The 56,190-nt window shown below is 71.3% G+C and carries 53 protein-coding genes and 2 tRNA genes (1 of these 55 cut by a window edge); 33 read left to right on the top strand and 22 right to left on the bottom strand.

All coding sequences use genetic code 11. The features are described from left to right. A protein-coding gene (ettA, locus tag ACIPEQ_RS07460) for an energy-dependent translational throttle protein EttA (protein WP_402714694.1) crosses the window boundary here: on the top strand, nucleotides 1-1,055 show its 3' portion. Its footprint begins 631 nt before the window's first position; the window shows 1,055 of its 1,686 coding nt (coding positions 632-1,686); its start codon lies off the left edge, out of view; its stop codon occupies nucleotides 1,053-1,055. A gap of 3 nt (nucleotides 1,056-1,058) precedes the next feature. After that, nucleotides 1,059-1,541 (top strand): thioesterase family protein, encoded by a 483-nt coding sequence (locus ACIPEQ_RS07465; RefSeq protein ID WP_126891787.1) that lies wholly within the window; start codon nucleotides 1,059-1,061, stop codon nucleotides 1,539-1,541. 9 nt (nucleotides 1,542-1,550) lie between these two features. Here ACIPEQ_RS07465 and ACIPEQ_RS07470 read toward each other — a convergent pair whose 3' ends face one another. After that, a complete protein-coding gene (locus tag ACIPEQ_RS07470; RefSeq protein WP_126891786.1) occupies nucleotides 1,551-2,408 on the bottom strand; it encodes an acyl-CoA thioesterase II in 858 nt (285 codons plus the stop codon). A 43-nt stretch (nucleotides 2,409-2,451) separates the two neighbouring features. Here ACIPEQ_RS07470 and ACIPEQ_RS07475 point away from each other — a divergent pair, with 43 nt between their 5' ends. Together ACIPEQ_RS07475 and ACIPEQ_RS07480 are read left to right on the top strand one after the other, a co-directional pair. Beyond that, nucleotides 2,452-3,153: a hypothetical protein gene (locus tag ACIPEQ_RS07475; protein ID WP_402714695.1), complete on the top strand. Its 702-nt coding sequence runs from the start codon at nucleotides 2,452-2,454 to the stop codon at nucleotides 3,151-3,153. 99 nt (nucleotides 3,154-3,252) lie between these two features. Next, a complete protein-coding gene (locus tag ACIPEQ_RS07480; protein WP_402714696.1) occupies nucleotides 3,253-4,095 on the top strand; it encodes an NAD(P)H-binding protein in 843 nt (280 codons plus the stop codon). A gap of 103 nt (nucleotides 4,096-4,198) precedes the next feature. On the opposite strand, the gene ACIPEQ_RS07485 is transcribed toward ACIPEQ_RS07480, so the two are convergent. The 3 genes from ACIPEQ_RS07485 to pepN form a co-directional block, all read right to left on the bottom strand. Next, entirely contained in the window at nucleotides 4,199-4,660 is a 462-nt protein-coding gene (locus tag ACIPEQ_RS07485) for a globin (RefSeq protein WP_402714697.1), read from the bottom strand. Continuing rightward, complete coding sequence (locus ACIPEQ_RS07490; RefSeq protein WP_402714698.1) at nucleotides 4,657-5,739, bottom strand: mechanosensitive ion channel family protein; 1,083 nt, start codon at nucleotides 5,737-5,739, stop codon at nucleotides 4,657-4,659. Before ACIPEQ_RS07490 ends, ACIPEQ_RS07485 begins: the two co-directional genes overlap by 4 nt. Before the next feature lie 84 nt (nucleotides 5,740-5,823). After that, entirely contained in the window at nucleotides 5,824-8,403 is a 2,580-nt protein-coding gene (gene pepN, locus ACIPEQ_RS07495) for an aminopeptidase N (RefSeq protein WP_402714699.1), read from the bottom strand. Between the two features lie 204 nt (nucleotides 8,404-8,607). Here pepN and ACIPEQ_RS07500 point away from each other — a divergent pair, with 204 nt between their 5' ends. The 7 genes from ACIPEQ_RS07500 to ACIPEQ_RS07530 all read left to right on the top strand — a co-directional run bounded on the left by ACIPEQ_RS07500 (nucleotide 8,608) and on the right by ACIPEQ_RS07530 (nucleotide 13,194). Next, on the top strand, nucleotides 8,608-9,168 hold the full coding sequence (locus ACIPEQ_RS07500) for a disulfide bond formation protein DsbA (protein ID WP_402714810.1): 561 nt from the start codon (nucleotides 8,608-8,610) through the stop codon (nucleotides 9,166-9,168). Nucleotides 9,169-9,290: 122 nt separating this feature from the next. Beyond that, nucleotides 9,291-10,166, top strand: coding sequence for a hypothetical protein (locus ACIPEQ_RS07505; RefSeq protein WP_402714700.1), 876 nt, complete (start codon nucleotides 9,291-9,293; stop codon nucleotides 10,164-10,166). 47 nt (nucleotides 10,167-10,213) lie between these two features. Then, the gene (locus tag ACIPEQ_RS07510; protein WP_402714701.1) at nucleotides 10,214-10,636 is read left to right on the top strand and encodes a hypothetical protein; all 423 of its coding nucleotides are present in this window, start codon (nucleotides 10,214-10,216) and stop codon (nucleotides 10,634-10,636) included. Beyond that, nucleotides 10,633-11,088 (top strand): hypothetical protein, encoded by a 456-nt coding sequence (locus ACIPEQ_RS07515; protein WP_250366530.1) that lies wholly within the window; start codon nucleotides 10,633-10,635, stop codon nucleotides 11,086-11,088. Before ACIPEQ_RS07510 ends, ACIPEQ_RS07515 begins: the two co-directional genes overlap by 4 nt. Nucleotides 11,089-11,170: 82 nt before the next feature. After that, nucleotides 11,171-11,629 (top strand): hypothetical protein, encoded by a 459-nt coding sequence (locus ACIPEQ_RS07520; RefSeq protein ID WP_402714702.1) that lies wholly within the window; start codon nucleotides 11,171-11,173, stop codon nucleotides 11,627-11,629. 298 nt (nucleotides 11,630-11,927) lie between these two features. Next, nucleotides 11,928-12,146: a hypothetical protein gene (locus tag ACIPEQ_RS07525; RefSeq protein WP_402714703.1), complete on the top strand. Its 219-nt coding sequence runs from the start codon at nucleotides 11,928-11,930 to the stop codon at nucleotides 12,144-12,146. Then, nucleotides 12,139-13,194: a hypothetical protein gene (locus tag ACIPEQ_RS07530; protein WP_402714704.1), complete on the top strand. Its 1,056-nt coding sequence runs from the start codon at nucleotides 12,139-12,141 to the stop codon at nucleotides 13,192-13,194. Before ACIPEQ_RS07525 ends, ACIPEQ_RS07530 begins: the two co-directional genes overlap by 8 nt. Nucleotides 13,195-13,211: 17 nt before the next feature. On the opposite strand, the gene ACIPEQ_RS07535 is transcribed toward ACIPEQ_RS07530, so the two are convergent. Next, nucleotides 13,212-13,739 carry a GNAT family N-acetyltransferase gene (locus tag ACIPEQ_RS07535; RefSeq protein ID WP_402714705.1) on the bottom strand — a complete coding sequence of 176 codons (528 nt, stop codon included), beginning with the start codon at nucleotides 13,737-13,739 and terminating at the stop codon, nucleotides 13,212-13,214. Between ACIPEQ_RS07535 and ACIPEQ_RS07540 the strand changes: the two genes are divergently transcribed. Genes ACIPEQ_RS07540 through ACIPEQ_RS07550 form a run of 3 tightly spaced genes read left to right on the top strand, consistent with a single transcriptional unit; the run spans nucleotide 13,738 to nucleotide 15,838 of the window. Further along, nucleotides 13,738-14,391 carry a helix-turn-helix domain-containing protein gene (locus ACIPEQ_RS07540; protein WP_402714706.1) on the top strand — a complete coding sequence of 218 codons (654 nt, stop codon included), beginning with the start codon at nucleotides 13,738-13,740 and terminating at the stop codon, nucleotides 14,389-14,391. The genes ACIPEQ_RS07535 and ACIPEQ_RS07540 overlap by 2 nt on opposite strands. A 10-nt stretch (nucleotides 14,392-14,401) precedes the next feature. Then, nucleotides 14,402-14,890, top strand: coding sequence for a ribose-5-phosphate isomerase (locus ACIPEQ_RS07545; protein WP_402714707.1), 489 nt, complete (start codon nucleotides 14,402-14,404; stop codon nucleotides 14,888-14,890). Nucleotides 14,891-14,908: 18 nt separating this feature from the next. Then, nucleotides 14,909-15,838, top strand: a complete 930-nt coding sequence (locus tag ACIPEQ_RS07550; protein ID WP_402714708.1) for an Fpg/Nei family DNA glycosylase — start codon at nucleotides 14,909-14,911, stop codon at nucleotides 15,836-15,838. Between the two features lie 9 nt (nucleotides 15,839-15,847). Here the strand turns inward: ACIPEQ_RS07550 and ACIPEQ_RS07555 are convergent, their stop codons facing one another. Both ACIPEQ_RS07555 and ACIPEQ_RS07560 read right to left on the bottom strand, forming a co-directional pair. Further along, nucleotides 15,848-17,326 carry an amidohydrolase family protein gene (locus ACIPEQ_RS07555; protein ID WP_402714709.1) on the bottom strand — a complete coding sequence of 493 codons (1,479 nt, stop codon included), beginning with the start codon at nucleotides 17,324-17,326 and terminating at the stop codon, nucleotides 15,848-15,850. Continuing rightward, nucleotides 17,323-17,976, bottom strand: coding sequence for an FMN-binding negative transcriptional regulator (locus ACIPEQ_RS07560; protein ID WP_402714710.1), 654 nt, complete (start codon nucleotides 17,974-17,976; stop codon nucleotides 17,323-17,325). The genes ACIPEQ_RS07555 and ACIPEQ_RS07560 overlap by 4 nt, the downstream gene beginning before the upstream one ends. A 33-nt stretch (nucleotides 17,977-18,009) precedes the next feature. Between ACIPEQ_RS07560 and ACIPEQ_RS07565 the strand changes: the two genes are divergently transcribed. The 4 genes from ACIPEQ_RS07565 to ACIPEQ_RS07580 all read left to right on the top strand — a co-directional run bounded on the left by ACIPEQ_RS07565 (nucleotide 18,010) and on the right by ACIPEQ_RS07580 (nucleotide 22,745). Continuing rightward, nucleotides 18,010-19,416: a serine hydrolase domain-containing protein gene (locus ACIPEQ_RS07565; RefSeq protein WP_402714711.1), complete on the top strand. Its 1,407-nt coding sequence runs from the start codon at nucleotides 18,010-18,012 to the stop codon at nucleotides 19,414-19,416. Nucleotides 19,417-19,510: 94 nt separating this feature from the next. Further along, nucleotides 19,511-21,112: a sensor histidine kinase gene (locus ACIPEQ_RS07570; protein WP_402714712.1), complete on the top strand. Its 1,602-nt coding sequence runs from the start codon at nucleotides 19,511-19,513 to the stop codon at nucleotides 21,110-21,112. Nucleotides 21,113-21,172: 60 nt separating this feature from the next. Then, on the top strand, nucleotides 21,173-21,835 hold the full coding sequence (locus ACIPEQ_RS07575) for a response regulator (RefSeq protein ID WP_402714713.1): 663 nt from the start codon (nucleotides 21,173-21,175) through the stop codon (nucleotides 21,833-21,835). 22 nt (nucleotides 21,836-21,857) lie between these two features. Further along, nucleotides 21,858-22,745, top strand: coding sequence for a DMT family transporter (locus ACIPEQ_RS07580; RefSeq protein ID WP_126892101.1), 888 nt, complete (start codon nucleotides 21,858-21,860; stop codon nucleotides 22,743-22,745). A gap of 36 nt (nucleotides 22,746-22,781) precedes the next feature. Here the strand turns inward: ACIPEQ_RS07580 and ACIPEQ_RS07585 are convergent, their stop codons facing one another. Next, entirely contained in the window at nucleotides 22,782-22,937 is a 156-nt protein-coding gene (locus tag ACIPEQ_RS07585) for a hypothetical protein (RefSeq protein ID WP_402714714.1), read from the bottom strand. 100 nt (nucleotides 22,938-23,037) lie between these two features. Next, entirely contained in the window at nucleotides 23,038-23,361 is a 324-nt protein-coding gene (locus ACIPEQ_RS07590) for a hypothetical protein (RefSeq protein ID WP_250366541.1), read from the bottom strand. Between the two features lie 241 nt (nucleotides 23,362-23,602). Here ACIPEQ_RS07590 and ACIPEQ_RS07595 point away from each other — a divergent pair, with 241 nt between their 5' ends. Together ACIPEQ_RS07595 and ACIPEQ_RS07600 are read left to right on the top strand one after the other, a co-directional pair. Continuing rightward, entirely contained in the window at nucleotides 23,603-24,769 is a 1,167-nt protein-coding gene (locus ACIPEQ_RS07595; RefSeq protein ID WP_402714715.1) for a hypothetical protein, read from the top strand. Then, nucleotides 24,766-26,508, top strand: a complete 1,743-nt coding sequence (locus ACIPEQ_RS07600) for a glycosyltransferase (protein ID WP_402714716.1) — start codon at nucleotides 24,766-24,768, stop codon at nucleotides 26,506-26,508. The genes ACIPEQ_RS07595 and ACIPEQ_RS07600 overlap by 4 nt, the downstream gene beginning before the upstream one ends. A gap of 75 nt (nucleotides 26,509-26,583) precedes the next feature. On the opposite strand, the gene ACIPEQ_RS07605 is transcribed toward ACIPEQ_RS07600, so the two are convergent. Beyond that, nucleotides 26,584-26,657, bottom strand: a tRNA-Gly gene (locus ACIPEQ_RS07605). Between the two features lie 55 nt (nucleotides 26,658-26,712). On the opposite strand from ACIPEQ_RS07605, the gene ACIPEQ_RS07610 reads away from it, so the two are divergent. From ACIPEQ_RS07610 to ACIPEQ_RS07630, 5 genes are all read left to right on the top strand, one after another. Then, nucleotides 26,713-27,036, top strand: coding sequence for a hypothetical protein (locus ACIPEQ_RS07610; RefSeq protein ID WP_402714717.1), 324 nt, complete (start codon nucleotides 26,713-26,715; stop codon nucleotides 27,034-27,036). Between the two features lie 53 nt (nucleotides 27,037-27,089). Continuing rightward, nucleotides 27,090-27,166, top strand: a tRNA-Pro gene (locus ACIPEQ_RS07615). A gap of 36 nt (nucleotides 27,167-27,202) precedes the next feature. After that, nucleotides 27,203-28,546, top strand: coding sequence for a trigger factor (gene tig, locus ACIPEQ_RS07620; protein ID WP_126892097.1), 1,344 nt, complete (start codon nucleotides 27,203-27,205; stop codon nucleotides 28,544-28,546). 167 nt (nucleotides 28,547-28,713) lie between these two features. Next, complete coding sequence (locus tag ACIPEQ_RS07625) at nucleotides 28,714-29,340, top strand: ATP-dependent Clp protease proteolytic subunit (protein ID WP_058742932.1); 627 nt, start codon at nucleotides 28,714-28,716, stop codon at nucleotides 29,338-29,340. A gap of 26 nt (nucleotides 29,341-29,366) precedes the next feature. Next, complete coding sequence (locus ACIPEQ_RS07630; RefSeq protein ID WP_058728413.1) at nucleotides 29,367-30,026, top strand: ATP-dependent Clp protease proteolytic subunit; 660 nt, start codon at nucleotides 29,367-29,369, stop codon at nucleotides 30,024-30,026. Nucleotides 30,027-30,153: 127 nt separating this feature from the next. Here the strand turns inward: ACIPEQ_RS07630 and ACIPEQ_RS07635 are convergent, their stop codons facing one another. Next, complete coding sequence (locus tag ACIPEQ_RS07635; RefSeq protein ID WP_402714718.1) at nucleotides 30,154-30,777, bottom strand: copper resistance protein CopC; 624 nt, start codon at nucleotides 30,775-30,777, stop codon at nucleotides 30,154-30,156. A gap of 65 nt (nucleotides 30,778-30,842) precedes the next feature. Continuing rightward, entirely contained in the window at nucleotides 30,843-31,568 is a 726-nt protein-coding gene (locus ACIPEQ_RS07640; RefSeq protein ID WP_402714719.1) for a YcnI family protein, read from the bottom strand. A 196-nt stretch (nucleotides 31,569-31,764) separates the two neighbouring features. On the opposite strand from ACIPEQ_RS07640, the gene clpX reads away from it, so the two are divergent. Further along, the gene (gene clpX / locus ACIPEQ_RS07645) at nucleotides 31,765-33,045 is read left to right on the top strand and encodes an ATP-dependent Clp protease ATP-binding subunit ClpX (RefSeq protein WP_058728416.1); all 1,281 of its coding nucleotides are present in this window, start codon (nucleotides 31,765-31,767) and stop codon (nucleotides 33,043-33,045) included. Nucleotides 33,046-33,501: 456 nt separating this feature from the next. On the opposite strand, the gene ACIPEQ_RS07650 is transcribed toward clpX, so the two are convergent. The 4 genes from ACIPEQ_RS07650 to valS form a co-directional block, all read right to left on the bottom strand. Next, nucleotides 33,502-35,529 carry a M3 family metallopeptidase gene (locus ACIPEQ_RS07650; protein WP_402714720.1) on the bottom strand — a complete coding sequence of 676 codons (2,028 nt, stop codon included), beginning with the start codon at nucleotides 35,527-35,529 and terminating at the stop codon, nucleotides 33,502-33,504. Between the two features lie 86 nt (nucleotides 35,530-35,615). Beyond that, nucleotides 35,616-36,224, bottom strand: coding sequence for a TetR/AcrR family transcriptional regulator (locus ACIPEQ_RS07655; RefSeq protein ID WP_402714721.1), 609 nt, complete (start codon nucleotides 36,222-36,224; stop codon nucleotides 35,616-35,618). A 140-nt stretch (nucleotides 36,225-36,364) separates the two neighbouring features. Continuing rightward, nucleotides 36,365-36,616, bottom strand: coding sequence for a hypothetical protein (locus ACIPEQ_RS07660; protein ID WP_402714722.1), 252 nt, complete (start codon nucleotides 36,614-36,616; stop codon nucleotides 36,365-36,367). A 65-nt stretch (nucleotides 36,617-36,681) separates the two neighbouring features. Then, nucleotides 36,682-39,273, bottom strand: coding sequence for a valine--tRNA ligase (valS, locus tag ACIPEQ_RS07665; protein WP_402714723.1), 2,592 nt, complete (start codon nucleotides 39,271-39,273; stop codon nucleotides 36,682-36,684). A gap of 225 nt (nucleotides 39,274-39,498) precedes the next feature. On the opposite strand from valS, the gene proP reads away from it, so the two are divergent. Next, a complete protein-coding gene (gene proP / locus ACIPEQ_RS07670) occupies nucleotides 39,499-41,073 on the top strand; it encodes a glycine betaine/L-proline transporter ProP (RefSeq protein WP_238638258.1) in 1,575 nt (524 codons plus the stop codon). Between the two features lie 115 nt (nucleotides 41,074-41,188). Here the strand turns inward: proP and ACIPEQ_RS07675 are convergent, their stop codons facing one another. From ACIPEQ_RS07675 to ACIPEQ_RS07690, 4 genes are read right to left on the bottom strand one after another with little or no spacing between them, the layout of a single operon-like run. Continuing rightward, nucleotides 41,189-42,850, bottom strand: a complete 1,662-nt coding sequence (locus ACIPEQ_RS07675; protein WP_402714724.1) for an ATP-binding cassette domain-containing protein — start codon at nucleotides 42,848-42,850, stop codon at nucleotides 41,189-41,191. 40 nt (nucleotides 42,851-42,890) lie between these two features. After that, complete coding sequence (locus tag ACIPEQ_RS07680) at nucleotides 42,891-43,760, bottom strand: ABC transporter permease (RefSeq protein WP_402714725.1); 870 nt, start codon at nucleotides 43,758-43,760, stop codon at nucleotides 42,891-42,893. A 5-nt stretch (nucleotides 43,761-43,765) separates the two neighbouring features. Then, a complete protein-coding gene (locus tag ACIPEQ_RS07685; RefSeq protein ID WP_402714726.1) occupies nucleotides 43,766-44,857 on the bottom strand; it encodes an ABC transporter permease in 1,092 nt (363 codons plus the stop codon). Beyond that, on the bottom strand, nucleotides 44,842-46,494 hold the full coding sequence (locus ACIPEQ_RS07690) for an ABC transporter substrate-binding protein (protein ID WP_402714727.1): 1,653 nt from the start codon (nucleotides 46,492-46,494) through the stop codon (nucleotides 44,842-44,844). Before ACIPEQ_RS07690 ends, ACIPEQ_RS07685 begins: the two co-directional genes overlap by 16 nt. A gap of 31 nt (nucleotides 46,495-46,525) precedes the next feature. On the opposite strand from ACIPEQ_RS07690, the gene ACIPEQ_RS07695 reads away from it, so the two are divergent. Further along, nucleotides 46,526-47,125, top strand: coding sequence for a TetR family transcriptional regulator (locus ACIPEQ_RS07695; protein WP_402714728.1), 600 nt, complete (start codon nucleotides 46,526-46,528; stop codon nucleotides 47,123-47,125). A 13-nt stretch (nucleotides 47,126-47,138) separates the two neighbouring features. On the opposite strand, the gene ACIPEQ_RS07700 is transcribed toward ACIPEQ_RS07695, so the two are convergent. Continuing rightward, on the bottom strand, nucleotides 47,139-48,173 hold the full coding sequence (locus ACIPEQ_RS07700) for a cation diffusion facilitator family transporter (RefSeq protein WP_402714729.1): 1,035 nt from the start codon (nucleotides 48,171-48,173) through the stop codon (nucleotides 47,139-47,141). A gap of 242 nt (nucleotides 48,174-48,415) precedes the next feature. On the opposite strand from ACIPEQ_RS07700, the gene ileS reads away from it, so the two are divergent. From ileS to ACIPEQ_RS07725, 5 genes are read left to right on the top strand one after another with little or no spacing between them, the layout of a single operon-like run. Continuing rightward, nucleotides 48,416-51,670, top strand: coding sequence for an isoleucine--tRNA ligase (gene ileS, locus ACIPEQ_RS07705; protein WP_402714730.1), 3,255 nt, complete (start codon nucleotides 48,416-48,418; stop codon nucleotides 51,668-51,670). Continuing rightward, nucleotides 51,667-53,196 carry a bifunctional folylpolyglutamate synthase/dihydrofolate synthase gene (locus tag ACIPEQ_RS07710; protein WP_402714731.1) on the top strand — a complete coding sequence of 510 codons (1,530 nt, stop codon included), beginning with the start codon at nucleotides 51,667-51,669 and terminating at the stop codon, nucleotides 53,194-53,196. Before ileS ends, ACIPEQ_RS07710 begins: the two co-directional genes overlap by 4 nt. A 41-nt stretch (nucleotides 53,197-53,237) precedes the next feature. Beyond that, nucleotides 53,238-53,609 (top strand): DUF4233 domain-containing protein, encoded by a 372-nt coding sequence (locus ACIPEQ_RS07715; RefSeq protein WP_058748842.1) that lies wholly within the window; start codon nucleotides 53,238-53,240, stop codon nucleotides 53,607-53,609. Nucleotides 53,610-53,635: 26 nt separating this feature from the next. Further along, a complete protein-coding gene (gene ndk, locus ACIPEQ_RS07720; protein ID WP_058728426.1) occupies nucleotides 53,636-54,055 on the top strand; it encodes a nucleoside-diphosphate kinase in 420 nt (139 codons plus the stop codon). A gap of 25 nt (nucleotides 54,056-54,080) precedes the next feature. Continuing rightward, nucleotides 54,081-54,929: a DsbA family protein gene (locus ACIPEQ_RS07725; protein WP_402714732.1), complete on the top strand. Its 849-nt coding sequence runs from the start codon at nucleotides 54,081-54,083 to the stop codon at nucleotides 54,927-54,929. 554 nt (nucleotides 54,930-55,483) lie between these two features. Here the strand turns inward: ACIPEQ_RS07725 and ACIPEQ_RS07730 are convergent. Beyond that, complete coding sequence (locus tag ACIPEQ_RS07730) at nucleotides 55,484-56,092, bottom strand: vitamin K epoxide reductase family protein (protein WP_402714733.1); 609 nt, start codon at nucleotides 56,090-56,092, stop codon at nucleotides 55,484-55,486. Between the last annotated feature and the right edge of the window lie 98 nt (nucleotides 56,093-56,190).

A 56,190-nucleotide genomic window follows, 5' to 3' on the forward strand; every position in this document is an offset into this window, starting at 1 on the left:
TGCTCGCCGTCACCCACGACCGGTACTTCCTCGACCACGTCGCGCAGTGGATCGCCGAGGTCGACCGCGGTCGTCTCTACCCGTACGAGGGCAACTACTCGACCTACCTCGAGAAGAAGCGCGAACGACTCGAGGTCCAGGGCAAGAAGGACGCCAAGCTCGCGAAGCGTCTGTCCAGCGAGCTCGAGTGGGTCCGGAGCAACTCGAAGGGCCGTCAGGCGAAGTCGAAGGCTCGTCTGGCCCGCTACGAAGAGATGGCCACCGAGGCCGAGCGTACGCGCAAGCTCGACTTCGAGGAGATCGTGATCCCCGTCGGCCCGCGCCTGGGCTCCCAGGTGATCGACGCCGAGAAGCTCCACAAGCAGTTCGGCGAGCGTGTCATCATCGACGGCCTGTCCTTCACGCTGCCGCGCAACGGCATCGTCGGCGTCATCGGCCCGAACGGTGTCGGCAAGACCACGCTGTTCAAGACCATCGTCGGCCTCGAGCCGCTCGACGGCGGGCAGCTGAAGGTGGGCGAGACCGTCGACATCTCCTACGTCGACCAGAGCCGCGGCGGCATCGACCCGAACAAGAACCTGTGGGAGGTCGTGTCCGACGGTCTGGACTTCATCCAGGTCGGCAAGACCGAGATCCCGTCCCGCGCGTACGTCTCGCAGTTCGGCTTCAAGGGCCCGGACCAGCAGAAGAAGGCCGGCGTGCTCTCCGGTGGTGAGCGCAACCGCCTGAACCTCGCGCTGACGCTCAAGCAGGGCGGCAACCTGCTGCTCCTCGACGAGCCGACCAACGACCTCGACGTCGAGACCCTCGGCAGCCTCGAGAACGCGCTGCTCGAGTTCCCGGGCTGCGCCGTCGTGATCACCCACGACCGCTGGTTCCTCGACCGGATCGCCACGCACATCCTCGCGTGGGAGGGCCTGAACGAGGACGGCACCCCCAACTGGTACTGGTTCGAGGGCAACTTCGAGGCGTACGAGGAGAACAAGCTCGTCCGTCTCGGGCCGGACGCGAACAAGCCCGGTCGCTCGACGTACCGCAAGCTCACGCGCGACTGACCCGTGGCCAGGCTGCACGTCCCCGTCCGCATCCGGTGGAGCGACATCGACGCGTACGGGCACGTCAACAACTCCGCGATGCTGCGTCTCCTGGAGGAGGCGCGCATCGCGGGGTTCTGGGGCCACGACCCCGCCGACGTCGCGCCCGAGGACGACCTGCCGGACCCGATCATCGACGGTCGCCCCGGATCCGGGACGATGACCGTGATCGCTGCCCAGCGGCTCGAGTACCTGGCGTCGATCCCGTACCTGCGGCGGCCGCTCGACGTCCAGATGTGGATCGGGCGCATCGGGGGCGCGAGCATCGACGTCTCGTACGAGATCCGGTCGCCCGCCGGTGTCGAACCCCAGGTGCTGTACACCCGCGCCACGACCGCCCTGGTCATGGTCGATGCGGCGACCAACCGACCCCGGCGCCTGTCGGAGGCTGAGCGTGCCGCGTGCGCGCCGTTCGTCGAAGCCCCGGTGGAGTTCTCCCGCCCGTAGCGCGGAGCGTCAGCGCGGGACGCGCATCATGCCCTCCTGCGCGACCGAGGCCAGCAGACGGCCGTCACGGGAGAACATCCGCCCGAACGCCAACCCCCGGCCACCCTGGGCGCTCGGCGACTCCTGCACGTACAGCACCCAATCGTCGGCACGACCGTCCCGGTGCCACCACATCGCGTGGTCGAGGCTCGCGCTCTTGACCCCGGGCGTGCCCCAGGCGACTCCGTGCCGGCGCATGATCGGTTCCAGGATCGACATGTCGCTCGCGTAGCCGAGCACGGCCCGGTGCAGCGACGGGTCCTCAGGGAGGTCGCCGTCGACCCGGAACCACACGGCCTGGTGCGGGACCCGCTCGCCCTGCACGTCGACGAACACCGGACCCTCGACGTGCCGCAGGTCGATCGAACGCTCCGCCCATGCCTGCGCCACGGGGTGGTCGATCGCCGAGAGGATCGACGCGGCAGACGGCAGCGACTCCGGCTCGGGGGTGTCGACGGGGAAGGGGTCCTGGTGCTCGACCCCGTCGTCCGGTCGTTGGAACGACGCGATCATCGAGAAGATCGGGACACCGCGCTGGTAGGCCTGGACGCGTCGGGTGGCGAAGGACCGGCCGTCGTGGATGCGTTCGACGGCGAACGTGATCGGCACGTCGATGTCGCCGGGGCGCAGGAAGTACCCGTGCATCGAGTGGATGTCGCGGTCCTCGATCGTGTGCTGCGCGGCGACGATGCACTGCGCGAGCACCTGTCCGCCGAACACCCGGCCGCCGGGCGACCAGTGGCTGGCACCGGTGAGGATCGTCTCGCCCGTGCTCGCGCCGGTGTCCTGCAGGCGGAGGGTGCTGAGGAAGTCGGGTTCGCCGTTCACCCCCGCAGTCTACGAACCCGCCACCGGTAGGATCGGTGTCGACATGGGCACCTCGTTCACGCTTCCCGACGCCGCCTCGCTCGGCGACCTCCGTACCTACCTCGGACGCGCTGCCCGGATCGAGGACGGCTCCGTGCGGCTCATCGCCGACTCGGGCGTCCTGGCGGTCTACACGGCGATCCTGTACCCGCTCGGACTGCTCGACGAACTCCCGACCGTGCTCGGCCTCCGCACCTTCTCGCTCACCGAGCCGGCGACGATCGACGCGGTCGTCCCGCTCGCGTCGTTGCAGGAGCGACTCCGCGTCCTGGCCGAGGAGCACGACGCCGCCGGGGCCGACGGTGCCGACCCGACGCGGCCGACCCCGATCGAGGTCGAGCTCCCGCACGAGGTCAACACGGTCACGTGGGCCGCGATCTCGCCGCCCCGCGGCGGCTGGGTGCCGCTGCCCGACGTCTCGCCGGAGCTACTCCGCCGCGCCGCCCGCGACGGCATCGCGGAGGTCGCCGACGCCGTCCCGTCGAACGCCGGCGAGGCAATCGTCCGTCGCGTCCGTGCCGAGGTGTGGGGGCGCCCCGTCCCCGGGATCGAGCACGTCCCGGCGGCCGCGGGCTTCGCGGGCGAGAGCCTCGGGTTCCTCGGACACGACCCGGTGCGGCTGTTCGAGACCGGCCCCTGGAGCCGTCTGACGTCGTCGCGCGGGCACATCCTGGTGAAGCGGCGCAGCTGGAACCTCGACCGGTAGGCCGGGCCGGTTCCTGCACGACGAGCCTCGTCCGACTCGCCGTCCCCAGGTCTTCCTGACGTCCACCCGGCACCACGATCGGAGTGGTTGGGTTGCGTCATGAACGTCTTCCTCACCGGTGCGTCCGGCTACATCGGGTCATCAGTCCTCCGCGCTCTCGTCGCCCACGGGCACGAGGTCACGGCGGTCGTCCGCTCCGACGGGAAGGCGCAGGCGGTCCGCGACGCCGGCGGGCAGGCGATCGTCGGCGACCTGAGCGACACCGACCTCGTCCGTCGCCTCGCGCACGAGAGCGACGCCGTCGTCCACACCGCCTCGGCCGAGTCCGTGGACCCCGACTTCACGGCGGCGGTCATCGACGCCCTGACCGGTACACCGAAGCCGTTCGTGCACACCGGCGGCATCTTCACGTTCGGTGACTCCACCGACATCTCGGAGCAGTCGCCCGTCGACCCGCCGGAGCTGACGGCATGGCGCGCTCCGATCGAGGCGCGGGTGCGCGCGAGCGCGGTCCGGACCACCATCGTCGCACCGGGCATCGTGTACGGCCGCGGCGCGGGGATCCCGATGATGTTCGTCGGGGACGGGGAGCACGAGGTCCGGCTGGTCGGAGACGGGTCGCAGCGGTGGACGACGGTGCACGTCGACGACCTGGGCGAGCTGTACGTCCTCGCCGTGCAGCGCGCTGAGCAGGACGGCTACGTCGTTGCTGCGACGGGTGACAACCCCACGGTGCGCGAGATCGCCGAGGCGGGCGCGCACGGTTCGCCGGTCGTCGCCGAGAGCGCCGACGACAGCCGGCAACGGCTCGGCCGCACGTTCGCCGACGCCCTGCTGCTGCACCAGGAGGCCTCCGGGGCGCATGCGCGCGCCGCCTTCGGTTGGGCACCGACCCGGCCGTCCCTGGTCGAGGAGCTGGCGGACGGGCCCTCCGTCCGGTAGTCCTGCTCCGGGGCGGACGGGAGGCCCGTGGCGGCCCCGCCACGCGCCTCCCGTCCGTGGCCGGCTGGGACGGGACGGAAGAGGACGGGCCGAGACGGGACGGTCAGTCGAACGTGTTCGTCATCGCGTGGGCAGCTCGATCGAGGTACGCCCACAGTTCGGCCTGGTCGAGGGGTGCCAAGCTGAGCGACTCGACGGCCTCGTGCATGTGGTGGAGCCAGCGCTCCCGCGCCTCGGACGTGATGCGGAACGGGTTGTGCCGCATCCGGAGCCTTGGGTGCCCGCGCTCCTCGCTGTAGGTGCCGGGGCCTCCCCAGTACTGCTGCAGGAACGCCGAGAGCCGCCAGATCGCACCCTCGAGGTCGTCTGCCGGGTACATCGGCCAGATGACCGCGTCCCGCTGCACGCCCTCGTAGAAGCGGCGGACGAGCCGGTCGAAGGTCGGTGCGCCGCCGATCCGTTCGTACAGGGAACCCGTGGCGCTGGTGCCGTGCTCGCCGACGCGGAGCGTGATCGGCTGTGCCGGCACGCCGCCGCCCCGTGTCGGAGGGGTGAGGTCGCTCACTGGTGGTCCTTCCCGGGCTCCTGCCCGCGGTCCTGGTCATCCGTGCGGATCGCCCGTCCGAACAGGTTCCCACGCTTGCCCCCTCGGGACTTCGTGGGCGCCGGGGTCGGCTGCGTCCGGACGGAGCGGAGCCCGTTGATCGACGTGGCGTTCTCCCACCCCTCGGGCATGATCATGGCCATCGCGGGCAGCGTGATGCCGAGCTCGTCGACGGCCCGCTTGAGCCGCACGCGCATCTCGCGCCCGACGACGTCGAGCTCGGAGGCGCGGGTCTTCACGACGAGGCGGAACACCATGCCCGCGTCCGACACGGACTGCAGGCCCCAGATCTCCGGCTTCTCCACGATGCGCTGGCGCCAGCGGGGCTCCTGCGACATCGTCACCGCGGCGCGGAGCAGGGCGTCCTGCACGGCGTCGATGTCGGTGTCGTACGGCACGGTGATGTCGACCAGGACGCGCGACCAGCCCTGCGAGAGGTTGCCGACGCGCAGGATCTGCCCGTTCGGGACGAACCACAGGATGCCGTTCACGTCGCGGATCTGCATGACGCGGAGGCCCACGTTCTCGACGACGCCGGTGGCCTGCCCGGTGTCGACGACGTCACCGACGCCCGCCTGGTCCTCGAGGATCATGAAGACGCCCGACAGCAGGTCCTTCACGATGCTCTGTGCACCCACCGCCAGGCCCGCGGCGATGAGGGACGCGCCTCCGACGATGCCGACGGCCGCGCCCTTCCAGACCGCGGTGACGATGACGATCAGCGCGATGACCACGACGACCACGGTCGCCAGGTTCTCGAGCACGCTGCCGAGCGTCCGCGTCCGTTGCACCACTCGGGCGGTCTGCACCGGGGAGGCGATGAGCGCCTGGGTGTCGTCGACGTTCTGGCGACGCTTGGCGCCGTTCACCACCTGGTCGACGATGCCCTTGATCACGCGTCGCAGGATCAGGCGCACGAGGATCGCGGCGATGATCGTGATGACGATCGTGATCGGGATCTGCCAGGTGTCGACGAACTGGGTGAATGCGTTCGACGCCCACTTCGAGACGTCGTCGGTCGTGTTCGCTGCCGAGTTCATGATCCGAACGATGCTAGAGGGCGGGGCCTCGGTGACCCTTGAGGATCACCGAGGCCCCGCCCCTGCACGGTCGTCCGACCAGGGTCAGGCGTCAGCCGCCTGGACCCGCAGCGCACGCTCGGTGCCCGCGAGGTTCTCGGAGACGATGCGGCGGAGCGCCGGGGTCTCCGGGTGTGCCTCGAGCCACGCGTTCGCGGCATCACGAAGCTCGACCGACGCGAGCGGCGCCGGGTAGAGCCCGCTGACGATCGTGTCGGCGATGTGGTAGCTCCGCTCGGTCCAGATGCGCGTCAGCACGTCGAAGTACTTCGACACGAGCCCCTCGAGCACGACCGGGCTGTTGGTGTGCTGGAACCCGACGGTCGTCTGCCGGACGATCGCGTTCGGCGCCTCGGACGAGTCGACGAGCGACGAGAACGCCGCGAGCTTGCCCTCGGCGGTCGGGATCGTCGCGCGCGCCCGAGCGGCGGCCTGCTCACCCGAGGCCGTCTTGTCGGCCGCGAGTTCGGCGTCGACCTCGGCGTCACCGGCTGCGCCGGCGAGCACCAGGCCCTCGAGCAGCTCCCAGCGCAGGTCGGTGTCGATCTCCAGGCCCTGGAGCGTGATGGAACCGTCGCGCAGGCCCTGCAGCGTCGCCACGTGCTCCGGCGTCGACGCGATCTGCGCGAAGAACTTCACGAACTGGAACTGGGCGTCGGACCCGGCCTCGGCCGAGGACGCCAGCTGCCAGAGCGTGTCGCCGACGGTGCGGACCGTGGCGTCGACCTTCGCCGGCGCGACGTAGCTGCGCGCGGTCAGGAGCAGCTGCGAGAGCGTGGTGCGGATCGTCGTCGACTCGGTCTCGGTCGCGATGTTGCCGAGCACCAGGCGGACGTAGTCGCTCGCGGGCGACTCGGCGTCGCGCGTGGCGTCCCACATCGCACCCCAGACGATCGAGCGGGCCAGCGGGTTCGCGATCGAGGCGAGGTGCTCGATCGCGGTGCGGCGGGACTGCTCGTCGAGACGGATCTTGGCGTACGCCAGGTCGTCGTCGTTGAGGAGCACGAGGTCGCCGCGGTGCACGCCGACGAGCTCGGGGACCTCGGTGCGGGCACCGTCGACGTCGATCTCGACGCGGTGCGTGCGCTCGAGCTTGCCGCCCGCCGATGCGGTGTCGGCACCGAACGGAGCCGACTCGTCCGTCGTGAACCCGTAGACACCGATCGCCAGGCGGTGCGGGCGGAGCGTCGGGTGGTCGGCGGGGGCCTCCTGCAGCACGGCGAAGGAGGTGATCACGCCGGACTCGTCGACCTCGATCTCGGGGCGCAGCGTGTTGACACCGGCGGTCTCGAGCCACAGCTTCGACCACTCGGACAGGTCGCGGCCGCTGGTCGCCTCGAGCTCGACGAGCAGGTCACGGAGCTCGGTGTTCGAGTGGTGGTGCTTCTTGAAGTACGCCGAGACGCCCGCGAAGAACGCGTCGATGCCGACCCAGGCCACGAGCTGCTTGAGGACGGAACCGCCCTTGGCGTACGTGATGCCGTCGAAGTTGACCTGGACGTCCTCGAGGTCGTTGATCGTCGCGACGATCGGGTGCGTCGAGGGGAGCTGGTCCTGGCGGTAGGCCCAGGACTTCTCCATCGCCTGGAACGTGGTCCACGCCTCGGTCCACTCGGTGGCCTCGGCCGTGGCGATGGTCGACGCCCACTCGGCGAACGACTCGTTCAGCCACAGGTCGTTCCACCACTTCATGGTGACGAGGTCGCCGAACCACATGTGCGCGAGCTCGTGCAGGATCGTGACGACCCGGCGCTCCTTGATGGCATCGGTGACCTTGGACCGGAACACGTAGGTCTCGGTGAACGTCACGCAGCCCGCGTTCTCCATCGCGCCGGCGTTGAACTCCGGCACGAAGAGCTGGTCGTACTTCTCGAACGGGTACGGGACGTCGAACTTCTCCTCGTAGTAGGCGAAGCCCTTCTTCGTCGTCTCGAAGACGTACTCGGGGTCGAGGTACTCGGCGAGCGAGCGCCGCGCGAAGACACCCAGCGGGATGGTGCGACCGTCGCGGCTCGTGAGCTCGTCGCGGACGACCTCGTACGGGCCGGCGACGAGCGCCGTGATGTAGCTCGAGATCTTCGCGGTCGGGGTGAACGACCAGGTCGCGACCTCGCCGTCGACGTGCGGCTCGGGCGTCGGGGAGTTCGAGACGACCTGCCAGCGGGCCGGCGCCGTGACGGTGAAGGTGAACTCGGCCTTGAGGTCGGGCTGCTCGAACACCGCGAACATGCGCCGGGAGTCCGGGACCTCGAACTGGGAGTACAGGTAGACCTCGTCGTCGACCGGGTCGACGAAGCGGTGCAGGCCCTCGCCCGTGTTCGTGTACATCGCGTCGGCGACCACCACGAGCTCGTTCTGCTCCTGCAGGTCGTCGAGCTGGATCCGGACGCCGTCGTTCACGGCCGCGACGTCGAGCGCGGTGCCGTTCAGCGTGATCGAGTGCACGGTCTTCGTGATCGCGTCGATGAAGGTCGAGGCACCGGCCGTCGCGGTGAACCGGACGCGCGTGGTGCTGCCGAAGGTCTCGGCCCCGCGGGTCAGGTCCAGCTCGACGTCGTACGTCTGCACGTCGACGATCGCGGCGCGTTCCTGGGCTTCGGTTCTGGTGAGGTTCTCTCCGGGCACGGACGCTCCAACTTCGCTTGCGGCGCGGACGATCGATGTCCGCGGTGAGGGGATCCCGGCAGGCGTCGTGCGCCGTCGGGACGATGGGATCAGCCTAGCGAGCGCGCGTACGCTCGCAGCGTGACCGAGACGACTGTGGACAACACCGAGACCGCCCGTACCGCTGTGGAGTTCTGGTTCGACCCGAACTGCCCGTGGGCCTGGATGACCAGCCGCTGGGTCGGCGAGGTCGAGCGGCAGCGCCCGATCGACGTGACGTGGCACGTGATGAGCCTGTTCGTCCTGAACGAGGACCAGGACATCCCCGACGAGTACCGGGAGCGCATCCACAAGGGGCAGCTCTACCCGCGCATCGTGACCGCCGCGCTGCTCCGCCACGGCCAGGACATCGTCAAGCCGCTGTACGACGCGCTCGGCGAGCACGTCCACCACCGCCAGGAGTCCGACCCCGACCAGGTCGTGCCCGCCGTCCTCCGCGAGCTCGACCTCGACGAGGACCTGCTCGAGTACGCCTGGACCGACGAGGTCGACCAGGCCGTCCGCGCGAGCCACCAGGACGGCATCGACCGCGTCGGTCAGGACGTCGGCACCCCGGTCATCGCCGTCGAGGGCACCGCCTTCTTCGGCCCCGTCATCTCCCCGGCGCCGAAGGGCCAGGAGGCGCTCGACCTGTGGGACGGCGTCGTGGCCGTCGCCAAGTACCCCGGCTTCTTCGAACTCAAGCGTTCGCGGACGGTCGGCCCGATCTTCGACACGGTCGCGTAGACCGGCCCGCGTCGCGGACGCGACCAGCGGGCGGACGGGAGGCACGGTGCGACCCCGCCCCGCACCTCCCGTCTGCTACGGTGCTGACTGAACGCTGAAACATCACGAGCACGGGGGTCTCGATGGGGGAGCAGTACCGGGTCGACCGGGGGATGACCGAACGGACGGTCGCGGACGTCCGCGACGCGGCGTCCGACGTCGCCGAACGGGCAGTGGCCCTGACCGAGTCGCTCGACGCGGTCACCTCGGCAGCGAGCGGTTCGGAGGTCATCGCCTCGGCCGTCGCGTCCTTCGCCGCTGCGCGGTCGGCCACCGCACCGCGGATCGGTGCGCACCTCGCGGCGGTGAGCGCTGCCGCAGAGCGCGTCCGGACCGCTGCCACGGATGGCGAGCGGTCCTGGGCGGCCATTCCGTCGGCCTTCGCGATGCCCGGTGTGAGCGAGGCGATGCCCGCGATGACCCGCCGGTCCAGCGACGCAGCCGACGGCCTGGCCGACAGCGTCACGGCCCTGCACCGGCTGCTCGACGGGGCCTCGTTCGAGTTCGCCGACCTCCGCTCTCGACGGGCCGTGCTGGCGGAACGGATCGCCTCCTTCACGGACGGGATCGGGCACGCGGTCGCACAGCACGACGCGGCGCTCGCCGACGCGACGGCGACGACCACGCCGTGGCGGGAGGTCCCCGGCCTCGCCGCCGAGGACACCGCGCTCCGATCGGCGGTGCATGCGTGGAACGAGCAGTGGCGCGAGTGGCAGCGGGACCTCGCCTCGCGCATCCGGCGGATCGACGGTGGAGACTCGACGGACGGACTCGCCACCGACGCGACCGATGTCGCACCGCGAGCCTCGTGGCGCCGATGCCGCTCCCGGGGTTCCCCTCGACGCCGTTCCAGTTCCCGTGGCCCTGGCTCGGGGCAGCCGGGGGCACGGCAGCCGGGGCGGGGAGTGCGGCCGCCGGAGCGTCCGCGCTCGAACTCCTCGGGATCCTCTTCGGACTGAGCGGCGACACCGCGAAGCAGACTCCCGCGGATGCGATGCGGCAGCGGATGGCGCAGGCCGACGCCGATGCCTGGTCGTGGGTGCACGACCCCATCACCGGAAGGCCGCGCGAGGTCGCCGGCGGCGCTGGCATCATGACGGATGCGGTCGGGCCGATGACCGGGCCCGAGGCCATCCAGCATGCACGGCAGTACGGACGTGTGCCGAAGAAGAAGCCGGTCGGGGAGGTCGGCACCCCTGAGCAACTCGTCGACATCTGGAAGGAGCTCACTCGAGGCGGCAGACCGATGGAGGGCGGCGCTCCGGAGTCAGTATCGGTCGAACTCCCGGACGGATCCCGCGTTCAGTGGCGACCGGACAGTCAATCTGGTGGTCCGACGATCGAGATCAACGCCGGCGGAACCAGCAAGTACAAGATCCATCTCCCGAAGGGATCACCACGACACGAGCTCTCGGAGAAACATCGATGAACGAACTGACCTACCAACTCCTCGCTGACGTGTCGGATGAACTCGGGTCCGATCTCTACGGCTGGCACATCGGGGTCAGAGGTCGCACGCATGAGCCCGAAGCTGCCGTGCAGACGCGGGTCCTCGGTTACGTCCGGGACCTGCTCGCCGCGGACCTCATCGGTCTGTCTTCGATCGAGACCGACGCCGAGGGGCGTGGGGTGTGGTCGAACTGGCAGGGGGAGGTTCCGGTGCTCATCCAGAGGGCGGCCTTGAGGTACGGCCGGTCCGACACGGTGTGGAACCTCATGGTGACGGCGACTCCGCGCGGCATCCGCGCCTTCGAGGAGGAGGAAGCCAGGCGTGAGGCTCGAGGCCAGGACCCTTGGGCGCACGTCGACGATCGCTTCGGCGGGATCTGGGACGCCTGTGGCAACGTCATCGAGCCGCACGGGGACGAGATCGTTGTCTGACCCTGATCCCGACAGGAACGTCATCGAGCTACGCGATGACGAGATTGTTGTCTCACATGTGCCCGAGATCGGATAGCCATCGATGAACCGACTGACCTATTGGCTGCTCGCTACGGTGTACGACGGCACAGGCGAGAACCTCTGGGCCTGGAGCGGCAATCTCGAGCGCGCGCGGAAACGTCCTCTGGCGGAGACGCGCGAATGGGCCCTGACAATCCTGCGCGATCTCCTTGCGCAGGATCTCGTTGCGGTGGGTAACTACGAGCCGGACGGGCCGGGGCGGGCCGGCTGGGACGAGTGGCACGGTGCGCCGGAAGCGGTCGCCGATCGTGTTGCAGAGATCTACACACTCGATGTCGGCGAGGACGAGGTTCCGTTCTGGCCGTGCTACCTGATGGACACTGAAGCGGGGAATCGGCTCTACGACCAGGAACGGGCGCGGCGTGAAGAGGCCGGCGACGAGGTGATTGCGCGCCTCGACGGGATCTGGGACGCCGACGCAGACGTCATCGAGCCGAACGGGGACAAGGTCGTTCTCTGAAGCAGATCCAGAATGCCCTACACGAGCTTCCAGCCGATGCGCTTCCCGAAGGACACTGATGAACGACTTGACCTACTAGGTCCTCGCGACCGTCTCCAACGGCACCGGTGAGAACCTCTGGGACTGGAGTACAGACTTCGGGATCGAGCGGAAGCGGGACCCGGAGGACACACGCGAATGGTTCCTCGGGTTGCTCCGGACACTGCTCCTGAAGGGGTTGGTCACAGTCGGCAACTACGAGTCGAACGGACCTGGTCGAGCCGGATGGGACGAATGGCGCGGCACTCCAGATGAGATCGTGCAGCGCGTCGCCGCGATCTACACGATCGAGCCGGAAGGAGGGGCGGTGCCGTTCTGGCCGTGCTACCTGCTGCACACTCCGGCCGGCGATGCGCTGTTCGAGCACGAACGAGACCGACGCCTCCGGGCCGGTCTCGACCCGGTAGCGGACGACGACGGGATCTGGGATGCCGACGGGAACGTCATCGAGCTGAACGGGGACAAGGTCGTTGTCTGACGCAGACCTGCAGTACGTGGCGTTCCCGACCGTGGAGGTGCGGGCGATGCCCGACGGCTCGATCGCAGCGCTCCGCGAGCCGCTGCCCGATCACGAGCAGTACATCGACGTGATCCCACCCTCCGACGCCGAGGACCCGAAGGTGCAGCGGCGCAGCGTCCGGCGCGATGACGGCCTTCCACCGAGCGCCGAGCCTGCACCGCGGACGCCCGAGGAACGCCTCCTCCTCGACGTCCTCGAGTTCGGCGTGAACGGGTGCGCCACCGATCTCCGTGCCGTGCACCGGCTCGCCCGCACCGACCACGAGCCGGATCCCGTTGCCGCTCGCGCGATGGCACTCCGGGCTCTGGAGGTCGGACTCCGGCGAGGGCTGTTGCAGAGCGGCATGTTCGTGCGAGCACAGGGCGTGCTGACGTTCGTCGAGACCGACCGGACGATCGCGGACCAGGTCGCCACGCTGCGGTCCCGGTACGTGAGCGCACCGGGGGTCGGCGAGTCCGACGAGGACCTCGCCGCGACGCTGTGGCTCATGAACGCGCCCGAGGGCGAGCGCTACGCACGGACGCACGGTGCGAGCGCGCAGCCGGCCGCACCGACGAGCACCGAGACCGCTGCGCCGTCGGTCCCCTCGGACGACCCGGCCGTCGTCGTGCGCTCGTCGAGTGATGCGTGGGACAACCGGCACCACGAGCTCGTGGCCGACAACGTCTTCGAGGAACTCCGGAACGGCTGGCTGTCGTCGGAGCAGGGCATCGAGGACGATGCACTGCGCAAGGTGGCGTGGGGCGTCGCCGCCGAGATCGTCTACGCCTTCGACGTCACGTGGTCGCCGAACTGGGTGCCGCAGGGACACCCGCACCGCTGGCACGACGACGAGGGGTGGCACGCGCGGTGCAACGACTGCCTCGCGGAGAGCCCCGCGGAAGCCGAGGAAGCGGTCGCGTGGGACTGGTTCGCCACCCATCGTGCCGTCGTGCACGGCGACACCGCCCCGGCGTTCCGCCCGTCTCCACCGCCGATCGAGGTTCCGCTCCCCGGCCACGAGTGACGTCCGGATCGTGCGCGTCAGGCGATGCGCAACTGCATGAGCGTCAGGTCGAGCCACCGGTCGAACTTCCGGCCGACCTCGGGCAGCACCCCGACGGTGACGAACCCGAGCCGCTCGTGCAGGGCGATCGAGCCCGTGTTCGACGAGCAGATGCCGGCCATCACGACGTGCACGTCCGCCGCCCGGGCGTGTGCGACGAGGGCGTCCATCAGCACGGTCGCGATGCCCTGGCCGCGGAACGCCGGCACGACGTAGACGCTGTGCTCGACCGTGTGGCGGTACCCCTGGTGCGGTCGGAACGCACTGTAGGTGACGTAGCCGGCGACGACCCCGTCGAGCTCGGCGACCAGCACGGGCAGCCCGGCTGCACGACGCTCGGCGAGCCACCCGTCGAAGTACTCCCGCGGGTGCGGCTCCTCCTGCCAGATCGCCGTCGAGTGCAGCACGGCGTCGACGTGCAGGGCGTGCACGACGTCGAGGTCTCGCGGCTCGCAGTCCCGGACCGTGACCGGCGCCGTCGACCCCGTCGCATATGCTGTCGCCATGTCTCAGATCATAGACGACGTCGAGCCGGCGACGGAACCCGGTGCCGAGCACCCGGACGACGCCGACCAGCGCCGCCTGGGAGAGCGGCTGCAGCGTCTGCGGACCGAACGGAAGTGGAGCCTGACCGAGCTCGCCGAGGAGTCCGGCGTCTCCCGCGCGATGATCAACCGCGTCGAGCGCGGTGTGTCGAGCCCGACGGCCACCATCCTCGGCAGGTTGTCCGGTGCCTTCGGGCTCACGATCTCGCAGCTCCTCGACGAGGCACTCGACCACGAGGTGCCCCGGGCGACCGATCCCGACGAGGCGCGCGGCGTCCAACGCGGCGCGACCGCCGACTCCTGGACCGATCCCGAGACCGGGTACCGCCGTCGTCCGGTCTCGAGTGCCGACTTCCCCGCGGACGTCACCGAGGTGCGCCTCCCGGCCGGTGCGCAGGTGGCGTACCCGGCGTCCGCCTACGCGTTCCTGCGGCACTGCGTCTGGGTGGTCGACGGCGTGCTCGAGGTCGTCGTCGGCGACGAGCCGACGCGATTGAGTGCCGGCGACCGCATCGAGCTCGGCGAACCCGCCGACGTCGTCTACCGGAACCCGGGCGCGGAGCCCGTGCGGTACGTCGTGGTGGTGGTCCGGGCCGCGCGGGGCCGGGAATAGGATCGGAGCCATGCGCATCCACCTCGGAACGGACCACGCCGGCCTCGAGTTCAACAAGACCCTCGCCCAGCACCTGACCGAGGCGGGGCACGAGGTCGTCGACCACGGTCCGACCGAGTACGACGCGCTCGACGACTACCCCTCGTTCTGCATCAACGCCGCGCACGCCGTCGTGCAGGACCAGCGCGCGGGCGTCGAGGCGCTCGGTGTCGTCTTCGGCGGCTCGGGCAACGGTGAGCAGATCGCCGCGAACAAGGTCGAGGGCATCCGCGCGGCCCTGGTCTGGAACGAGTCGACCGCGCTCCTCGCCCGCCAGCACAACGACGCGAACGTCATCTCGATCGGCGCGCGGCAGCACACCGAGGAAGAAGCGATGCGCTTCGTCGACCTGTTCGTCGCCGAGCCGTTCTCCGGCGAGGAACGTCACGCCCGCCGCATCGCGCAGCTGGCCGAGTACGAGACGACGGGGCACATCGCCGGTAAGCAGATCGACGAGTAGTCCGGGTAGACAGGACCGATGCCAGAGGGTCACTCCGTCCACCGCATCGCGAACCAGTTCTCCCGGCACTTCGTCGGCAAGCGCTGCGAGGTCTCCAGTCCGCAGGGGCGGTTCGCCGCTGGCGCCGCCCAGATCGACGGCAAGCGCATGATCGCCGCGCGTGCCGTGGCGAAGCAGATGTTCCTGGAGTTCGAGGACGACCTGTTCCTGCGCGTCCACCTCGGGCTCTACGGCGCGTGGGACTTCGCGGGCGTGATCTCGTCCGCCGAGGCGCTGTCCGAGGACGGCGACGGCGAGGAGTCGCTGTCGTCGATCGGCGCTCCGCGGCTCGCCCGGTACCGGATGGCCGAGCAGGAGAAGGCCGAGGACCCGATCGAGTCCTTCCCGCCGGACCCCGTCGGCCAGGTGCGCGTCCGCATCCTGACCGAGGACACGGTCGCCGACCTCCGCGGCCCGACCGCCTGCGTCGTCGAGGACCCGGCCGGCGTGCAGCGTGCGCTCGACAAGCTCGGACCGGACCCGATCAACGACGACGGCCCGGAGGCCGAGAAGACCTTCGTCGACAACGTCCGGAAGCGCAACGTCGCGATCGGGCAGCTGCTGATGGACCAGGCCGTGGTCGCGGGCATCGGCAACATCTACCGCGCCGAGCTGCTCTTCCGGCAGCGCATCGACCCGTACAAGCCCGGCAAGAAGATCACGGTCAAGCAGGCGAAGGCACTCTGGCAGGACTGGTCGAAGCTGCTGCACGCGGGGGTCCGTGACGGCCTCATGCTGACCATGGACGACCTGTCCGAGGCCGACCACGCCAAGGCCGTGCGCTCGCGGAAGGACCGCCACTGGGTGTACCACCGCGAGGGGGAGCCCTGCCGGGTGTGCGGCACCGAGATCCGGATGGCGGACATGGCCGGACGCAAGCTCTACTGGTGCCCGAAGGACCAGAAGTAGCCGCGGCCGCTACAGGTCCCGGTGCGTGAACCGCCCCGCGATCGCGGTCCCGAGCACCTCGGCGTGCCGCAGCGCCGCCGAGTCGGCGACCGCCAGCGGGTCCGCCGCGAGCAGCACCACGTCGGCGACGTCGCCCACCGCGACGCCGACGCGCCCGCCCTCGGTCGAGCCGCGCCACGCGGTGAGCGCGGACAGCCGTTCCGCGGGGTGCCACGGCGTGCGGCCGTCGCGGTCCCGCCCGACCGCGGCCGCCATCGACACCCACGGGTCGAGCGGCGCCACGGGAGCGTCCGACCCGAGCCGGAGCTCCGCCCCAGCGCGGTGCAGCGAAGCGAACGGGAAGGCCCGGTCGGTCACGTCCGCCCAGTACCGGTCGGCGATGTCCCGGTCGTCCATCGCGTGCTCCGGCTGCACCGACGCCACGACCCCGAGCCGGGCGAACCGATCGACGTCGGTGTCGACGAGCAGCTGGGCGTGCTCGATGCTGCCCCGCGCGCCCACGGCCTCGAACACGTCGAGCGCCAGGGTGTTCGCCCGGTCGCCGATGGCGTGCACGGCCGGCACGAGCCCGGCGTCGACCGCGCGCCGGACCATCGCGACGAGGTCCTCGAACGGGTACGCGAGCACGCCCTCACCCGACGTCATCGCGGCGGTCCGCGTCCCGAGCGAGCCGTCGGTGATCACCTTGAAGGGCCCCATCCGGACCAGTCCGCGGGTGCCGTCCACGACGTCGCCGGTGCGCAGGCCACGGGCGATCGCCGCGTCGAGCTCGCCCGGGTACACGCCGGAGTCGACCCGCAGGCCGTCCGTCCCCGCGTGCACCCGCCGGGTCCAGCGGTCGAGGCCGAAGACCATCTCGAGGTCGACGACACGGGTCACGCCGCGAGCGGCCGCCGCGTCGACCGCCTCGGCCACCCAGCCGTCGAGCACGTCATCCGGGGCCCGGGACAGCACCGCGGTCACGTCGAAGGCGTCCTGCTCGCGCACCACCCCGTCGTCACCGGCCGCGAGCGGCCGTCCGAGGAGCGCCGAGCAGTGGGCGAGCGCGAGCGCGTTGCACCAGACGGCGTGCAGGTCGGCGCTGATGACGACGACCGGGAGGCCCGGTGCGGCCCCGTCGAGCAGCTCCCGTCGTGCGGGGCGGGGCCAGGTCCCGTCGCGGTAGCCGTGCCCGACGAGCACCAGGTCCGACGCCCCGGTGCGTGCGACCGCGGCGAGCGCGTCGGCGGTCGCCTCCGCCGACGCGCAGGCGGACACGTCGACGCGTCGGCGGACCAGGGCCCACTGGTCGAAGTGCACGTGGTGGTCGACCAGGCCCGGGCCGAGCCACGCGCCGTCGGTCTCCACGACGTCGGCGTCGACGCCCGACGGCGGGTCGAGCGTGCCGGCGGGGGCGACCGCCTCGACGCGGCCACCGACGATGCGGACGTCGCACGGAGCGCCGGAGGTGCCCACCCGGCGGACGGTGCGGAGCAGGACGTCGGTCACGATGCCTCCCGTCCGTCCTGTCGTCCCGCCTGCGCGCGCTCGACGGCGTCGGCGAGCGCGGGGGAGGCGTAGGGGCCGTCGCCGCGGAGTCCCGCGACGATCCGCTCGACGACCTCGGGAGCCTTGTTCTGCGACAGCTTCGCGCGGGCGTCGAACCGGGTGACCCGGATGCGGATGCCGACGGTGCCCTTCGCGACGCGGCGGGCGGTCCCGGGATCGACGTCGAGCGAGACCGGCTCGGGCATGACCCGCTCGAAGTGGTCGACGAGCTCGCCGAGCACGCGGAAGTTCTCCTCGTCGGACAGGATCTCCGGCGTCCCCCAGCAGTGCGCCGTCACGTGGTCCCAGGTCGGGACGAACTGCTCCGGCGGGTACCAGGCGGGGGAGACGTAGCCGTGCGGGCCCTGGAACACGACGAGGACCTCGTGCTGTCCGAGCTCGTGCGCGACCTCGTCCGGCCGGCCGACGTGCGACACGAGGACGATCTCGTCGGGGTCGTCGTCCGGCCCGGGCGCCTCGAGCAGGAACGGGTAGTGCGAGGCGACGAGTCCGGCGGCGGTGTGCGACACGATCGTGGCCCACGGGTGCCCGTCGATCAGGCGTCGCACCTCGTCGACGTCGGTCATCAGGAAGTGGGGTGTGTGCCGCATGCGACGAGCGTGGCACATGCGAGGCTGGTCGGCATGGAGAAGCGCGCCGCGTACGAGTCCGTCCTGCCCTACGTCCGTGAGTGGATCGACTACAAGGTGTGGCAGCTCCGGCTCCCCGGCGTGCAGGTCGCGATCGGCTTCGAGGACGAGGTGCTCTTCTCCGAGGCCTGGGGATGGGCGGACGTCGAGGCCGGACGGCGTCTGACGACCACGGACCTGTTCCGGATCGCGTCGCACTCGAAGACCTTCACCGCGACCGCACTGCTGCAGCTCGCCGACGCCGGCGCGCTGCGGCTCGACGACACCGTCGGGTCGTTCGTCCCCGCCCTGGTCGAGGCCGGGTCGCCGATCGCCGACGCGACCGTCCGCGAGCTCATGGAGATGGGGGCCGGGGTCGTCCGCGACGGTGCCGACGGCGACCACTGGGCGCTCGACCACCCGTTCCCGGACGCCGACCAGCTCGTCGCGCTCGTGGTCGAGGGCGGCGCGAAGGTGCCCGTCGGGTCGGCCTTCAACTACTCGAACCTCGGCTACGGCCTGCTCGGGCTCGTCGTCGAGGCCGTCACCGGCACCTCCTACGCCGAGCACGTCCGGCGGGCGATCGTCGAGCCGCTCGGGCTGACCGGGACCGGGCCGGAGTACGACCCGGCCCGCGAGGACGAGTTCGTCGTCGGCTACACCGGCCTGCACACCGCCCGCACCCGCCAGCGCGTCCCGCACGTCACGACGGGGGCGCTCGCCGCAGCGACGGGCTTCCACGGCACGGCGTCCGACCTCGTCCGGTACTTCTCGGCGCACGTGCCCGGGCGGGGCTCGCTGCTGTCCGACCACGCGAAGCGCCTGGCGCAGCGGAAGGCGTGGAGCGCGCTCGACACCGACCCGGCCGCGCGCGGCTACGGCGCCGGGTTCATCGTCGACCGGATCGGTGGGCGCGAGGTGCGCGGGCACTCCGGCGGGTTCCCCGGACAGATCACCCAGACGGTGTTCGACCCGGCGTCGTCGCTCGTCGTCTCCGTCCTGACGAGCAGCGCGACCGGCCCGGCGGGGATGCTCGCGACGGGCATCGTGCACCTGCTCGACGCCGCGGCCGACGAGCAGGCCCCCGGTCCCGAGCTGCCCGAGGGCGTCGACACCGACCGGTACACGGGACGGTTCACGACGTTCGAGGGCATCACCGACGTCGCGCGGGTGGGGGACCGGCTGCTCGCGATCGACCCGACCCAGCCGGTGCCGACCGAGTCCCCGGTGCGCCTCCGGGTCGTCGACGAGGACACGCTCGTGATGGCGGCGGGGAACCGCTTCGGCTCGGTGGACGAGCGGATCACCTACGCGCGTGACGAGGACGGCACCGTCGTGTCGTTCCGCGGGGACAGCGGCATGACGCACCGTCCGTGGTCGGTGCCCGAGGAGTCGCCGGAGGTCGCCGCCGCCCTCGTCTGACGGTGCGACGGGCGCAGGGGGTGGGGACAACCCCACCCCCGATCCGGGAGACGGCAGGATGGGACGCGGGGACGGGCTCCGTGAGGCTGGACCCATGACCGACACCGACCGCCTCGACCAGGCCGAGACCGTCCCGCTGGACGACCACGCCGCCGATCGTGCACAGACCGTCCCGCTCGACGGTGCCGTGCACCAGGGAGCCACGAAGCCGATGCCCGAGCAGCCCCGCACGCCCGACCCGCGCCCCTCGGCCGCGCCCTCGGGCTGGAGCGCCACGCCGACGGCGGGAGACGCCTTCGCTCCGGGGCAGCCGCCGTTCGCCGCCGCGGGAGCCCCGGGAGCCGCGGGAGCCCCGGGGAGCGGGAACGGCGCTGGCTCCGGGATGACCGCGGGCCGGTTCTACCGCGAGGCCTGGCGTCGCCTGCCGCGGGACTTCGGCTACATGGCGCTGACGGCCGTGCTGCTCTGCACGCTGTACGCAGCGTTCCCCGCGGCGCTGTTCGGCCGGGGCCTGCGCGACCTGTTCAACCCGTTCGTGCTCCTGATGTTCTTCATCGCGCTGTTCGTGGCGCGGTGGCTCGGCCAGTTCGAGAAGACCCGCATCGGGTGGGCCGACCCCCGGCCGATCCGCCCGGTCGACTGGACACCGCGGTGGCAGCAGAACTGGTGGACGCGCACCGGGTCCGCGGTGGCGAACCCGCACTACTGGCTGTACCTGCTGCACGCGGCCGTCGTGTACCCGCTCGCGGCACTCGTGACGGTCGGGGCCGGTGTCGTACTCCTCGCCGGGTTCGCGTGGCCGTTCGTGGTCGCCGTGGCCTGGGGCTTCCTCGGCGTGGGCGGCATGTACCTGCCCAGCTCCGACAGCGGCGCGCTGCTCGCGGTCGGGCTCCTCGGCCTGCTCTCGATGGCGGCGTCGGTGGCGCTCCTGCCCCTCTGGGCGCGTGGTTCCGTGCTCGCCCACTACTGGATCGACCTCGGCCTGCTCGGCGGCTTCCGTGCGGAGCAGCTCGAGCAGCGCGTCGCTGGCCTGCAGGCCTCCCGTGCCGGAGCCGTGACGGCCGAGGGCCAGGCGCTGCGCCAGATCGAGCGCGACCTGCACGACGGCCCGCAGCAGCGCCTCGTCCGCCTGCGGATGGACCTCGCGGCCGCCGAGCGCGCCCTCGACCGCGACCCGGAGAAGGCGAAGCAGCTCATCGGCGAGGCGACCGAGCACGCGCAGGACGCCCTCGACGAGCTGCGCGCCCTGTCCCGGGGGTTCGCGCCGCCGATCCTGCTCGACCGTGGCCTGGTCGCCGCGCTCGAGGCCCTGGTCGCCCGGACACCGATCCCCGTCGGGCTCGACGTCCGCCTGCCCGAGGGACTCGAGCTCGCGACGGAGATCCAGCGCAACGTGTACTTCACCGTCAGCGAGCTCCTGACGAACACCACGAAGCACGCCGGTGCCTCGACGGCCGGTGTCTACCTCGGCCTGATCGTCGACGCCTCGGGCCTCTGGTACCTCACGGTCAGCGTCACCGACGACGGCCGCGGCGGCGCACGACCGCAGGAGGGCCACGGCATCGAGGGCCTGATGGGGCGGATGCGCGCCCTCGACGGCGAGCTCCTCGTGAACAGCCCGGAGGGTGGCCCGACCGAGGCCACCGCCCGGATCCCGCTCGGCGCCCTGAACGGCGTCCCCGTCGCCCGAGGTTGACGACACCGGGAGCGGTCCGACGCCACGGCAGGCGCGACCGCTCCCACTAGGCTGGTCGGCATGAGCGACGGCCCGGGTGCAGCAGGCATCCGGGCCGTCGTCGTCGACGACGCCGTGCTCCTGCGCGAGGGACTCGCCCGGGTGCTCGACGAGGCCGGCATCGACGTCGTCGGCCAGTACGCCGACGCCGACTCGTTCCTCGCCACGCTGCCGCACGACGCCCCCGACGTGGTCGTGATGGACGTCCGGATGCCGCCGACCTTCACCGACGAGGGGGTCCGCGCCGCCGTCGAGACCCGCCGCGTCGCACCGCGCACCGGGGTCCTGCTGCTGTCCCAGTACGTCGAGGCCACCTACGCCGAGGACGTCCTGGCCGCGGGCGCGACGGGCATCGGGTACCTGCTCAAGGACCGCGTGACCCGACTCGAGGAGATCGACGACGCCGTCCGCCGCATCGCCGCCGGCGGCACCGTGCTCGACCCCGAGGTCGTCACGCAGCTCATGGGCCGCCGACGGGACCCGCTCGCCGCCCTGACGCCCCGCGAGCGCGACGTCCTCGGACTGATGGCCGAGGGCCGCACGAACGCCGCCATCGCCCGCGCGCTCGTGATCGGCACCGGCGCGGTCGAGAAGCACGTCTCGAGCATCTTCGGCAAGCTCGCCCTCGAGGACACCGGCGAGGACCACCGCCGCGTCCTCGCCGTGCTCGCGTACCTCGGCTGACCCGACACGTGGCGACCGCACCGTGATCCGCGTCCCCGCGCCGCTCCTCGCGCTCACCGCGATGCTCTCGGTGCAGATCGGTGCCGCACTCGCCAAGACCCGCTTCGACGAGGTCGGGTCCGTCGGCGCCGCGTCGCTCCGGCTCGTCATCGGCGCGGTCGTGCTCGTGCTCGTCGTCCGCCCGCGCGTCCGGCACTGGACCCGAGCACAGTGGACCGCCGCCGTCCTGCTCGGCCTGGCGCTCGGCGGGATGAACGTCTTCATCTACGTGGCCTTCGCGAGCATCCCGATCGGCGTCGCCGTGACGATCGAGTTCCTCGGGCCGCTCGCCCTGTCGCTCGCGCACACCCGACGCTGGCGGGACGTGACCTGGGCGGCGCTCGCGCTCGCCGGGGTCGTGCTGCTCGGCGTCGGCCCGGCGGCGGTCACCGCGGTCGGGGGCGTCGTCGCCGCGCTCGCCGCCGCCGCGTGCTGGGCGGGCTACATCGTCATGAACCGACGCGTCGGCGCGGCGATCCCCGGGGTCGACGGTCTCGCGGTGTCGATGGTCGTCGCGATGCTCGTGTCCCTGCCGACCGGGCTGCGTCCGGCCGTCGACGGGGTGGTCGGGGACCCGTCGCTGCTGCTCGTCTTCGCGGGGGTCGCGCTGCTGTCGACCGTGCTGCCGTACGCCCTCGAGATGCTCGCCCTCCGCCGGATGCCGACGCGGGTGTTCGGGGTGCTGCAGAGCCTGGGGCCGGCGATCGCGGCCCTGGCGGGGCTGGTGGTGCTGCACGAGGGGCTGGCGGCGCAGGAGGTCGTCGCCCTCGCGTGCGTGAGCGTCGCCAGCATCGGGGTCACGCTGTCGGCGCGACGCGGTCGCGCGCGACCGGACGCGGGTCGGACGGGAGGCGCGGGGCAGGTTCCCTGACGTCGGGGACGTCCGTCGTGCCTCCCGGCCGACCGGCTACTCGGCGCGCAGGAAGTCCGCGTACGTGGGTTCCGACTGCACACCCGACAGCAGGGCCGGATCGTTGATCCGGCGCTCGACGTAGGCCGCGATGACCTCCGGTGGGGTGAGCACGTGGGCGACCCAGGACGGCACCTCGTTCTTCTTCGTCATCGTGCCTCCTTCCGTCGGGTCGTCGCCGTCGAACTTCTCGATGATCGTGTAGTTCGGCGAAGCGGTACGGGCAGAACGATCCTCGTGATGCGGGTGGAAGTCAATGCGGTGCGTTCCCCGGATGCCGTGCCGCGAGATCGGCCCGGAGCGTGCGGTGCTTCACGGCAGACCGCCAGACCCAGGCGTCGGCCTGCTGCCCGAACTGTGCCCACTCGACGAGCACGGCGTCGCGGGTCCAGCTCTTCGCGAAGCCCTTCACGCGGATGTGGAAGGTGGGGAACTGGATCCACGCCCACACGGGGGCGGGGGTGACGGCGTGGCAGACGTCCGGCCCGCGCGCTTCCTCCGACAGGGAGTAGGCACGCGGGCGCTCGACCTCCGGGTGCTCCGGGGGCTGCCACCGGTTCTCGCGACGCCGTCCCACACGGGTATTCGAACGTGTGTTCGAACCGGCGTCAAGTCGGACGTGCGGTCAGCGCGGGGTGCAGGCCTCGGGTGGGCGTGTCGACGTCGCGCGTGCAGTGGGTGCCAGAGCGCGTCCGGCGCCTCGTGTCGTCCGTGAGGGGGACAAGGCTGTACCCCGTTCGTGGGCTGTCGCGCTCCGTGGACACGGGGTGCAATGGACGGTGCAGGACACCCCTGCGTGCTTCACCCGGAGGAGCCGCATGACCGTCACGCTCTCCCGCCCGCACCCGGCGCCGACCGGTGCGGTGCCGGCACCCGCACCGCTGCGGCCCCTGCCGTCCCTCGCCGTCCGGTGGCTGCTCCGCGCCGCCTTCGCGCTGCCCTACGTGGTCCTCGCGCTGGTGGCGTCGCACATCACGACGACGCCGTCCCTCGGGCTGACCGGCAACCAGGTCACCTTCGACCGGGCGACGGCCGCGCTCGACGGTGGCGTGGTGCAGGCCATCGGGCAGCTCTGGCCGCTGCTCTCCGGTGTGCTCCTGCGCTTCATGCCCTTCGGCGTGCAGGGTGCCGCGGTGCTCGGCGGGGTCGTCGCCGGTGTGCTGCTCCAGCTCCTCGCGCAGGACATGCTGCGCCGCGGCCTGCGCATGCGCGAGGTCGTCGCGTTCACGATCGCACTGGGCGCCAACCCGCTGTACGCCTTCCTCGCGCTCGACGACCTGCAGGCGTTCCTCGGCATCGCCCTCTTCGCCCTGGCCGTCGTCGACATGGTGCGGTTCTTCGCGTGGGGGGACACGCAGGCGGGCTTCCGGGCCGGCCTGGCGCTGATGCTGTCCACGCTGGTGGACCCGATGGGCTTCGTCTACGTCGGGATCGCGGCGCTCGCGGCACCGCTGCTCGACCTGGCACGGCACGACCAGCGAGGCATCCGGCGGGCCAACGTGCTCGTCCTGGTGTTCCCGAGCCTCGCCGTCGCACTCTCGACGGCCGTCCTGGACCTGATGGTGCTCCACGACCCGTTCGCGGCGCTGCGCGGGACGATCAGTGTGTCCGAGGAACGATTCGACGGCCTGCGCCACCTGTTCGCCACGGCGGACGGCCTGCTCCTCGTGGCGATGCTCGTCGCCGGCGCCACCCTGGCGCTGCTCGTCCGCCGACCCGGCGCGATCGGGCTCGTCGCGGCGCTCTTCGTCGGGACCGTGGGCGGGTACGCGATCGGGCTCGTGCCGGTCGCGACCGCCGGCAACGTCTTCGTCACGATGCTCAGCGTCGCGATCGCGATCCTGCCGCCGGTCGAGGGCCGGCTCACCAGCACCCTCGTCGTCGTCCTCGCCGTCCTCCAGGTCCCGCTCGCGTGGGCCGCAGCCTCCGAACGCCAGGTCGTCGTCGAGTGGATGCACGCCGTCCTCGCGGTGGTGACCCGGTGACCGCCGTCGCTCCGCGGCCGCCCCTGGATGCCGACGGGGCCGAGCGGTCCGTCCTGGACGCCGACCGGGCCGTCGTGGTCGGTCCGACCGGACGGCACCGCGGCGAGGAGGTCGACTGGCGACCGCTGCACCGGTGCTCCGTGCAGCGGCACGTCGAGGAGGGCTGGGTCGCGTCCGCGCGCATCCGCGAGGGCGTCCTCGTCCTGACCAGCGGCCGGTCCGACCCGGACGTCCTCCGCGCGGCGCTCACCGAGGAGTTCGGCGAGCCCGTCGTCCTCCGCAGCGCGTCCGAGGCGGACGTCCGGCAGCGCATCGCGTACGAACTCGAGGAGGAGGTCGCCGACCTCGCCGCGCACGGCCTCGCGCGGACGAACCCGGCGCTGTCCGCACGGACCGTCCTGTCACGTGGACAACGGGTCGGCGGCGCGGTCGCCCTGCTCCTGTTCGCCGCGTGCCTCGTCCTCGCACCGGGCAGCACCGTCGCGATCGCGACGGCGGTGCTCTCGCTCGGCTTCCTGGCGGGCATCCTCTTCAAGTTCTGGGTGTCGATGGTCGGCGCCCGCTTCGACCTGGTCGAGCAGGTGTCGGTCGAGGACGTCGCGGCCCTCGACGACGACGCCCTGCCGACGTACACCGTGCTCGTGCCCGTCTTCCGCGAGGCGAACATCGTGCACGACCTCGTCCGGAACCTCGAGGTGCTCGACTGGCCGAAGGACCGGCTCGAGGTCCTCGTGCTCGTCGAGGCCGAGGACCACGAGACCCGCGAGGCGGTCATCGACGCCGCACCGCCGGAGTGGATGCGCATCGTCATCGTGCCGCCGGGATCGCCGCAGACGAAGCCCCGCGCGTGCAACGTCGGCCTCGCCATCGCGCAGGGGGAGTACGTCGTCATCTACGACGCCGAGGACCGTCCCGACCCCGACCAGCTCAAGAAGGTGTTCCTGACCTTCGACCGCGCCGGGGACGACACCGTGTGCGTGCAGGCGGCGCTGAGCTACTTCAACGCCGACGAGAACGCGCTCACGCGCATGTTCACGCTCGAGTACTCGTACTGGTTCGACTACATGCTCGCCGGCCTCGACGCCCGACAGCTGCCGATCCCGCTCGGCGGCACGTCGAACCACTTCCGCACCGACCTGCTCCGCGAGCTCGGCGGGTGGGACCCGTACAACGTGACCGAGGACGCCGACCTCGGCATCCGGGCGTCCGCCGTCGGGTACCGCGTCGCCGTCGTCAACTCCACGACGATGGAGGAGGCGAACACCTCGATCCCGAACTTCGTCCGGCAGCGCTCCCGCTGGATCAAGGGCTACATGCAGACCGCCCTCGTGCACGCCCGGCGGCCGCGGGCGCTCGTCCGCGAGATCGGACCGCGTCGGGCGGCGGCGTTCGCCCTGCTCATCGCGGGGACCCCGCTGACCTTCCTCGGGATGCTGCCCGGCGTCCTCGTGACGATCGCGACGCTGCTGCTGCCGGGAGACTGGACCGCGCCGCTGTTCCCGGCGCCCGTCCTGTGGCTCTGCGTGCTCGACTTCCTGCTCGGCAACGCCACGATGATCTACCTGACCATGATGGGGCCGTACAAGCGCGGGCGGTTCGACCTGATGGGCTGGGCGCTGCTCAACCCGCTCTACTGGATCCTGCACTCGGTCGCCGCGTACAAGGGACTGTGGCAGCTGATCACCCGGCCGCACTACTGGGAGAAGACCGAGCACGGCCTGACGAAGACGACCGCCTGATCCCGACGACGGTGTGGAGGGGATGACGGGAATCAAGCTTCGGCGCAGCGCCAGCTGGAAGCCGTGAAGAGGCCGTGGAGGGGATGACGGGAATCGAACCCGCGTGGCCAGTTTGGAAGACTGGGGCTCTACCATTGAGCTACATCCCCGCACTGCGGCACGAGTCCGCAGCGCCACCATCGTAGCGGACGAACGGCCCCCGACATGCCATCGAACGTGCTGCCGCAGCCGGACGGCTCCGACACGCGCCGCATCAAGCGCTCCCGGGTCATCTCCTTCGTGCTCCTCGCCGTCGCCGCCGTGGTGTTCTCGCTCCGCCCCGAGGCCTTCGGCGACCCGCAGTCCCAGCCCTGGCACGCGCTGCTGCACGTCTGGCGGATCGTCCTCGGGGTCGCGCTCATGGTCGCCGCACTCGGGGTGCAGGTCGTCGTCGGGGTGCGGTGGCGGCAGGGCCTCCGACGCAGTGCCGGACAGGAACCGTCCACACACGGCACGCCGCCCGGGAACCAGGCAGCGGGGGACCGCTAGACTCGTCGCGGTCGTGCGTGCCCTCGGGCGTGCGCGGACACCTGGCCCAGTCACGGGGCGTAGCTCAGCTTGGTAGAGCGCCCGCTTTGGGAGCGGGAGGTCGCAGGTTCGAATCCTGTCGCCCCGACCAGGTCCACTCGAACGTCAACCAACAGGAGTACATCCCTTGGCCACCAGCACCGTCGACAAGGTGAGCGACACCCGCGTCAAGCTCACCGTGAACGTGACGCCGGACGATCTCAAGCCGAGCATCGACCACGCCTACAAGCACATCGCCGAGCAGATCAACATCCCCGGCTTCCGCAAGGGCAAGGTCCCGCCGGCGATCGTCGACCAGCGCGTCGGCCGCGGCGAGGTCCTGAACCACGCCGTCGGTGACGCCATCGACACCTTCTACCGCCAGGCGGTGGAGGAGCAGGAGCTGCGCATCCTCGGTCGTGCCGAGGCCGACGTCGCCGAGCTCCCGAACGTGAAGGACTTCTCGGGCGACCTCGTCCTCACCTTCGAGGTGGACGTCCGTCCGGAGTTCGACCTGCCGAAGTACGACGAGTACGAGCTCACGGTCGACGCCGTCGAGGTCTCCGACGACGAGGTCGAGGAGGAGCTGCAGAACCTGCGCACCCGCTTCGGCACGCTCGTGACGGTCGACCGTCCGGCGAAGACCGGCGACTTCGCCCAGATCGACCTCACCGCGACCATCGGTGACGACGAGGTCGACTCGGCCACCGGCGTCTCCTACGAGATCGGCTCGGGCGACCTGCTCGAGGGCATCGACGAGGCGCTCGAGTCGCTCACCGCTGGTGAGTCGACCACGTTCGAGTCCACGCTGGTCGGCGGCGACCGCGAGGGCGAGACCGCGCAGATCGCCGTGACCGTCACCGCCGTCAAGGAGCGCGAGCTCCCCGAGGCCGACGACGAGTTCGCGCAGATCGCCAGCCAGTTCGACACCATCGACGAGCTCAAGGGCGACCTCAAGGAGCAGATCGCGAAGTCCAAGACCTTCGGTCAGGGCGCCGCGGCTCGCGACAAGCTCGTCGAGAAGCTCATCGAGGACGTGGACATCCCGATCTCGGAGCAGCTCATCGAGGACGAGGTGCACCGTCACCTCGAGCAGGAGAACCGCCTCGAGGACGACGAGCACCGCAAGGAGGTCTCCGAGTCCAGCGAGAAGGCCTTCCGTTCGCAGCTGCTCCTCGACGCCATCGCCGAGAAGGAGGAGATCCAGGTCTCCCAGGAGGAACTCACGCAGTACCTCATCCAGGCTGCGGCGCAGTACGGCATGGAGCCGGCCGAGTTCATCAAGGTCATCGACCAGAACGGCCAGATCCCCGGCATGGTCGGCGAGGTCGCCCGTTCCAAGGCCGTCGCGACCGTCCTGTCGAAGGTGACCGTCAAGGACACCAACGGCGACGTCGTCGACCTCTCCGCCTTCACCGCCGGTGTGGCGCAGGACTCGGCTGACGACGAGTCGGCCGACGCCGACGAGGCCACGGAGGCCGACGCGAAGTAACGCGACGCACTGACGGACGGGAGGCACGGTGCCAGCTGGCACCGTGCCTCCCGTCCGTCGTCTGCGCACTTCCCGCGCCCGCGCACCGCCCACAGCGAACAGGCGCGAACAGCCGCGTTGCACCCGATAAGTTCGACATCAAGCGACAACTGAACGGGAGCTTTTCCATGGCCGAAGCGACACTGAACCCCAGTGTTTTTGACCGCCTTCTGAGAGACCGGATCGTGTGGCTCGGCTCTGAGGTCCGCGACGAGAACTCGAACGAGATCGCAGCGAAGCTGCTGATGCTCGCCGCCGAGGACCCTGAGAAGGACATCTACCTCTACATCAACTCGCCCGGTGGCTCGATCACCGCGGGCATGGCGATCTACGACACGATGCAGTTCGTGCCGAACGACATCGTCACCGTGGGCATCGGCCTCGCCGCCTCGATGGGGCAGTTCCTGCTCTCGTCGGGCACGCCGGGCAAGCGCTACATCACCCCGAACGCCCGCGTGCTCCTGCACCAGCCGTCCGGTGGCTTCGGCGGCACCGCTGCCGACATCCAGACGCAGGCCAAGGTCATCCTCGACATGAAGCAGCGGATGGCGGAGCTCACGGCCGAGCAGACCGGCAAGTCGATCGAGCAGATCCTCAAGGACAACGACCGCGACAACTGGTTCACGGCGCAGGAAGCCCTGGAGTACGGCTTCGTCGACCACCTCCGCGCGTCCTCGAACGAGGTCGTCGGCGGCGGCGGCACCGTGGGAGACGGCGAGACGCCGACCGCGGCCGCCGAGCCCGAGTCCCACTGACCACCACCGAAGAGAAGGAAACGAGAATGCACCTCCCCATGCTCGGTGGCGCGCAGAACGTCCCGGCTCCGTCCGATCGCTACATCCTCCCCAGCTTCGAGGAGCGCACGGCCTACGGCTTCAAGCGGCAGGACCCGTACGCGAAGCTCTTCGAGGACCGCATCGTGTTCCTCGGCGTGCAGGTCGACGACGCGTCGGCCGACGACGTCATGGCCCAGCTGCTCGTGCTCGAGTCGATGGACCCGGACCGCGACATCGTGATGTACATCAACTCGCCCGGTGGCTCGTTCACCGCGATGACGGCGATCTACGACACGATGCAGTACATCCGTCCGCAGATCCAGACGGTCTGCCTCGGCCAGGCTGCCTCGGCCGCGTCGGTGCTCCTCGCTGCCGGTACCCCCGGCAAGCGTCTGGCGCTGCCGAACGCCCGCGTGCTCATCCACCAGCCCGCGACCCAGCAGGGTGGCGGTCAGGCGTCCGACATCGAGATCCAGGCGGCGGAGATCCTCCGCATGCGCACCTGGCTCGAGGAGACGCTGTCGAAGCACTCGAACCGCACGCCGGAGCAGGTCAACAACGACATCGAGCGCGACAAGATCATGTCCGCCGAGGAAGCCCTCGAGTACGGCCTGATCGACCAGGTCCTCACGAGCCGCAAGAACCTGCCGGCGCTCGTCAAGTAGCGCTGGACACACGAAGGCCCCGCACCGAACGGTGCGGGGCCTTCGTCGTGCCGGGTGCAGCGGGTGCTGCCGTCGTCGTGGTCGCGCTCTCGGCCTGGAGGCGCGGTGCCGGTCCGGTGGGAGGGCGTCAGTCCTCGTCGTGGTCGTCGGCTGCCGGTGCGGCGGGACGGCGACGGAGCAGCAGCAGGACCGCCACGACGACGCCGGCGAGGACGATCCCGCCGGCGCCGATGAACAGGGCGTCGGTCGCGCTCGAGTCGCCGGTGTCACCGGATGCGGCGTCGGGTGCGCTGGACGCTGCCGCCCCCGAGCCGCCCCTGCTGCCGGTGTCGCAGGTCGCTGGCGTCGCGGTGCCGCGGTCGGGGGAGAAGCCGGCCGGCGCCTTCCACGTGAAGTCGTACCGGTCGGAGACGGTGTGGCCGTCGGCGGACACGATCTGCCACTCGACCTCGTACTTGCCGGAGTCGCCGAGGGCGGCCTTCGTGGTCATCGAGGGCCCGTCGACGGAGACGCAGCCGTCCTCGTGGTACCGGCCGTCGGGTCCGATGACCCGGAAGGCGAAGCCCGAGTCCGACCCGCCGATCGCCAGCAGCCGGTCGTTCGTGGTGATGTCGAAGCGGTCCGGGAGCTCGGTGAGCGTTCCACCGACCGCCGGGGTCGAGGACACCAGGTAGTTGTGCGCGCTGGCGGGGGCGGCGAGCCCGAGGACCGCACCGCCCGCGACGGCGAGGGTCGCGGCGGTCGCGGCCACGGGCCTCCAGACCGCGTGTCGGGGCGTGCCGGACCGGCGGCCGCCCGTCGGACGCGCGCGACGGGTCACTTGGCGGCGTCCCGACGGCGGGTGGCGGCGACGGCGACGACCAGGCCCACGGCACCGACGAGCAGGCCGCCGAGGCCGAGGAAGCGACCGACCAGGTCGGGCTGCGCGGACGTCGTGGCGCTGGCGTCGCTCGCGGTCGCCGTCGTGGCGTCGTCGTCCTCACCGCTCGCCGTGCTGGCGGCGGTCAGGACGATCGAGGGAGCGGGGTGCTCGGGCTCGGCCTTCCCGCTCTCCTGCGCCTGGTCCCAGTCCACCGAGCCCTGCTCGCACGTCTGCACGACGGGGAAGGACACACGGTCGCCGGGCTTGCCGTCGGGCAGCGCGAAGGACAGCGCGAAGGTGTCGCGCTCGTCGGCGGGCAGCGGCGTCTTCGCGGTGTAGGTGATGCTCGTGACGCGCTCGGCACCGGCCTCGGGCTCCTCGTCGCTCGCGGTGCTGCTCGACGGCGCGGTGTAGGGCTCGGTGGCCTTGGTGATCGTCCAGTTCGGGTTGACCGTCGGCGTGACCTCGATGACCGACTCGGGCACCTGGAAGACGAGCTTCGTGGTGGGGGAGCCGTCGCAGCCGTGCGGCACCGAGAACGTCGCGGTCGTGTACGAGTTCGCCGCGGTCGAGGTCGCGTCGGCCTCGACGTGCGCGCTCGCGGCGGCCGCGGTGCCGAGGACGATCGCGGCGGTGACTCCGAGGGTTCCGGTGCCGAGGAGGGCGAGGCGCTTCGTCATGGGGTCCTTCCGGTTTTCTACAACTTGTAGAGGAACGGGTCCACGGTACCAGGTGTGCACGCCCTGGGCGAACGGGTCGGGACAGGCCGAACGGCGTCGCCGTCGCTGTCACCGGATGCGGTTAGAGTCGATCACATCGCGCGGGTCACCAGCCTGCATCGGTCGACCGCACCGGTCATCCAAGGAGGGCACCGACATGGCACGCATCGGGGAGAGCGCTGACCTGCTGAAGTGCTCCTTCTGCGGCAAGAGCCAGAAGCAGGTCCAGCAGCTCATCGCCGGGCCCGGGGTGTACATCTGCGACGAGTGCGTCGAGCTGTGCAACGAGATCATCGAGGAGCGCCTCGCCGAAGCGGGCGAGGACACCACGAGCGGTGACTTCGAGCTGCCGAAGCCCCGCGAGATCTTCGACTTCCTGCAGGAGTACGTGATCGGGCAGGACCCGGCGAAGCGTGCGCTGGCCGTGGCCGTCTACAACCACTACAAGCGCATCCGGGCGCAGGGGCAGATCACCGCCGCCGAGGACCGCGACGACGTCGAGATCGCCAAGTCGAACATCCTGCTCATCGGCCCGACCGGCTGCGGCAAGACCTACCTGGCGCAGACCCTGGCGAAGCGCCTCAACGTGCCGTTCGCCGTGGCCGACGCGACCGCGCTGACCGAGGCCGGCTACGTGGGCGAGGACGTCGAGAACATCCTGCTCAAGCTCATCCAGGCTGCCGACTACGACGTCAAGCGCGCCGAGACCGGCATCATCTACATCGACGAGGTCGACAAGATCGCGCGCAAGGCGGAGAACCCGTCGATCACGCGCGACGTGTCGGGCGAGGGCGTGCAGCAGGCGCTGCTCAAGATCCTCGAGGGCACGACGGCCTCGGTCCCGCCGCAGGGCGGCCGGAAGCACCCGCACCAGGAGTTCATCCAGATCGACACGACGAACGTGCTGTTCATCGTGGCGGGGGCGTTCGCCGGGCTCGAGGACATCGTGTCGTCGCGCGTCGGCAAGCGCGGGATCGGCTTCGGCGCTCCGCTGCACAGCCCCCTCGACCAGCAGGACCTGTTCGCCGACGTCCTGCCCGAGGACCTGCACAAGTTCGGGCTGATCCCGGAGTTCATCGGTCGTCTGCCCGTCGTCACCACGGTGTCGCAGCTCGACCAGGCGGCGCTCATGCAGATCCTGACCGAGCCGAAGAACGCGCTCGTGAAGCAGTACCAGCGGATGTTCGCGATCGACGGGGTCGAGCTCGAGTTCGACCGCGGTGCGCTCGAGGCGATCGCCGACCTCGCCGTGCTGCGGCAGACGGGTGCCCGCGGGCTCCGGGCGATCCTCGAGGAGGTCCTCGGCCCGGTGATGTTCGACGTGCCCTCGGACGACGACGTCGCCCGTGTGGTGATCACCCGCGAGTCCGTGCTCGAGAACGCCGCACCGACGATCGTGCCGCGGCCCCGGGCGAAGCGCGTGGAGAAGTCCGCGTAGCGTCCGACGCCCGCAGGCCGACGGCCCGGTCCCCGCGTGGGTCCGGGCCGTCGTCGCGTGCGGGAGCGGATGCGGGTGCGTTCGTGGGAGCGGTGCGCAGGCGGTCCGGGGCGATCCGCGGTGTGGCGTGCCGCTGCACCACGGGAGGCACGTCGCGCCACGGACTTCCGCGGCGTGACGTGCTTCCGGTTGTGCCGACGCACTGGCCCGGCGCCGCGGCGGCCGGGCCGCCGGCGCGCCGGCCGGGCGCCGGCCGAACGCCGGCCGGTCGGCCGTCGCGCGGTTCGTCCGTCCGTGATCGAACCACGTTTCCGACATCGAACCAACCGCGGCGCCTGGTTCGATGTCGGGAACGTGGTTCGACGGGCGGCGCGCACCGCCGGCCCGCCGGCGCCGCTGCGGCCCGCCGGCCCGCCGGCGCCGCTGCGGCCCGCCGGCCCGCCGCCGCCCGCCGCGCTACTCGAGCCCGCGGCGCCGCAGCAGCGGCCCGACCTCGGCGTCGCGGCCGCGGAACGCCCGGTAGGCCTCGAGCGGGTCCTGCGCGCCGCCGACCCCGAGCACGAGCGACGCGAACCGCTGCCCGGCCTCGCGCGAGAGTCCGCCGTGCTCCCGGAACCACTCGACGGTGTCCGCGTCGAGCACCTCGGACCAGATGTAGCCGTAGTAGCCGGCGTCGTACCCGCCCGAGAACGTGTGCGCGAAGTACGTCGACGAGTACCGCGGCGGCACCGCGGCCACGTCGACGCCCGCGGACGCGAGGGCCTGGCGCTCGAACGTCTCCACGTCGGTGACCTCCGCAGCCTCCGCCGCCGACAGCCGGTGCCACGCCTGGTCGAGCAGTGCCGCAGCGAGGTACTCCGTCGTCGAGAAGCCCTCGTTGAAGCCGGCCGAGTCGCTCAGCCCGAGGACGAGCTCCGGCGGCAGCGGCTCCCCGGTCTCGTGGTGCTTGGCGTAGTTCGCGAGCACCGAGGGCCACGTCACCCACATCTCGTTGACCTGCGAGGGGAACTCCACGAAGTCCCCCTCGACGTTCGTGCCCGAGAACCGCGGGTAGGTCGTCCGCGCGATCAGCCCGTGCAGCGCGTGCCCGAACTCGTGGAACAGCGTCTCGACCTCGTCCTGGATCAGCAGCGTCGGTGACCCGGGTGCGGGCTTCGCCACGTTGAGGTTGTTCACGACGACGGGCAGCGTGCCGAGCAGGTGCGACTGCTCCACGACGGGGTTCATCCACGCACCACCACGCTTGCCGTCCCGCGTGTACAGGTCGAGCAGGTAGAGCCCGACCTCCTCGCCGGAGTCGCCGCGCACCTCGAAGACCCGGACCTCGTCGTTGTAGCCGTGCAGGTCCGGGCGCTCGGTGAACGTCAGCCCGTACAGGGCGCCGGCGGCGTGGAACACCCCGTCGTGCAGCACGCGGTCGGCCTCGAAGTAGGGACGCAGCGCCGAGCTGTCGGCGGCGAACTGCTCACCGCGGAGGACCTCGGTCGCGAACGCCCAGTCCCACGCCTCGACGTCGAAGCCGACCGTGCGGGAGCGTACGGCGCGCTCGTCCTCGGCGTTGGCCGCGGCCGCTGGCACGAGCGACGAGAGCAGCCCGTCGACGGCCTCCGGCGTGCCCGCGGTCTCGTCGGCGGTGACGACGGCGGCGTGGTTCGGGAAGCCGAGGAGCTCGGCCCGCTCGGCCCGGAGCCGGACGATGCGCAGCAGCACCGCACGGTTGTCGTGGGCGTTCCCGCGGCGCCCGCGCGACAGCGAGGCGCGCATGATCCGTTCGCGCAGACCGCGGTCGGTCAGCGAGGCGAGCCACGGGTGGCCGGTGTAGAGCGGCAACGTCACGAGCCAACCGTCGAGTCCGCGGTCCTGCGCAGCGGCCGCCGCAGCGGACTTCGCGCCGTCGTCGAGCCCGGCGAGCTCCTGTTCGTCGGTGACGTGCACGGCGAGGTCGTTCGTGTCCTCGAGCAGATTGCGCTCGAAGGTCGTGGTGAGCGTCGACAGCTCCTGGTTGATCGCGGTCAGGCGCTCCTTCCCGCCGTCGTCGAGACCGGCCCCCGCAAGCGTCATCTCGGTGTGCACCCGCTCGACGAGCCGGCGGTCCTCGTCGGACAGGTCCGCGCGGTCGGCCAGCGAGGACCGCACCGCGTCGACCCGGGCGTACAGCCGGGAGTCGAGCGTGATCGCGTCGCGGTGCGCGGCGAGGAGCGGCGACACCTCGGCCTCGAGGTCGTGCAGCTCCGGCGTCGAGTCCGCCGAAGAAAGCGTGAAGAAGACGTGCGAGACCCGGGTCAGCAGCTGCCCGGAGCGTTCGAGCGCCACCAGGGTGTTCTCGAAGGACGGTGCACCGGGATCGGTGGCGATGGCCTCGACCTCGGCGCGCTGCTCGGCGATGCCGGCGTCGAAGGCGGGGCGGAAGTGCTCGAGCCGGACGTCGTCGAACGGCGGCAGGGCGTAGGGGAGGGTGCTCGGCTGGTCGAACGGGGTGTCCATGGCCCCACCCTACGGACCGGGCCGGACACCGGTCTGGAGGCACGTGGCGGGCCCGCCCCGCGCCTCCCGACCGACGTCAGCCCGCCTCAGCGCGGCGGATCGGTCGCCTCGCGCGTCGCCACGTCGATCAGCGTTGCCGCCGCACGCCGCGCGTGCCGCGCCGGCGTCGTGTCCCCGGCGATCGCGGCCGTCGTCTGCGCGCCCTCGGCGAGGAGCGCGAGCTGGGCGGCGAGCTCCTCGGCCGCGTCGAGGTCCGGCACGGCGGCCGCGGCGAGCCCGGCGACGAAACGCTGGAACGAGTCCTTGTGCGCCCGGGCGATCTCGGCGACCGCGGGGGAGGTCGCCCCCAGCTCCCCGAAGGCGTTGATGAAGCCGCAGCCGCGGAAGGTGTCGTCGCCGAACCACTGCTCCAGGAAGTCGTACACCGCGAGCAGCCGGTCCCGCGGGGTCCGGGCCGCGGCGACCGCCTGCTCGATGCCGCGCTCCCAGAAGTCGTGCCGCCCGCTGAGCACCGCGGCGACGAGCTGTTCCTTGCCGGGGAACACCGAGTAGAGCTTCTTCAACGAGACGCCGGCGGTCGTCCGGATCTCGTCCATGCCGACCGACTGGAACCCGCGGGCGTAGAAGAGCGCGTCCGCGGCGTCGACGATGCGCGACCGGACCTGCGGGTCCACGGTGCTGCTGGTGCTGGCCACGAGCGTCCCCTTCCTGCGCGTTGCGCCCCTGCGATCCGTCCGTCACGCCGTGCGGTGGTGCGCCGGCGCCGGCGCCGGGAACGGGCGTTCTCCAGTCTAGGACCGGGTCGGCGGCGTCGTCCGGGGCCGCGGGTCCGGCGCTAGTCCTCCTCCGGCGCGTCGTCCGGGTTCGTCACCTGCGCCCGGCCGGCGGGGTCGAGGCGGATCGAGGTCCCGTCGTCGAGCTCGACGATCGGCTTGCCCTCGAGGTACGTCAGCGTCCAGCGCCAGGTCGATGCGTCGACCGACTCGGCCGCCAGCTCCTCCTCGACACCGCGTACGGCGACGACCATCGCCTCGGGGAGTCGCTCGGGTGGCTGCCCACCCACGTTCCAGCGTGTACCCAACTGCATCCGTGCCTCCAGTCCGTGTGCGGGCCGGCCGCGTCGGCGACGCGACCGGCCCGCAGGAACCGACGCTACGCCTGCTGCTCGGCGAGCTCGATCTCGGTCACCGCGAGCTCCTCGCCGTCCGTGAACGACAGGTTCTCGATCCGGCCGACCGCGGCCAGGTCGACCGCCGCGCGCTCGATGAGCGCGCGCTGGTCGGCGGGGGCTGCCACGACGGCACGGGTGACCGGCGTCTTCTGGGACGCCTTGGCGGCGGTCTTCGCACCGCGGATCCCGATCAGCGCCTGACCGACGGCCGCCAGCAGCCCGGACGGCTCGGCCTGCGTCGGCAGCTCCGCGACCGTCGGCCACGCAGCCGTGTGCACGCTGGTGTCGTGGGTCCAGGCCCACACCTCCTCGGTCGCGAACGGGAGGAACGGTGCCAGCAGACGGAGCAGCGCGTCGATCGCGGCACGCAGCGCCAGGACGGCGCTCGCCTGGGTCTCGTGCGTCGCGTCCGGTGCGGTGCCGTAGGCACGCTCCTTGACGAGCTCGAGGTAGTCGTCGCAGAAGGTCCAGAAGAACCGCTCGGTGACCTCGAGCGCCCGGGCGTGGTCGAAGCCGTCGAAGGCCGCGGTCGCCTGCTCGATCACGGAGCCGAGCTCCGCCAGCACGTCCACGTCGAGGGGCTCGGTGACCGACGTCGCGCCGCTCGGCAGCTCGAAGCCGTAGACGAACTTCGCCGCGTTGAGCACCTTGATCGCCAGACGGCGACCCACCTTGATCTGCTTCGGGTTCTGCGGGTCGAAGGCCGCGTCCGTGCCGAGCTTCGACGATGCGGCCCAGTAGCGGACCGCGTCCGCACCGTGCTGCTCGAGGATCGACAGCGGCGTGACGACGTTGCCCTTCGACTTCGACATCTTCTTGCGGTCGGGGTCGACGATGAAGCCCGAGATGCTCGCGTGCTTCCACGGGGCGACGTCGGCCTCGAGCTGGCTGCGGAGGGCCGTCGTGAAGAGCCACGTGCGGATGATGTCCTGCGCCTGCGGGCGGACGTCGTACGGGAACACGAGGTCGTACAGCGCCGGGTCGGTCTCCCACTTGCCCGCGAGCTGCGGGGTGAGCGACGAGGTCGCCCAGGTGTCCATCACGTCGAGTTCGCCCTGGAAGCCGCCGGCGACGCCGCGCTGGTCCTCCGTGTAGCCGGGAGCCGGTTCGGACGCCGGGTCCACGGGCAGCTGGGCCTCGGTCGGGACGATCGGCTGGTCGAAGACCGGGTTGCCGTCGGCGTCGAGCGGGTACCAGACCGGGATCGGCACGCCGAAGAAGCGCTGGCGCGAGATGAGCCAGTCACCGGAGAGCCCGCCGACCCAGTTGTCGTAGCGGACGCGCATGAAGTCCGGGTGGAAGGCGATCTCCTCGCCGCGCTTCCGGAGGGTCTCCTTGAGCTGCTCGTCGCGCGCGCCGTTCACGATGTACCACTGGCGGGTCGAGACGATCTCGAGCGGCTTGTCGCCCTTCTCGAAGAACTTCACCGGGTGGTTGATCGTCTTCACGTCGCCGACCAGCTCGCCGGACTCGGTGAGGGCGTCCACGAGGACCTTCTTCGCCGAGAACACGGTCTTGCCGGCCATCTCGGCGTAGAGCTCCTTGCCGCGGGTCGACTCGATCCACGCGGGCTCGTCCGAGCGGACGCGGCCGTCGAAGCCGATGATCGCGCGGTTCGGCAGCTGCAGCTCGCGCCACCAGACCACGTCCGTGGTGTCGCCGAAGGTGCAGACCATGGCGATGCCGGCGCCCTTGTCCTGCTGCGCCAGGTGGTGTGCGAGCACCGGGACCTCGACGTCGAACAGGGGCGAGCGGACGGTCGTGCCGAACAGGTCCTGGAAGCGCTCGTCGTCCGGGTGCGCGACGAGGGCCACGCACGCCGGCAGGAGCTCGGGGCGGGTGGTCTGGATGACGACGTCCTCGCCGCCGTCGGTGCGGTGGAACGCCAGGCCGTGGTACGCGCCCGGCATCTCCTTGTCCTCGAGCTCGGCCTGGGCCACGGCCGTGCGGAAGGTGACGTCCCAGAGGGTCGGGGCGTCGGCCTGGTAGGCCTCACCGCGCTCGAGGTTGCGGAGGAACGCACGCTGCGCGCTCGCCCGCGAGGTGTCGTCGATCGTGCGGTACGACTGCGTCCAGTCCACCGACAGGCCGAGCGCGCGGAAGAGGTGCTCGAACTGCTGCTCGTCCTGCACCGTCAGGCGCTCGCACAGCTCGATGAAGTTGCGGCGCGAGATCGGCAGCTGGTCGCCGGCCTTGCTCGACTTGCCGTCGCCGCCCTCGAACGGCGGCACGAAGGCCGGGTCGTAGGGGAGCTGCGGGTCGCAGCGGACCCCGTAGTAGTTCTGCACGCGGCGCTCGGTCGGCAGGCCGTTGTCGTCCCAGCCCATCGGGTAGAAGACGTGCTTGCCGCGCATCCGCTCGTACCGGGCCTTGAGGTCGGTGTGCGTGTACGAGAAGACGTGGCCGATGTGCAGCGAGCCCGAGGCGGTCGGCGGCGGGGTGTCGATCGAGTACACCGCGTCCTTCGTCGCGCTGTCGCGGTCGAAGCGGTAGGTGCCGTCCTGTTCCCAGACCGGGCCCCAGACCTGCTCGAGTCCGTCGACGGTGGGCTTCTCGGGCATGGGCTTCGACATGGCGGGGCCTTTCGATCGATGTGTGCGGCACCGAGTCCGTGGTGAGGTGCCTGAGTGTCGCGAGTACAGTCCGCGGTGGCCTCATCGTAGCGGTCCGCGTCGTCGGAGCGCTCCATCTGGTAGGCTGTCGGAGTTTGTCCGGCGGACGCGGTGTCTGCGAGGACTGCACAGTCGCTCTCCGCCGGATGCCCGAAGGCAAGACACAGCACTACCGGAGGAACGAACGTGGCACCGAACGAAGCACACCAGCACGGCGACCGGCCGTTGCGCACCAAGGCCCAGGCCAAGCGCGCACGCCGCAAGCTGACCGAGGACGACGTCACCGTCGTCGAGGAGTCGCTGCTCAAGCGGGCCGTCGCCGCCGCGGCCCTCGGCAACGCGATGGAGTGGTTCGACTTCGGTATCTTCGCGTACCTGACGGTCACCATCTCGAAGGTGTTCCTGCCGGCGGGCGACCCCACGTCGAACCTCGTCGCGACCTTCGGGTTCTTCGCGGCCGCGTTCATCGTCCGCCCGATCGGTGGTGCCGTCTTCGGCCCGATCGGCGACAAGATCGGCCGCCAGAAGGTCCTCGCGCTGACGATGATCCTGATGGCGGCCGGCACGCTCATGATCGGCCTGATCCCGTCCTACGACACGATCGGCTTCTGGGCCCCGGTCCTGCTGCTCGTCGCCCGCTTCGTGCAGGGCTTCTCGACCGGTGGTGAGTACGGCGGCGCCGCGACCTTCATCGCCGAGTACTCGCCGGACAAGCGCCGCGGCTTCATGGGCTCGTGGCTCGAGTTCGGCACCCTCGCCGGCTACGTGCTCGGTGCCTCGATCGTCACGATCCTGCAGTACACGATGCCCGAGGACACGCTGCTCAGCTGGGGCTGGCGCATCCCGTTCATGATCGCCGGTCCGCTCGGCCTCATCGGGCTCTACCTCCGCCTGAAGCTCGAGGAGACCCCGGCGTTCCAGAAGCAGCAGGAGCAGGCCGCCGAGCGCGAGTCGCAGAAGACGCCGTTCCTCAAGCTGTTCGCCGAGAACTGGCGCTCGCTCCTCATCTGCATCGGTCTGGTCCTCGTGTTCAACGTGACCGACTACATGCTGCTGTCGTACATGCCGACCTACCTCGAGACGAACCTCGGCCAGAACGCCACGTTCGGCCTGATCCTCATCGTCATCGTGATGATCCTGATGATGGTCGTCATCACCTTCGGTGGCCGCCTGTCCGACAAGTTCGGCCGCCGTCCGGTCCTCGCCGCGGGCTGCATCGGCTTCATCGTCCTGTCGTGGCCGGCGCTCAAGCTCGTCCAGTCGGGCACCGGCGCGGGCGTGTTCTTCGGTCTGCTGATCCTCGGTCTCGTGCTGGTCACGTTCACCTCGACCATGCCGTCGACCCTCCCGGCGCTGTTCCCGACGATCATCCGCTACGGCGCCCTGGCGATCGCGTTCAACGTGTCCGTCTCGCTGTTCGGTGGCACGACGCCGCTCGCGACGCAGGCGCTCATCGCCGGGGCGAAGGACGCCGGTCTGTCGTGGGCCGAGGACATCCCCGCGTTCTACCTGATGCTCGCCGCCGTGATCGGCCTCGTCGCGGTGTTCTTCACCAAGGAGACCGCTGCCACCCCGCTCATGGGCTCGGGCCCCACGGTCGCCCACGAGGACGAGGTCGCCGGCGTCATCGAGGACTACAACGACCCGACCTCGGAGCTCGCGCAGTCCGACTGGGCGAAGGACTTCTCGACGAGCGAGATCCCGATCATCTCGGGCGACGCCCCGAAGCCGGGCACGGACAAGGAGCACGCGGGCTCGTAGCCGTCCCTTCCGTGAAACCGACAGTGTCCCGCCGATCTTCGGTGGGACACTGTCGCTTTCGCGGACCGATCCACCGCGACGAGCGACCAACGACGAGCGTCCCTGTCGACCGCGCTCAGGTGCCGCGGGCGAGCCGGGCGGCGGCGTCGACCAGGCGCGCGGTCGCCGGGTGCTCCGGCGCACCGAGCACCTGCTCCGCGGGACCCTGCTCGACGACCCGTCCCTGGTCCACGACGATCACCTCGTCGGCCATCCGGCGGACGGCACGCAGGTCGTGCGACACGAACACCATCGCCACGCCGGTCTCGTCGCGCAGCCGTTCGAGCAGCGTGAGCACCGCGTCCTGCACGGTCGCGTCGAGTGCCGTCACGGGCTCGTCGAGCACGACCACCTCGGGCGAGCTCGCCAGCGCCCGGGCAATCGCCAGCCGCTGCCGCTGCCCGCCGGACAGGGTGCGCGGGGCGCGGGTCCGCAGCACGGGGTCGAGTCCCACCCGACGGAGTGCGGTGTCGACCGCGTCGGCCAGCCCGCCCCGCGCCCGGCGTTCCCGACCGTCGGTCAGGGCATCGGCGAGCACGCGTTCGACCGTCCACCGCTCGTCGAAGGTCGCAGCGGGGTCCTGCACGACGGCGGCCACCCGGTGCCGTCTGCTCCGTCGGTCCCGTTCGGACAGCGGGACCCACGGCCGACCGTCGAGCGTGACGGTGCCGGCGTCTGGCGTCTCGAGCCCGAGCAGCATCCGCGCCACCGTCGTCTTGCCCGACCCGGAGGCGCCGATCACGCCCGTCACCCGTCCGGGTCGGACCGCGATCGAGACCTCCTGCACGGCAGGCACCCCGTCGTACGACCGCGAGAGCCCGGCCCCGTGCAGCACCGGTTCCGGCACCGGACCCCGCGAGGGCGCCGGCTCTGCCTCCGGCGCCGCACCGCGGCCGGCGTGCCGGTCGTCACCGGCCCGGGCCGCTCGGACCAGGGCCTGCGTCACGGGGTGCTCGGGCGCGCCGAGCACGTCGGCGACCGGCCCGTGCTCGACCACCGTGCCGTCGTCGACGACCAGCACGCGGTCGGCCCACCCTGCGACGAGCCCGAGGTCGTGCGTGATGACGAGCAGCCCGGCACCGCGCTCCTGCACCGCCCGGAGCTGCTCCATCACGGTGACGGCGACGGCCGCGTCCAGCGCGGTCGTCGGCTCGTCCGCCACCACGAGTGCGGGGGAGGTCACGGTCGCCGCCGCGATGAGCGCACGCTGTCGCATCCCGCCGGAGAGCGTGCCGGACCGCCGGCCGTCGGTCGCCATCGCCGGGTCGAGTCCCACGCCCGCCAGGGCCGCACGGACAGCGTCGACCCGGTCGGCTGCGCGGAGGTCGGTGTGCAGGCGCAGCGCGTCGGCGACCTCGCGGCCGACGGGGCGGAGGGGGTCGAGGGCGCCGAGGGCCTCCTGGCCGACGTAGCCGACGGACCGCCCTCGGAGACGACGCCAGCGCCGCTCGGTGTGGGAGCGCACGTCGGTGCCGACGAGCTCGAGCCGGTCGGCGGCGACGTCGGCTCCCGGTGCGGAGAGGCCGAGCACCGCCCGGGCGGTCACGGTCTTGCCCGAGCCGGACGCCCCGACGAGGGCGACGCACTCACCGGCGTCGACGTGCAGGTCGACGCCGTGCACCACCGTCCTGCCGTCGATCGACACCGAGAGCCCCCGGACGTCGAGCACGCGCGTCCCTACGGGCAGCACGGCACCGACGAGCGCCGGGACGTCCGGCACCCGCTCCGCGCCCGTCACCGAACGGCCCCGGTCCGACGGACGGCGCGTTCGAGCACCGTCACCGCGCGGCCCCCGTCCGACGCACCGCGCGCCCGAGCACCGTGACCGCGGTCGCCAGCACGACGATCGCGAGGCCCGGGAACGTGCTCATCCACGGCGCGGTCAGCAGGTAGGTGCGGCCGTCCGCGAGCATCGCCCCCCACTCCGGGGCAGGCGGCGGTGTCCCGACGCCGAGGTAGCTGAGCGCCGACGCCCACACCACCGCCTGACCGACCCCGAGCGTGGCGACGGCGACGACGGGCCAGAGCGCCGCGGGCAGCACGTGGCGGAAGACGATCCGGCCGGGGGAGCGGCCCTGCAGCACGGCGGTCTCGACGACCTGCGACGACCGCGCGCTCCGGACCAGGCCGCGGACGATCCGGGCGTACCCGGGCGCCGTCGCGAAGCCCACCGCCAGGGTCGCCGGCACCGGTCCGGGTCCGGTGACCGCGATGACGACGAGCGCGACGAGCAGCAGCGGCAGCGCGAACGCCACCTCGGTGACCCGCCCGACGACCGCATCGACGAGCCGGCCGCCGAGGCCGGCCAGGGTGCCGAGCAGGACCCCGCTGAGGCCGCCGACGAGCGTCGCCGCGACCCCGACCAGGAGCGAGGCCCGGGTCCCTGCGACCACGCGCGCGAGCACGTCGCGCCCGGACTCGTCGGTCCCGAACGGGTGTGCCGCTCCGGGCGGCGTCAGCGCGTCGGTCGGGTGCACCGCGAGGGGGTCGCCGCCGCCGAGCAGCGACGGCCACACCGCGGCCACGACCGCCACCGCGACGACGACCGCCGCGACCGTACCCGTCGGGCCGAGCGTCCCCCCACGGAACCGCTCGGACCGTCGGATCCGTCCCTCGGACGCACCGGCCTGGAGGCCCGGGTCCAGCACCCCGCTCACCGTGCGTCCGCCCCGTGCTGCGTCCGCACGCGCACGCGCCCCCGCTGCGCCGGTCCGGTCCGCACACGTCCGCTCCGACGACGGTCGCGGGTCCGCGGGTCGACCGCCTGCTCGACGAGGTCCGCGACGGCGAGCACGACGACGTACGCGGCGGCGGACACGAGGGCGATCCCGGCCACGAGCGGCATGTCCCGCTGGGTGACCGCGGTGACCAGGGCGCGACCGATGCCGGGCAGCGCGAAGACCGACTCGACGACCACGGCGCCGGACACCAGCGACCCGAAGGCCCAGGCGGACAGGGCGATGCCCGGGAGCGCCGCGTGCCGGAGCAGGTGGCGTCCGAACAGCCCGGCGCGGGACTCGCCGCGACCGCGGGCGGCGAGGGCGAACGCGGACCGCTGGGCGTCGACCACGCCGTCGCGGACCGTCTCGGCCAGGTACCCGGCGACCGGCACGGCGACGGTGAGCACGGGCAGGACCCAGCCGCGCAGGCTGCCGTCCGACACCGCCGGCACCCACCCGAGCGCGCTGGCGAAGACCACGATGAGCACACTGCCGAGCCAGAAGTGCGGCACGACGCTCGCCGTGACGGTGATCGCCCCGGTGAGCGCTGCGGCGACCCGGCCGCGCTGCGTCGACCACCATGCGGCACCGATCGCCAGCACCCAGGCGACGACGAGTCCGGCGACCGCGAGCGTCAGCGTCACCGGGACCTGCTGCGCGAGGAGCTCGGAGACGGGCGTGCGGAACGCGTACGAGTCGCCGAGGTGCCCGGTCGCCAGGCGCCCGAGGAACACCGCGTACTGCACGAGCACCGGTCGGTCGAGCCCGTACTCGCGGCGGACGGCCTCGACCGCCTCCGCCGAGGCCTGCGAGCCAGGGCCGCCGAGGATCGCCAGCGCCGGGTCGCCGGGGATCAGCCGGATCGCGACGAAGACGATCGTCGCGACCGCCCACAGCACCCCGACGCCGCCGGCCAGGCGGCGGAGTCCCCACAGGACCCAGCCCGACCAGCCGCGACGGGTGCGGACACGGGGCGGAGGTGGGGCGGGCCTCCCGGCCGGCTCGCCCGTCAGCGCGCGATCCACGCGGTGCCGAACCACGGGGTGGAGACCGACGTGGTCTCGATGCCGTGGACGGACGAGCGGTACAGGAAGTGGTTCTGCTGGTCGTAGAGCGGCAGCACGGTGCCGCTGGCCAGGATCCGCTGCTGCGCCTGTCGGTACAGGGCGCCGCGCTCGTCGGCGTCCGACGTGCGGGCCGCGCGCTCCAGCAGGTCGTCGACCGTCGGGTCGTCCAGCTGGGCGAGGTTCGCGAAGTAGCCCGACGGTGCGGGCTCGATGCTCGCGCTGTCGTAGAGGATGCGGAGGACGTCCGGGCCGACCTTCGTGTACGGCGCGCTGACCACGTCGTACTCGTTCGCGGCGAGCGCGGCGTACCAGCTCGACAGGTCGAGCTCCTCGAGCCGGACGTCGAACCCGACCGCCTTCTCCGAGGCCTGGACCTGCTGGAACAGGCTGCGCTCCGCGGGCACCGACTGGTTCGTCGACACCGGGAAGGTCACGGTGAGCCGCTGCCCGTCCTTCTCACGGACGCCGTCGCTGCCGACCTTCCACCCGGCCTCGTCGAGCAGGCGCTTCGCGGTCGACGGGGAGTACTCGAACAGCGCGGGGTCGGAGTACGCGGCGGGCTCGACGCTCGACAGCACCGAGTACGAGCGCTTCGCGGTGCCGAGGAACAGGCTCTGCAGGCCCGGGTCGATCTCCGCGCCGGCGATGAAGGCCTTCCGCACGGACTCGTCACGGAACACCCCGTGCCCGGAGTTCAGCTCGAGGCGGTTCGAGGCGCCCGGCCGCGGGGCGTCAAGGTCGCGGATCGCGCCGTTCGACGACGCGCTCTTCAGCTGGTCGGGCTGGGCGTTGTCGATGACGTCGACCTGGCCGGCCTGCAACGCCGCGTAGCGCGAGGTCGAGTCGGGCAGGAAGCGCCACGTGATGCCGTCGAGGCGGGGCTTCGTCGAGCCGGAGAGCGGCGTGTACGACGTGTTCTTCGCCAGCGTGATGCGATCGCCCCGCTGCCACTTCGTGACGGTGAACGGGCCGGTGCCGACGGGCGAGGCGCAGTTCGTCGCCTGCGGGCGCTGCAGGGCCTTCGGTGACTCCATGCCGACCCAGGGCTGTGAGAACGACTCGAGCAGCGCGCTGTCCGGACGGCTGAGCGACAGCGTGACGGTGTGGTCGTCGGTCGCCGTCGCCTTCGTGATCGACTGCAGGGCGAGGTACCCCGTGCTCGACGCCGTCGTCGGGTCCTGCACGTGCTCGATGTTCGCGACGACCGCGGCCGCGTCGAACGGGGTGCCGTCGGAGAACGTCACGTCCGAGCGCAGGTCGAGCGTCAGCGTCGTGCCGTCGTCGCTCGTCGTCCACCCCGTGGCGAGCGCCGGTGTCGGTTGCCCGTTCCGGTCGAGCCCGGTGAGCATCTCGATGTACTGCGTCGACAGCAGCGCCTGCGGGTAGTTGCCGCCGACGTGCGGGTCGAGGCAGGTCGGCTCGGCGTCACCGGAGGCGTAGGTGAGCGTGCCGCCGCTGACCGGCGTGCTGTCGGAGGTGGCCGTGCCGCCGCCGGTGCAGGCGGTCAGGGCCAGCAGGACCGCGGTGGCACCCGCGGCGACGGACAGGGTCCGGGTCGCTCGGGTCGGGATTTTCTGTACTCGGTCCAAGATCATGGCTGGACGAGTCTAGCGGTTTACTGAGCGCATGGACGAGACTATGCGCCGCGGTGGCCGCCCCCGTCGATCGAGCGCCGAGGTCCTCGCCGACGCCGCCGCCGAGTTGTTCCTCGAGCAGGGCTACGCACGCACGACCGTCGACCAGATCGCGGCCAGGGCCGGGGTCAGCCGGGCCACGTTCTTCAACTACTTCGGGGCGAAGTCCGACGTGCTCTGGCTCGAGCTCGACGCCGCGGTCGCCGACCTGCCCGCGTTCCTGGCCGCGTCGACGGAGCCCTCGCCCGTCCGCGCCGTGGAGGAGGCCCTGGTCGCGGCCGCTCGGGCGCACGACCCGGAGCGGGTGCCCTGGGCGATCGCCCAGGCCGAGGTGATGGACATCGGCACCGAACTCGTCGCCAGCGTGGCGGCGCGGGTGATGGCGCAGCACGGAGCGGTCTCGGCCTTCGTCGGGTCGCGGACGGGGGAGCACCCGACGTCGCTCTGGCCGCAGACCGTGTCCGGGGCGATGCTCGGGGCGGCGGCCGCGGCGTTCGGGGTGTGGGTGGCCGACGGTGTCGCACGCCGGTCCCTCGTCGAGTACGTCGGCGCGGCGCTGACGCCCGTCGCGGCGGGGCTCGACGCGCGCTGAGCGCCCGCCGCCGCTACTCCGTCCGCAGGGTCCCCGCGCCGCCGGCCGCGACGTCCTCCACCGTGCCGTCGCGCACGGTCGCCGGTACCTCGCCGACACCACGGGCCGCGAGCGACGCGTCGCCCGGGATGCTCAGGGTGAGGACGGCCTCCTCGATGTACTGGCTCTCCTCGAGCGACGCCTCGACCCGGCGGAGCCGGACGGCGACGTGGTCCTCGAGCTCGTTGCCGGTCAGGTCGACGGCCGCCACGAGGAACACCCGGGACGGTCCGACGAACTCGAGGTGCAGGTACGTGACCCGTTCCACCTCGTCGCGACGGAGCAGCTCGGTGAGCACGGCGTCCTCGAGCTCGGGCGACGTCGCCTCGCCGACCAGGAACCGGCGGTTGCGCTCGATGAGCACGATCGCGACGACCCCGAGCAGGAGCCCGACCGCGATGGAGCCGATCGCGTCGAACACCGCGAGCCCGGTCAGCTGGTGCAGGAGCACGCCGAGGAACGCGATCACGAGCCCGACCAGCGCCGCGGCGTCCTCGGCGAAGACCGCCCGGAGCGTGGGGTTGGACGACTGCAGCACGTGCCGGAGGACCGGGACGCGGCGCTTCGTGGCGGCTCCGTGCGCCTGGCGGTAGGCCTGCAGGAAGCTCGTGCCCTCGAGGACGAACGCGATGCCGAGCACGGCGTAGTTGAGCACGACGTCCTCGGCGGGGCCGGTCTCGCCGAGCTCGGTGATGCCGTGCCAGATCGACACGACGGCGCCCGCGGTGAAGAGCCCGAACGCGGCGAACATCGACCAGATGTAGGTCTCGCGGCCGTAGCCCAGCGGGTGCTTCCGGTCCCGCTTCTTCGCACCGCGGCGTTCGGCGACGAGCAGGAAGATCTCGTTGCCGGTGTCGGCCCACGAGTGTGCGGCCTCCGCGGTCATCGACGCCGACCCCGAGATCAGGGACGCGATGGTCTTGGCGACGGCGACGAGCAGGTTGGCGGCGAACGCGATGACGACTGTGAGCAGGGACTCGGGACGGTCCTGCTTCTCGGACGAGGGCATCGCTCCAGCATGCTCCGACTCTTGTAGACTCGTCCCATCAGGCGTCGACCCGGCCATCACCGGTGAGCCTCCGGAAGAACGCGGCAGCACCACCGCCGTCAGTAGACCCGGGCGGACCGGACCGCACCCTCATCCGGCGAACGAGCGGTCGGTCGCAGCGCGAGCAGCGACCGGCAAGCGAGGTGGTACCGCGGAGCACGCTCCGTCCTCGTGGAGACGAACCGAACCCACAGGAGCAGCTCGTGGCCTACCCCCTCAACGTCCCCGCCGACGGTGTCGTCCCGTCCCCGTCGTTCCCTGCCGTCGAGCAGGGCATCCTCGCCTTCTGGAAGGGCGACGACACCTTCCGGGCGTCGATCGACCAGCGCGAGGGCTGCCCCGAGTGGACCTTCTACGACGGACCGCCCTTCGCGAACGGCCTGCCGCACTACGGTCACCTGCTGACCGGGTACGCGAAGGACGTCTTCCCGCGCTACCAGACCATGCGCGGCAAGCAGGTGCACCGCCGCTTCGGGTGGGACACCCACGGGCTCCCCGCCGAGCTCGAGGCCATGCGCCAGCTCGGGATCACCGAGAAGCACGAGATCGACGACATGGGCGTCGACGTCTTCAACGCCGCCGCGAAGCAGTCGGTGCTGCAGTACACCGACGAGTGGCAGGCCTACGTCACGCGCCAGGCGCGCTGGGTCGACTTCGAGGACGACTACAAGACCCTCGACGTCACCTTCATGGAGAGCGTCCTGTGGGCGTGGAAGCAGCTGTGGGACAAGGGCCTGGCGTACGAGGGCTTCCGCGTCCTGCCGTACTGCTGGAACGACCAGACGCCGCTGTCGAACCACGAGCTGCGCATGGACGACGACGTCTACAAGATGCGTCAGGACCAGTCGGTCACGGTGGCGTTCGCGCTGCAGGGTGCCCGTGCCGCCGAGCTCGACCTGACCGGCGTCCGCGCGCTCGCCTGGACGACGACCCCCTGGACCCTGCCGACGAATGCGGCGCTCGCGGTCGGTCCGGAGATCGCGTACGCGGTCGTGCCGGCCGGGCCGGGAGGCGCGGCTGACGGTGGCGACGCCGGTTCCGCCACCTACCTGCTGGCGTTTGACACCGTGGCCGCCCACGCGAAGGACCTCGGCTACGAGTCGGCCGACGACGCCACCGCCGCCGTGCTCCGCACGGTCGTCGGCGCCGAGCTCGACGGCGTCGAGTACGAGCGGCTGTTCGACTTCCTGGCCGAGGCCGAGGGGTACGAGAACGCCTGGCGCGTCCTGGTCGCCGAGTACGTCGAGACGGGCGAGGGCACGGGCATCGTGCACCAGGCCCCGGCGTACGGCGCCGACGACCAGGAGGTCTGCGCGGCCGCGGGCATCCCCGTCGTGCTCTCCCTCGACGAGGGCGGCCTGTTCACGTCGCAGTTCGGCGAGGTCGCCGGCATGCTCTGGTCGGACGCCAACAAGCCGCTGACGAAGACCGTGCGCGAGGCGGGCCGACTGCTCCGCCAGGCGTCCTACGAGCACAGCTACCCGCACTGCTGGCGCTGCCGGAAGCCCCTCATCTACAAGGCGGTCTCGTCGTGGTTCGTCCGCGTCACCGAGTTCCGTGACCGCATGGGCGAGCTGAACCAGGACATCAACTGGGTGCCGGACAACGTCAAGGACGGCCAGTTCGGCAAGTGGGTCGGGAACGCGATCGACTGGTCGGTGTCCCGCAACCGGTACTTCGGCACGCCGATCCCGGTCTGGGTGTCGGACGACCCGGCGTACCCGCGCCAGGACGTCTACGGCTCGCTCGAGGAGCTCGAGCGCGACTTCGGTCGCCTGCCGTTGAACGCCGACGGCGAGGTGGACCTGCACCGCCCCTTCATCGACGACCTGACCCGGCCGAACCCCGACGACCCGACCGGGCAGTCGACCATGCGCCGCATCTCGGACGTGTTCGACGTCTGGTTCGACTCCGGCTCGATGCCGTACGCGCAGGTGCACTACCCGTTCGAGAACCGCGAGTGGTTCGAGGAGCACAGCCCGGCGGACTTCATCGTCGAGTACATCGGGCAGACCCGCGGCTGGTTCTACGTCATGCACGCGCTCTCCACCGCGCTGTTCGACCGTCCGGCCTTCCGGAACGTCATCAGCCACGGCATCGTGCTCGGCTCGGACGGCCAGAAGATGTCGAAGTCGCTCCGCAACTACCCGGACGTCTCCGAGGTGTTCGACCGCGACGGCGCCGACGCGATGCGCTGGTTCCTCATGTCGTCGTCGGTGATCCGCGGCGGCAACCTCGTCGTGACCGAGGAGGGCATCCGCCAGGGCGTCCGCGAGTTCCTGCTGCCGCTCTGGTCGACGTACTACTTCTTCACCCTCTACGCGAACGCCTCGGGCGACACCGGCTACCAGGCCTCGCGCAGCACGGCGAGCACCGACGTGCTCGACCGGTACCTGCTCGCGAAGACCCGGGTGCTCGTGGCGGACGTGACCACGCACCTCGACGCGCTCGACACCCCGCTCGCGGCCCAGGCCGTCCGGGACTTCGCCGACGTGCTGACGAACTGGTACGTCCGGCGCTCGCGCGACAAGTTCTGGCTCGGCGCGGAGTCCTCGCCCGAGGCCCGTGCGGCGTTCGACACGCTGTACACCGTGCTCGAGACGCTGGCCCGTGTCGCCGCCCCGCTCGCGCCGCTCGTCACGGAAGAGGTCTGGAAGGGCCTGACCGGCGGGCGCAGCGTGCACCTCGAGGACTTCCCGGACGCGACGGAGTTCCCGGCCGACGACGCCCTCGTCGCCGCGATGGACCGCGTGCGCGACGTCGCGTCGAAGGGCCTCGCGCTCCGGAAGGCGACCGGTCGACGTGTCCGCCTGCCCCTCGCGACGCTGACCCTCGTCGTGCCGGACCCGGCCGCGATCGAGCCGTTCGCGGACATCCTCCGCGACGAGCTGAACGTCAAGCGGGTCGTGCTCGAGCAGCAGGAGGAGTCCTCGCTCGGCCGCTACGGCATCGAGCGGAAGCTCACCGTGAACGCCCGTGCCGCCGGTCCCCGCATCGGCAAGCAGGTGCAGCAGGTGATCCCGGCTGCCAAGAAGGGCGACTGGGTCGCGACCGAGTCCGGCGTGACCGTCGGCGGGATCGACCTCGTCGAGGGCGAGTACACGCTCGACCTCACCGTCGCGGACGACTCCGTCGCGGTGGCGTTCCTCGACGGCGGTGGCTTCGCGGTGCTCGACACCGTGACCACCCCGGAGCTCGAGGCCGAGGGACTCGCCCGCGACGTCGTGCGCGCCGTGCAGCAGGCCCGCCGCGACGCCGACCTCGACGTCAGCGACCGCATCGCCCTGACGCTCCGGGTCTCCGAGGACGCGGAGGGCGCGATCCGCACGCACGAGCAGCTCATCGCGGGGGAGACCCTGGCGACGAGCGTCGAGGTGACCACGACGACGTTCGCTCCCGGCGAGGGCTCGGACGTCGGCGACGGTGCGAAGGTGTCCGTGGAGGTGGCACGCGCATGAGCGACAGCAACCAGTACGACAGCAGCCAGGACGACAGCGAGCGGTACGACGACCACGACGGCGTCGAGGACCTCGGTCCGCTCGACGACACCGCCGGGGTCCGCATCCCGGTCGGACCGTCCGGTGACCAGGCACCGGCCGACGCCCTGCCGTACGGCGGGGACGACGACGAGGTGCGGCGGGTCGAGGCGGCCCTGTACGCCCGCATCGGCGAACAGGCACCCGAGCGCCGGCTGACCGCCACCCGACGCGCCGTCGAGCTCCTCGGCGACCCGCACCTGGCCTACCCGGTCATCCACGTCACCGGCACGAACGGCAAGACGTCGACCGCGCGCATGACCGAGAGCATCGTCCGCGCGCACGGCCTGCGCACCGGCCTGATGACGAGCCCGCACCTGGTGTCGATCCGGGAGCGCATCGTCATCGACGGCGAGCCGATCGCCGCCGACCGCTTCGTCGAGAACTGGGACGACATCACCCCGATCCTCGAGATGACGGACCGGGAACTCACCGAGAAGGGCGAGCAACCGCTGACGTTCTTCGAGGCGCTGACCGTCCTGGCCCTGGCGTGCTTCGCCGAGGCGCCGGTCGACGTCGCCGTCATCGAGGTCGGCATGGGTGGCGAGTGGGACTCCACCAACGTCGTGCAGAGTCAGGTGCAGGTGATCACCCCGGTGGCGATCGACCACGCCAAGCAGCTCGGGTCGACCGTCGCCGAGATCGCCCGCACCAAGTCCGGCATCATCAAGCCGTCGTCGTCGGTCGTCTCCAGTGCCCAGACGCCCGAGGCCCTCGCGGAGCTCGAGCGGGCCGCGGAGCTCACCGAGTCGACGCTCGCGGTCGAGGGCACCGGGTTCTCCGTCGTGTCCGACACCCCGGCGGTCGGCGGGCAGCTCGTCACCGTGCAGGGCATCGCCGGGCGCTACGACGACCTGTTCGTGCCGCTCTTCGGCCAGCACCAGGCCCACAATGCCGCCGTCGCGATCGCCGCGGTCGAGTCGTTCCTCGGCCGCGGGTCGCAGGCCCTCGACGAGGACGTCCTGTCCGAGGGGCTCGCGGCCGCCACCAGCCCCGGACGCCTGCAGCCGATCGCGCAGGAGCCGACCGTCGTGGTCGACGCCGCGCACAACCCGCACGGTGCACGCGCGCTGGCCGAGGCGCTGCCGGTCGCGTTCCCGTCCGAGCACGTCGTCGGCGTCGTCGGGATCCTCGGGGACAAGGACGCCCGCGGCTTCGTCCGGGCGCTCAAGGACACCGTGGAGACCTTCGTCGTGACGCAGCCGCCGGGGGACCGCGCACTCGACGCGGACGCGTTCGCCCGCATCGTCGTGGCCGAGGTCGGCGAGGACCGCGTGGTCGTCGAGCCCTCGCTCGAACAGGCACTGCAGGAAGCCCGCGACCTGGCGGACGAGGCGGACGCCGAGGACGCCCTCGTGCTGGTCGCCGGTTCCATCGTGATGGTGGGCGGGGTCATGGAGCTGGTGCACGCGGAGGGGCTGCGCTCAGGAGGAGGTGCGGCGGAGTGACGGACGCGCCACGGGCCTCCCGGCCGGGCCGCCAGCCGCGCATGCGGAAGCCGCGCCCGCAGCGCGGTGCCCGCGAGAGCCTGCTCTCGATCACCCTCGGACTCGAGGCAGTGATGTTCTTCTTCCCGATGCTCGTCGTCTACGGGAAGGGCACGCTGCCGCCGCTCGCGGCGTTCGGTGGGGGCATCCTGGCGATCATCGTCCTCGCAGCTGCCTCACGCCTGACCGGCAAGCCCGCCGGTGTATGGTTCGGGTGGCTGCTGCAGGCGGCCATCCTCGCCACCGGGTTCATCGAACCGTTCATGTTCGCGGTCGGCGCGGTGTTCCTGGCGCTGTGGGTGTTCTGCTTCGTCAAGGGCGGTCAGCTCGACCGGCAGAACGCCGCGTTCCGGGCCGCGCAGGCCGAGGACTGACCACCACCGAACCACAGGAGAACTGCGTGTCCGATCTCGAAGAGACCCTCGTCCTCGTCAAGCCCGACGGCGTCGCCCGCCAGCTCACCGGAGAGGTCCTCCGTCGCATCGAGACCAAGGGCTACGAGATCGTCGACCTGAAGATGGTCACGGCGTCGCGCGAGCTGCTCGACCAGCACTACGAGGAGCACCAGGGCAAGCCGTTCTTCGAGCCGCTCGTCGAGTTCATGCAGTCCGGCCCGGTCGTCGCCGTGCGCGTCGCCGGCAACGGTGTCATCGCCGGCTTCCGCTCGCTCGCCGGCACCACCGACCCGACCTCGGCCGCGCCGGGCACCATCCGTGGTGACCTCGGTCGCGACTGGGGCCTGAAGGTGCAGCAGAACCTCGTGCACGGCTCGGACTCCCCGGAGTCGGCCGCCCGCGAGCTCGCGCTCTGGTTCGCCTGATCGACGGAAGCGGAGCACAGACGCGATGACGAACAACGACCGTCCCACCAAGAACGAGCGTCGGCAGCACGCCCGTGAGGTCGCCCGCCAGCGAGCCGACGCCGAGAAGCGTCGCAAGCGCCGCAACAAGTGGTTCCTGCAGGGCGGCATCGGCCTGGGCATCGTGGCCGTCGCGGCGATCATCGCGATCGTCGTGGTGAACGTGAACAGCGGGGGCACCACCTCGGCCGCCGGCCCGAAGAACATGGTCACCGGTGGCATCCAGTTCACCGGCGGCGACGGCACGATCACGCCCGTCACGACCGGTGGGGTCTCGGCGGACGGCACCCCGTCCCCGGTCGCCACGGCCGACAGCGACGGCAAGGTCAAGGTCGTCGAGTACGTCGACTGGGCCTGCCCCGTGTGCAAGCAGTTCGAGGGCGCCTACGCCGACCAGATCACCGACTTCGTGAAGAACGGTCAGGCGACGCTCGAGATCCACCCGGTGTCGATCCTCGACCGCAGCTACCTCGGCTCGCGGTACGCCAGCCGAGCCGCGAACGCCGCGATGTGCGTCGCGAACTACGCGCCGGACAAGTTCCTCGCCGTGCAGACGCAGTTCTTCGAGAAGCAGCCGGAAGAGGGCACGAAGGGCCTGACGAACGCCGAGATCGCCGACCTGGTGAAGGCCGGCGGCGCGACCGGCTCCGACGTGTCCGAGTGCCTGTCGAACGAGACGTACAAGAGCTGGGTCACGAAGATCACGAACCAGGTCACCTCGGACCCGGCCGTGGCCGGCCCCCAGGGCTTCGGCACGCCGACGATCCTGGTGAACGGGCAGCGTGTGAGCACCCTCACCGACGTCGTCCCGACCATCGAGGCCGCCGCGAAGTAGTCGGCTCCGCCGTACTCGGCCCCGCGTTCCCTCCCCGGGAGCGCGGGGCCGAGTGCTGTCCCCGGCGCGGCGCGGCCGTCGCGGGTAGATCGTTCCGCGTGTGGAAGACCGTTCCGCGCGTGGGAGGTCGATCCGCGCGTGGGAGGTCGTTCGTTCCGTCCTCCCACGAGCGGATCGTCATCCGATCGCAGCTGTGATGGGACGAAGTGCTCGCGAGTCCTGGGGCCCTGGTGCTCGCGCCACAGGCAGTACCCCGCTCCGAACGCCGCAGCCCGCTCCGAACGTCGCACCCCTCGGACCCGGCCCGTCGAGACGATCCGAGCGTGCTGTGCTGATCAGGACCGACCCGGCGGGCCCTCCCGAGTGGGCAGGACACGCCGCCGCCGATCCGGGCGAGGGCACGATCCGTCGCCGGAGACCGTCGAGCGTGACGGATCTGGCCCGCTCGGCGGGTCGCCACGGGTGCAGCACAGCGGTCCGGTGGCGTCAGGACGGCCGGGGCGCGCGCCCAGCAGCGCCCCGGCGACGTCAGGACAGCCGGGGCAGCGGGAACGTCAGAACGGCAGCGTCGTGAGGACCCGCGGGAACACGATCAGGATGCAGACCACGACCACGGCGTAGTTCGCCAGCACGAACGCCCACGAGTACGGCAGCAGCGTGCGACCGACCCGCTGGAGTCCGGCGCCGAAGCGGCCCTGCGCCGCGTTCCACGTCGTGAAGATCCAGAACATCGGGATCGTCATGCTCCACACCAGCAGGCACCAGGGGCAGAGGTAGCCGATCACCCACACGGTCTGCGTGAAGAGCCAGGTGACGAACACCCACGCCAGGAACACCCCGGCGTTGAACAGCACCCAGAACCAGCGGTGTCCGTTCCGCATGCCGGCGAGCAGCATCACCCCGACGGCGATCGGGGCGACGAAGCCCATCACGCCGAGCAGCGGGTTCGGGAACCCGAACAGCGAGCCCTGCCAGCTGGTCATCACCTGCGAACAGTTCACGAACGGGCTGACGTCGCAGCTCAGGGCCTTCGACGGGTTCTCGTACTTCGCGAACTCGTCCAGGACCAGGTTGAACGCGGCGAAGAGGCCGACTGCTCCGGTGACGATGAGGAAGACCGCCATCGCGACCGGGCGGCGGGGCGTGGTTGCGCTCGTGCTCACGGCGTCATCATCGCATGCCCGTTCCGGACCTTTCCTGGCACCTCGTGCGACAATGACAGCAGTCGCGCGGCCGATCCGTGCGGCGAGAGAGCTTTCCG

The organism is Curtobacterium sp. NPDC087080 (assembly GCF_044745105.1).
Lineage (GTDB): Bacteria > Actinomycetota > Actinomycetes > Actinomycetales > Microbacteriaceae > Curtobacterium.

Excerpts from the sequence above, each read along its gene's own strand:
- valS (WP_402714723.1), bottom strand. The coding sequence starts at position 39,273 with ATGTCGAAGCCCATGCCCGAGAAGCCCACCGTCGACGGACTCGAGCAG.
- ACIPEQ_RS07575 (WP_402714713.1), top strand. The coding sequence starts at position 21,173 with ATGAGCGACGGCCCGGGTGCAGCAGGCATCCGGGCCGTCGTCGTCGAC.
- ACIPEQ_RS07640 (WP_402714719.1), bottom strand. The coding sequence starts at position 31,568 with ATGACGAAGCGCCTCGCCCTCCTCGGCACCGGAACCCTCGGAGTCACC.
- ACIPEQ_RS07725 (WP_402714732.1), top strand. The coding sequence starts at position 54,081 with ATGACGAACAACGACCGTCCCACCAAGAACGAGCGTCGGCAGCACGCC.
- ACIPEQ_RS07500 (WP_402714810.1), top strand. The coding sequence starts at position 8,608 with ATGACCAGCCGCTGGGTCGGCGAGGTCGAGCGGCAGCGCCCGATCGAC.
- ACIPEQ_RS07715 (WP_058748842.1), top strand. The coding sequence starts at position 53,238 with ATGCGGAAGCCGCGCCCGCAGCGCGGTGCCCGCGAGAGCCTGCTCTCG.
- ACIPEQ_RS07700 (WP_402714729.1), bottom strand. The coding sequence starts at position 48,173 with ATGCCCTCGTCCGAGAAGCAGGACCGTCCCGAGTCCCTGCTCACAGTC.
- ACIPEQ_RS07515 (WP_250366530.1), top strand. The coding sequence starts at position 10,633 with ATGAACGAACTGACCTACCAACTCCTCGCTGACGTGTCGGATGAACTC.
- ACIPEQ_RS07570 (WP_402714712.1), top strand. The coding sequence starts at position 19,511 with ATGACCGACACCGACCGCCTCGACCAGGCCGAGACCGTCCCGCTGGAC.
- ACIPEQ_RS07510 (WP_402714701.1), top strand. The coding sequence starts at position 10,214 with ATGGCGCAGGCCGACGCCGATGCCTGGTCGTGGGTGCACGACCCCATC.
- ACIPEQ_RS07595 (WP_402714715.1), top strand. The coding sequence starts at position 23,603 with ATGACCGTCACGCTCTCCCGCCCGCACCCGGCGCCGACCGGTGCGGTG.
- ACIPEQ_RS07585 (WP_402714714.1), bottom strand. The coding sequence starts at position 22,937 with ATGACGAAGAAGAACGAGGTGCCGTCCTGGGTCGCCCACGTGCTCACC.
- ACIPEQ_RS07545 (WP_402714707.1), top strand. The coding sequence starts at position 14,402 with ATGCGCATCCACCTCGGAACGGACCACGCCGGCCTCGAGTTCAACAAG.
- ACIPEQ_RS07630 (WP_058728413.1), top strand. The coding sequence starts at position 29,367 with ATGCACCTCCCCATGCTCGGTGGCGCGCAGAACGTCCCGGCTCCGTCC.
- ACIPEQ_RS07610 (WP_402714717.1), top strand. The coding sequence starts at position 26,713 with ATGCCATCGAACGTGCTGCCGCAGCCGGACGGCTCCGACACGCGCCGC.
- ACIPEQ_RS07505 (WP_402714700.1), top strand. The coding sequence starts at position 9,291 with ATGGGGGAGCAGTACCGGGTCGACCGGGGGATGACCGAACGGACGGTC.
- ACIPEQ_RS07710 (WP_402714731.1), top strand. The coding sequence starts at position 51,667 with ATGAGCGACAGCAACCAGTACGACAGCAGCCAGGACGACAGCGAGCGG.
- ACIPEQ_RS07490 (WP_402714698.1), bottom strand. The coding sequence starts at position 5,739 with ATGAACTCGGCAGCGAACACGACCGACGACGTCTCGAAGTGGGCGTCG.
- ACIPEQ_RS07650 (WP_402714720.1), bottom strand. The coding sequence starts at position 35,529 with ATGGACACCCCGTTCGACCAGCCGAGCACCCTCCCCTACGCCCTGCCG.
- ACIPEQ_RS07565 (WP_402714711.1), top strand. The coding sequence starts at position 18,010 with ATGGAGAAGCGCGCCGCGTACGAGTCCGTCCTGCCCTACGTCCGTGAG.
- ACIPEQ_RS07690 (WP_402714727.1), bottom strand. The coding sequence starts at position 46,494 with ATGATCTTGGACCGAGTACAGAAAATCCCGACCCGAGCGACCCGGACC.
- ACIPEQ_RS07540 (WP_402714706.1), top strand. The coding sequence starts at position 13,738 with ATGTCTCAGATCATAGACGACGTCGAGCCGGCGACGGAACCCGGTGCC.
- ACIPEQ_RS07625 (WP_058742932.1), top strand. The coding sequence starts at position 28,714 with ATGGCCGAAGCGACACTGAACCCCAGTGTTTTTGACCGCCTTCTGAGA.
- ACIPEQ_RS07535 (WP_402714705.1), bottom strand. The coding sequence starts at position 13,739 with ATGGCGACAGCATATGCGACGGGGTCGACGGCGCCGGTCACGGTCCGG.
- ACIPEQ_RS07560 (WP_402714710.1), bottom strand. The coding sequence starts at position 17,976 with ATGCGGCACACACCCCACTTCCTGATGACCGACGTCGACGAGGTGCGA.
- ACIPEQ_RS07695 (WP_402714728.1), top strand. The coding sequence starts at position 46,526 with ATGGACGAGACTATGCGCCGCGGTGGCCGCCCCCGTCGATCGAGCGCC.
- ACIPEQ_RS07475 (WP_402714695.1), top strand. The coding sequence starts at position 2,452 with ATGGGCACCTCGTTCACGCTTCCCGACGCCGCCTCGCTCGGCGACCTC.
- ACIPEQ_RS07480 (WP_402714696.1), top strand. The coding sequence starts at position 3,253 with ATGAACGTCTTCCTCACCGGTGCGTCCGGCTACATCGGGTCATCAGTC.
- ACIPEQ_RS07660 (WP_402714722.1), bottom strand. The coding sequence starts at position 36,616 with ATGCAGTTGGGTACACGCTGGAACGTGGGTGGGCAGCCACCCGAGCGA.
- clpX (WP_058728416.1), top strand. The coding sequence starts at position 31,765 with ATGGCACGCATCGGGGAGAGCGCTGACCTGCTGAAGTGCTCCTTCTGC.
- ACIPEQ_RS07520 (WP_402714702.1), top strand. The coding sequence starts at position 11,171 with ATGAACCGACTGACCTATTGGCTGCTCGCTACGGTGTACGACGGCACA.
- ACIPEQ_RS07550 (WP_402714708.1), top strand. The coding sequence starts at position 14,909 with ATGCCAGAGGGTCACTCCGTCCACCGCATCGCGAACCAGTTCTCCCGG.